The organism is Ruegeria sp. H7 (assembly GCF_056532945.1).
Window position 1 is genome coordinate 56,870 of record NZ_JBQFNZ010000010.1, and the last position, 55,046, is coordinate 111,915.

General features: G+C 56.4%; 61 protein-coding genes and 1 riboswitch (1 of these 62 cut by a window edge). Of the genes, 28 read left to right on the top strand and 33 right to left on the bottom strand.

Features of this window, described 5'->3' with window-relative positions; translation table 11 throughout:
* Both ACR0AC_RS18520 and mntR read right to left on the bottom strand, forming a co-directional pair.
* On the bottom strand, positions 1–261 hold the 5' portion of the coding sequence (locus ACR0AC_RS18520) for a L,D-transpeptidase family protein (RefSeq protein WP_152460735.1). The gene continues 237 nt to the left of window position 1, outside the view; the window shows 261 of its 498 coding nt (coding positions 1–261); it begins with the start codon at positions 259–261; its stop codon lies beyond the left edge, outside the window.
* Positions 262–733: 472 nt separating this feature from the next.
* A complete protein-coding gene (gene mntR, locus ACR0AC_RS18525; protein ID WP_152460736.1) occupies positions 734–1,186 on the bottom strand; it encodes a manganese-binding transcriptional regulator MntR in 453 nt (150 codons plus the stop codon).
* Positions 1,187–1,506: 320 nt separating this feature from the next.
* Here mntR and ACR0AC_RS18530 point away from each other — a divergent pair, with 320 nt between their 5' ends.
* Genes ACR0AC_RS18530 through phnE form a run of 4 tightly spaced genes read left to right on the top strand, consistent with a single transcriptional unit; the run spans position 1,507 to position 5,526 of the window.
* On the top strand, positions 1,507–3,156 hold the full coding sequence (locus tag ACR0AC_RS18530) for a cytochrome c peroxidase (RefSeq protein ID WP_480875337.1): 1,650 nt from the start codon (positions 1,507–1,509) through the stop codon (positions 3,154–3,156).
* Positions 3,156–4,016: a phosphate/phosphite/phosphonate ABC transporter substrate-binding protein gene (locus ACR0AC_RS18535; protein ID WP_152460738.1), complete on the top strand. Its 861-nt coding sequence runs from the start codon at positions 3,156–3,158 to the stop codon at positions 4,014–4,016. Before ACR0AC_RS18530 ends, ACR0AC_RS18535 begins: the two co-directional genes overlap by 1 nt.
* A complete protein-coding gene (locus ACR0AC_RS18540) occupies positions 4,013–4,783 on the top strand; it encodes a phosphonate ABC transporter ATP-binding protein (RefSeq protein WP_152460739.1) in 771 nt (256 codons plus the stop codon). Before ACR0AC_RS18535 ends, ACR0AC_RS18540 begins: the two co-directional genes overlap by 4 nt.
* A complete protein-coding gene (gene phnE, locus ACR0AC_RS18545; protein WP_152460740.1) occupies positions 4,783–5,526 on the top strand; it encodes a phosphonate ABC transporter, permease protein PhnE in 744 nt (247 codons plus the stop codon). The genes ACR0AC_RS18540 and phnE overlap by 1 nt, the downstream gene beginning before the upstream one ends.
* A gap of 198 nt (positions 5,527–5,724) precedes the next feature.
* Here phnE and ACR0AC_RS18550 read toward each other — a convergent pair whose 3' ends face one another.
* Positions 5,725–6,486, bottom strand: a complete 762-nt coding sequence (locus ACR0AC_RS18550) for a transglutaminase-like domain-containing protein (RefSeq protein WP_152460741.1) — start codon at positions 6,484–6,486, stop codon at positions 5,725–5,727.
* A 97-nt stretch (positions 6,487–6,583) separates the two neighbouring features.
* Positions 6,584–7,012, bottom strand: a complete 429-nt coding sequence (locus ACR0AC_RS18555) for a MerR family transcriptional regulator (protein ID WP_152460742.1) — start codon at positions 7,010–7,012, stop codon at positions 6,584–6,586.
* A gap of 213 nt (positions 7,013–7,225) precedes the next feature.
* On the opposite strand from ACR0AC_RS18555, the gene ACR0AC_RS18560 reads away from it, so the two are divergent.
* The 7 genes from ACR0AC_RS18560 to ACR0AC_RS18590 all read left to right on the top strand — a co-directional run bounded on the left by ACR0AC_RS18560 (position 7,226) and on the right by ACR0AC_RS18590 (position 11,624).
* Positions 7,226–7,789: an SCO family protein gene (locus ACR0AC_RS18560; RefSeq protein ID WP_152460846.1), complete on the top strand. Its 564-nt coding sequence runs from the start codon at positions 7,226–7,228 to the stop codon at positions 7,787–7,789.
* Positions 7,790–7,794: 5 nt separating this feature from the next.
* Positions 7,795–8,217: a disulfide bond formation protein B gene (locus ACR0AC_RS18565; protein WP_152460743.1), complete on the top strand. Its 423-nt coding sequence runs from the start codon at positions 7,795–7,797 to the stop codon at positions 8,215–8,217.
* A complete protein-coding gene (locus ACR0AC_RS18570; protein ID WP_050605686.1) occupies positions 8,214–8,873 on the top strand; it encodes a DsbA family protein in 660 nt (219 codons plus the stop codon). The genes ACR0AC_RS18565 and ACR0AC_RS18570 overlap by 4 nt, the downstream gene beginning before the upstream one ends.
* An 18-nt stretch (positions 8,874–8,891) precedes the next feature.
* On the top strand, positions 8,892–9,371 hold the full coding sequence (locus ACR0AC_RS18575) for a copper chaperone PCu(A)C (RefSeq protein WP_152460744.1): 480 nt from the start codon (positions 8,892–8,894) through the stop codon (positions 9,369–9,371).
* Positions 9,371–9,997, top strand: a complete 627-nt coding sequence (locus ACR0AC_RS18580) for an SCO family protein (RefSeq protein ID WP_050605688.1) — start codon at positions 9,371–9,373, stop codon at positions 9,995–9,997. Before ACR0AC_RS18575 ends, ACR0AC_RS18580 begins: the two co-directional genes overlap by 1 nt.
* Positions 9,994–11,361: a M23 family metallopeptidase gene (locus ACR0AC_RS18585; protein WP_152460745.1), complete on the top strand. Its 1,368-nt coding sequence runs from the start codon at positions 9,994–9,996 to the stop codon at positions 11,359–11,361. The genes ACR0AC_RS18580 and ACR0AC_RS18585 overlap by 4 nt, the downstream gene beginning before the upstream one ends.
* A 98-nt stretch (positions 11,362–11,459) precedes the next feature.
* The gene (locus ACR0AC_RS18590) at positions 11,460–11,624 is read left to right on the top strand and encodes a hypothetical protein (RefSeq protein ID WP_170602105.1); all 165 of its coding nucleotides are present in this window, start codon (positions 11,460–11,462) and stop codon (positions 11,622–11,624) included.
* A gap of 51 nt (positions 11,625–11,675) precedes the next feature.
* On the opposite strand, the gene ACR0AC_RS18595 is transcribed toward ACR0AC_RS18590, so the two are convergent.
* Positions 11,676–13,706, bottom strand: a complete 2,031-nt coding sequence (locus ACR0AC_RS18595) for a heavy metal translocating P-type ATPase (RefSeq protein ID WP_480875341.1) — start codon at positions 13,704–13,706, stop codon at positions 11,676–11,678.
* On the opposite strand from ACR0AC_RS18595, the gene ACR0AC_RS18600 reads away from it, so the two are divergent.
* Together ACR0AC_RS18600 and ACR0AC_RS18605 are read left to right on the top strand one after the other, a co-directional pair.
* Positions 13,653–14,006, top strand: a complete 354-nt coding sequence (locus ACR0AC_RS18600) for a hypothetical protein (protein ID WP_480875342.1) — start codon at positions 13,653–13,655, stop codon at positions 14,004–14,006. The genes ACR0AC_RS18595 and ACR0AC_RS18600 overlap by 54 nt on opposite strands.
* Before the next feature lie 191 nt (positions 14,007–14,197).
* Complete coding sequence (locus tag ACR0AC_RS18605; protein ID WP_050605691.1) at positions 14,198–14,470, top strand: hypothetical protein; 273 nt, start codon at positions 14,198–14,200, stop codon at positions 14,468–14,470.
* Between the two features lie 41 nt (positions 14,471–14,511).
* Here ACR0AC_RS18605 and ACR0AC_RS18610 read toward each other — a convergent pair whose 3' ends face one another.
* Positions 14,512–15,174 (bottom strand): L,D-transpeptidase, encoded by a 663-nt coding sequence (locus ACR0AC_RS18610; RefSeq protein WP_170602103.1) that lies wholly within the window; start codon positions 15,172–15,174, stop codon positions 14,512–14,514.
* A 215-nt stretch (positions 15,175–15,389) separates the two neighbouring features.
* Positions 15,390–15,602, top strand: a riboswitch (cobalamin riboswitch).
* 76 nt (positions 15,603–15,678) lie between these two features.
* Here ACR0AC_RS18610 and ACR0AC_RS18615 point away from each other — a divergent pair.
* The gene (locus ACR0AC_RS18615) at positions 15,679–16,362 is read left to right on the top strand and encodes an energy-coupling factor ABC transporter permease (protein WP_050605693.1); all 684 of its coding nucleotides are present in this window, start codon (positions 15,679–15,681) and stop codon (positions 16,360–16,362) included.
* A 104-nt stretch (positions 16,363–16,466) separates the two neighbouring features.
* On the opposite strand, the gene ACR0AC_RS18620 is transcribed toward ACR0AC_RS18615, so the two are convergent.
* The gene (locus ACR0AC_RS18620) at positions 16,467–17,255 is read right to left on the bottom strand and encodes a transglutaminase-like cysteine peptidase (RefSeq protein ID WP_254705416.1); all 789 of its coding nucleotides are present in this window, start codon (positions 17,253–17,255) and stop codon (positions 16,467–16,469) included.
* Between the two features lie 181 nt (positions 17,256–17,436).
* Positions 17,437–17,856: a MerR family transcriptional regulator gene (locus tag ACR0AC_RS18625; protein WP_152460747.1), complete on the bottom strand. Its 420-nt coding sequence runs from the start codon at positions 17,854–17,856 to the stop codon at positions 17,437–17,439.
* A gap of 145 nt (positions 17,857–18,001) precedes the next feature.
* Between ACR0AC_RS18625 and ACR0AC_RS18630 the strand changes: the two genes are divergently transcribed.
* The gene (locus tag ACR0AC_RS18630) at positions 18,002–18,325 is read left to right on the top strand and encodes a hypothetical protein (protein WP_152460748.1); all 324 of its coding nucleotides are present in this window, start codon (positions 18,002–18,004) and stop codon (positions 18,323–18,325) included.
* A 4-nt stretch (positions 18,326–18,329) separates the two neighbouring features.
* Positions 18,330–18,548: a GDCCVxC domain-containing (seleno)protein gene (locus tag ACR0AC_RS18635; protein WP_152460749.1), complete on the top strand. Its 219-nt coding sequence runs from the start codon at positions 18,330–18,332 to the stop codon at positions 18,546–18,548.
* 211 nt (positions 18,549–18,759) lie between these two features.
* On the opposite strand, the gene ACR0AC_RS18640 is transcribed toward ACR0AC_RS18635, so the two are convergent.
* The gene (locus ACR0AC_RS18640) at positions 18,760–19,236 is read right to left on the bottom strand and encodes a DUF411 domain-containing protein (RefSeq protein WP_152460750.1); all 477 of its coding nucleotides are present in this window, start codon (positions 19,234–19,236) and stop codon (positions 18,760–18,762) included.
* A 283-nt stretch (positions 19,237–19,519) separates the two neighbouring features.
* A complete protein-coding gene (locus ACR0AC_RS18645) occupies positions 19,520–19,933 on the bottom strand; it encodes a heavy metal-responsive transcriptional regulator (RefSeq protein ID WP_152460751.1) in 414 nt (137 codons plus the stop codon).
* An 89-nt stretch (positions 19,934–20,022) separates the two neighbouring features.
* Between ACR0AC_RS18645 and ACR0AC_RS18650 the strand changes: the two genes are divergently transcribed.
* The 3 genes from ACR0AC_RS18650 to ACR0AC_RS18660 all read left to right on the top strand — a co-directional run bounded on the left by ACR0AC_RS18650 (position 20,023) and on the right by ACR0AC_RS18660 (position 22,844).
* Entirely contained in the window at positions 20,023–21,051 is a 1,029-nt protein-coding gene (locus ACR0AC_RS18650) for a lysylphosphatidylglycerol synthase domain-containing protein (protein WP_152460752.1), read from the top strand.
* Positions 21,038–22,288, top strand: coding sequence for an MFS transporter (locus ACR0AC_RS18655; protein ID WP_152460753.1), 1,251 nt, complete (start codon positions 21,038–21,040; stop codon positions 22,286–22,288). The genes ACR0AC_RS18650 and ACR0AC_RS18655 overlap by 14 nt, the downstream gene beginning before the upstream one ends.
* A 121-nt stretch (positions 22,289–22,409) precedes the next feature.
* Entirely contained in the window at positions 22,410–22,844 is a 435-nt protein-coding gene (locus ACR0AC_RS18660; RefSeq protein WP_170602101.1) for a DUF4405 domain-containing protein, read from the top strand.
* Positions 22,845–22,909: 65 nt separating this feature from the next.
* On the opposite strand, the gene ACR0AC_RS18665 is transcribed toward ACR0AC_RS18660, so the two are convergent.
* Entirely contained in the window at positions 22,910–23,227 is a 318-nt protein-coding gene (locus tag ACR0AC_RS18665; protein WP_152460755.1) for a PepSY domain-containing protein, read from the bottom strand.
* A gap of 125 nt (positions 23,228–23,352) precedes the next feature.
* Between ACR0AC_RS18665 and ACR0AC_RS18670 the strand changes: the two genes are divergently transcribed.
* The 6 genes from ACR0AC_RS18670 (at position 23,353) to ACR0AC_RS18695 (ending at position 27,756) form a co-directional block, all read left to right on the top strand.
* Entirely contained in the window at positions 23,353–23,661 is a 309-nt protein-coding gene (locus tag ACR0AC_RS18670) for a PepSY domain-containing protein (protein WP_152460756.1), read from the top strand.
* Positions 23,661–24,332: a response regulator transcription factor gene (locus tag ACR0AC_RS18675; protein ID WP_152460757.1), complete on the top strand. Its 672-nt coding sequence runs from the start codon at positions 23,661–23,663 to the stop codon at positions 24,330–24,332. The genes ACR0AC_RS18670 and ACR0AC_RS18675 overlap by 1 nt, the downstream gene beginning before the upstream one ends.
* The gene (locus ACR0AC_RS18680; protein ID WP_152460758.1) at positions 24,329–25,672 is read left to right on the top strand and encodes a sensor histidine kinase; all 1,344 of its coding nucleotides are present in this window, start codon (positions 24,329–24,331) and stop codon (positions 25,670–25,672) included. Before ACR0AC_RS18675 ends, ACR0AC_RS18680 begins: the two co-directional genes overlap by 4 nt.
* Positions 25,673–25,753: 81 nt before the next feature.
* On the top strand, positions 25,754–26,893 hold the full coding sequence (locus ACR0AC_RS18685) for a cytochrome b/b6 domain-containing protein (protein WP_152460759.1): 1,140 nt from the start codon (positions 25,754–25,756) through the stop codon (positions 26,891–26,893).
* Positions 26,890–27,282 (top strand): DUF1924 domain-containing protein, encoded by a 393-nt coding sequence (locus tag ACR0AC_RS18690; RefSeq protein WP_152460760.1) that lies wholly within the window; start codon positions 26,890–26,892, stop codon positions 27,280–27,282. Before ACR0AC_RS18685 ends, ACR0AC_RS18690 begins: the two co-directional genes overlap by 4 nt.
* A gap of 15 nt (positions 27,283–27,297) precedes the next feature.
* Positions 27,298–27,756 (top strand): diheme cytochrome c, encoded by a 459-nt coding sequence (locus ACR0AC_RS18695; RefSeq protein ID WP_152460761.1) that lies wholly within the window; start codon positions 27,298–27,300, stop codon positions 27,754–27,756.
* Positions 27,757–27,804: 48 nt separating this feature from the next.
* Here ACR0AC_RS18695 and petA read toward each other — a convergent pair whose 3' ends face one another.
* From petA to ACR0AC_RS18740, 9 genes are all read right to left on the bottom strand, one after another.
* Complete coding sequence (petA, locus tag ACR0AC_RS18700) at positions 27,805–28,353, bottom strand: ubiquinol-cytochrome c reductase iron-sulfur subunit (RefSeq protein WP_050605700.1); 549 nt, start codon at positions 28,351–28,353, stop codon at positions 27,805–27,807.
* Between the two features lie 325 nt (positions 28,354–28,678).
* Positions 28,679–28,957, bottom strand: a complete 279-nt coding sequence (locus ACR0AC_RS18705; RefSeq protein ID WP_170417934.1) for a DUF2933 domain-containing protein — start codon at positions 28,955–28,957, stop codon at positions 28,679–28,681.
* Positions 28,954–30,270 (bottom strand): APC family permease, encoded by a 1,317-nt coding sequence (locus ACR0AC_RS18710; protein ID WP_170602131.1) that lies wholly within the window; start codon positions 30,268–30,270, stop codon positions 28,954–28,956. Before ACR0AC_RS18710 ends, ACR0AC_RS18705 begins: the two co-directional genes overlap by 4 nt.
* A gap of 14 nt (positions 30,271–30,284) precedes the next feature.
* Positions 30,285–32,570 carry a copper-transporting P-type ATPase gene (locus ACR0AC_RS18715; protein WP_170602128.1) on the bottom strand — a complete coding sequence of 762 codons (2,286 nt, stop codon included), beginning with the start codon at positions 32,568–32,570 and terminating at the stop codon, positions 30,285–30,287.
* A 132-nt stretch (positions 32,571–32,702) separates the two neighbouring features.
* Positions 32,703–33,752 carry a YncE family protein gene (locus ACR0AC_RS18720; RefSeq protein ID WP_170417931.1) on the bottom strand — a complete coding sequence of 350 codons (1,050 nt, stop codon included), beginning with the start codon at positions 33,750–33,752 and terminating at the stop codon, positions 32,703–32,705.
* 132 nt (positions 33,753–33,884) lie between these two features.
* The gene (locus tag ACR0AC_RS18725) at positions 33,885–34,244 is read right to left on the bottom strand and encodes a hypothetical protein (protein ID WP_152460765.1); all 360 of its coding nucleotides are present in this window, start codon (positions 34,242–34,244) and stop codon (positions 33,885–33,887) included.
* Between the two features lie 84 nt (positions 34,245–34,328).
* Positions 34,329–34,697 (bottom strand): hypothetical protein, encoded by a 369-nt coding sequence (locus ACR0AC_RS18730; RefSeq protein ID WP_157054266.1) that lies wholly within the window; start codon positions 34,695–34,697, stop codon positions 34,329–34,331.
* Positions 34,694–35,416, bottom strand: coding sequence for a TVP38/TMEM64 family protein (locus ACR0AC_RS18735; protein WP_331252139.1), 723 nt, complete (start codon positions 35,414–35,416; stop codon positions 34,694–34,696). The genes ACR0AC_RS18730 and ACR0AC_RS18735 overlap by 4 nt, the downstream gene beginning before the upstream one ends.
* Before the next feature lie 251 nt (positions 35,417–35,667).
* Complete coding sequence (locus ACR0AC_RS18740; RefSeq protein ID WP_170417928.1) at positions 35,668–36,183, bottom strand: EF-hand domain-containing protein; 516 nt, start codon at positions 36,181–36,183, stop codon at positions 35,668–35,670.
* 172 nt (positions 36,184–36,355) lie between these two features.
* Here ACR0AC_RS18740 and ACR0AC_RS18745 point away from each other — a divergent pair, with 172 nt between their 5' ends.
* Both ACR0AC_RS18745 and ACR0AC_RS18750 read left to right on the top strand, forming a co-directional pair.
* Complete coding sequence (locus ACR0AC_RS18745; protein ID WP_170417925.1) at positions 36,356–37,081, top strand: response regulator; 726 nt, start codon at positions 36,356–36,358, stop codon at positions 37,079–37,081.
* A complete protein-coding gene (locus ACR0AC_RS18750; RefSeq protein ID WP_050605707.1) occupies positions 37,078–38,475 on the top strand; it encodes an ATP-binding protein in 1,398 nt (465 codons plus the stop codon). Before ACR0AC_RS18745 ends, ACR0AC_RS18750 begins: the two co-directional genes overlap by 4 nt.
* Positions 38,476–38,548: 73 nt before the next feature.
* On the opposite strand, the gene ACR0AC_RS18755 is transcribed toward ACR0AC_RS18750, so the two are convergent.
* The 6 genes from ACR0AC_RS18755 to ACR0AC_RS18780 form a co-directional block, all read right to left on the bottom strand.
* Positions 38,549–39,169 carry a class I SAM-dependent methyltransferase gene (locus tag ACR0AC_RS18755; RefSeq protein ID WP_170417923.1) on the bottom strand — a complete coding sequence of 207 codons (621 nt, stop codon included), beginning with the start codon at positions 39,167–39,169 and terminating at the stop codon, positions 38,549–38,551.
* A 565-nt stretch (positions 39,170–39,734) separates the two neighbouring features.
* Positions 39,735–40,076 (bottom strand): copper-binding protein, encoded by a 342-nt coding sequence (locus tag ACR0AC_RS18760; protein ID WP_170417920.1) that lies wholly within the window; start codon positions 40,074–40,076, stop codon positions 39,735–39,737.
* A 29-nt stretch (positions 40,077–40,105) separates the two neighbouring features.
* Positions 40,106–43,285, bottom strand: a complete 3,180-nt coding sequence (locus ACR0AC_RS18765; RefSeq protein ID WP_170602099.1) for an efflux RND transporter permease subunit — start codon at positions 43,283–43,285, stop codon at positions 40,106–40,108.
* Positions 43,282–45,477 (bottom strand): efflux RND transporter periplasmic adaptor subunit, encoded by a 2,196-nt coding sequence (locus tag ACR0AC_RS18770; RefSeq protein ID WP_152460771.1) that lies wholly within the window; start codon positions 45,475–45,477, stop codon positions 43,282–43,284. Before ACR0AC_RS18770 ends, ACR0AC_RS18765 begins: the two co-directional genes overlap by 4 nt.
* 617 nt (positions 45,478–46,094) lie before the next feature.
* Positions 46,095–46,481 (bottom strand): Cu(I)-responsive transcriptional regulator, encoded by a 387-nt coding sequence (gene cueR, locus ACR0AC_RS18775; RefSeq protein WP_152460772.1) that lies wholly within the window; start codon positions 46,479–46,481, stop codon positions 46,095–46,097.
* 15 nt (positions 46,482–46,496) lie between these two features.
* The gene (locus tag ACR0AC_RS18780; protein ID WP_152460773.1) at positions 46,497–49,007 is read right to left on the bottom strand and encodes a heavy metal translocating P-type ATPase; all 2,511 of its coding nucleotides are present in this window, start codon (positions 49,005–49,007) and stop codon (positions 46,497–46,499) included.
* Positions 49,008–49,180: 173 nt separating this feature from the next.
* Here ACR0AC_RS18780 and ACR0AC_RS18785 point away from each other — a divergent pair, with 173 nt between their 5' ends.
* Positions 49,181–49,378 (top strand): heavy-metal-associated domain-containing protein, encoded by a 198-nt coding sequence (locus tag ACR0AC_RS18785; protein ID WP_152460774.1) that lies wholly within the window; start codon positions 49,181–49,183, stop codon positions 49,376–49,378.
* Positions 49,379–49,415: 37 nt separating this feature from the next.
* On the opposite strand, the gene ACR0AC_RS18790 is transcribed toward ACR0AC_RS18785, so the two are convergent.
* From ACR0AC_RS18790 to ACR0AC_RS18820, 7 genes are all read right to left on the bottom strand, one after another.
* Positions 49,416–50,144, bottom strand: a complete 729-nt coding sequence (locus ACR0AC_RS18790) for a DsbA family protein (RefSeq protein WP_437181726.1) — start codon at positions 50,142–50,144, stop codon at positions 49,416–49,418.
* A gap of 1 nt (position 50,145) precedes the next feature.
* A complete protein-coding gene (locus tag ACR0AC_RS18795; RefSeq protein WP_152460775.1) occupies positions 50,146–50,619 on the bottom strand; it encodes a c-type cytochrome in 474 nt (157 codons plus the stop codon).
* On the bottom strand, positions 50,619–51,989 hold the full coding sequence (locus ACR0AC_RS18800) for a multicopper oxidase family protein (RefSeq protein ID WP_480875348.1): 1,371 nt from the start codon (positions 51,987–51,989) through the stop codon (positions 50,619–50,621). Before ACR0AC_RS18800 ends, ACR0AC_RS18795 begins: the two co-directional genes overlap by 1 nt.
* Positions 51,990–52,028: 39 nt before the next feature.
* Positions 52,029–52,928, bottom strand: a complete 900-nt coding sequence (locus ACR0AC_RS18805) for a c-type cytochrome (protein ID WP_152460777.1) — start codon at positions 52,926–52,928, stop codon at positions 52,029–52,031.
* A 9-nt stretch (positions 52,929–52,937) separates the two neighbouring features.
* Positions 52,938–53,489 (bottom strand): c-type cytochrome, encoded by a 552-nt coding sequence (locus ACR0AC_RS18810; RefSeq protein WP_152460778.1) that lies wholly within the window; start codon positions 53,487–53,489, stop codon positions 52,938–52,940.
* 396 nt (positions 53,490–53,885) lie between these two features.
* A complete protein-coding gene (locus tag ACR0AC_RS18815) occupies positions 53,886–54,335 on the bottom strand; it encodes a c-type cytochrome (RefSeq protein WP_152460780.1) in 450 nt (149 codons plus the stop codon).
* A gap of 67 nt (positions 54,336–54,402) precedes the next feature.
* Positions 54,403–54,993, bottom strand: a complete 591-nt coding sequence (locus ACR0AC_RS18820; RefSeq protein WP_152460781.1) for a L,D-transpeptidase — start codon at positions 54,991–54,993, stop codon at positions 54,403–54,405.
* Between the last annotated feature and the right edge of the window lie 53 nt (positions 54,994–55,046).

The window sequence follows — 55,046 nt, forward strand, 5'->3', positions numbered from 1 at the left end:
CTCGGGATTGCGACGGTCAATTACATAGGAGCCTTCAGGTGTTCGCCCGTCTCCTTCGAATTGCTTGTGACCTTCGGGGGCAAATCCGAGTCCAATTGGAAAAGCCCGCAAGACACGCTCACTACCATCGAGGATAAGTAGGCGCTGCGCTTTGTATAGCCGAAGCCGAGTCACAACCGGCCCATTGTAAGTACGGAACTTGCTTGCACAGCCGGACAAAAAGGCGGCTATGAAGCCAGAGAGAAACAGACGTCTTTTCATTGGAACTGCTCGGCTCATTTTGATTTTTTCAAAAAAATATCACTAAAGGCCAGTTGAACAAAGGTATATTGGATCTCGCTAGGACAGGAACCGAAAACAAAGTGATCAGTTGTGGCCACCTCGTCAGAAGTGCAATGAGTAACTCTATGATTTCGACATATGTTATTCTTAAGCAATCTTTCAGTTTTCGCCTATTCAGTACGGAGATCGCTGCTGTAGTCAGGTTTTTTGCCGCTGGAAATCTTGACGCCGATTACTAAGTGAGCCAGATCATCTACCGAATTGGATTCTTGTTCTAAGGACTCGTTCACTACGTCTGCACCTGTATCGATTTTCAGGTACCCACGTAGTTTCGCGCCGGGCCACCCACCCTCAGATAGCGTCACTGTCTAGCTGCAACTTAGGACAATCTCTGTCTATGTGAAATTAGATCTACCAAATTTCGCAACCATATTTGAGGCTCTTTTTGTTTCTACTTTGCTTCATCGGCCCGCCCAACGAACCGTTCAAACACTGCAAGAGTTTCTTCGCTTACATGATGCTCAATACCTTCAGCGTCATGCTCTGCCACTTCTGGTGAAACGCCCAAGGCGATCAGGAACTCCACGACAATCCGGTGACGCCTTCTACAAGCTTCCGCCAATTGACGCCCGGCATCGGTCAGCTGAAGTGAGCGGTAGGGTATTTGCTCAATGAAACCCTCTCGTTTCAAACGAGCCAAATTCTTGGAAACCGTAGGTTGGGTCACGCCCAATCGCTCGGCTATTTCGACCGGGCGCGCCGTGCCATTCTGATGGATCAGCTCCGCGATAAGTTCAACGTAGTCTTCAACCATTTCGCTTTGGTGGGCCTGTCGCACAGCCTCAAACCCACTCGCCTGGGTATCAATGCTACGATCTGAATTTACCGGTTTTGTTTCGGTCATCGGCTCACGATTACGTCGCTGGTCTAGTCTCCAGTGTATGCACCTGAAAGCCGAGCTTGACAATGAGCATGCCTTCATCATTAAATTAGACAAGGCTAACTTTGATAGACAGTGCTATGAAACACCTGATAGCGTCCACACTACTTTGCGCATTGCCCGTGATCGCGGATGCCACGGCGATTGAAGAATCTCCTTGGGCTCCGCGCGCTGCCGCGTATCGACTGACCTTGTTCATGGGAAATCTAACCCCGGTTCCCTGGGATGAAATTGAGAGGAGTTGGACTTCGCCCGCACCTGGCAGTGACATTCAGGTCGCTCCCTTGTCACGCGTCTCCGGCAACGAAGCGATTGCGATCAACCAAGCTATGAAAGCCGAAGATCGGCAGGCGCTGTTTGAAGCAAGCACAACTGCCATTGCTGAGGGAATTCTGCGCCATTTGGATGTCGCAAAGACCGCGCTGGGTCAGCCTGAAGCGGCACGCGAGGTCGCGCAAGCGGCTGCTCTGTTCCGCGCATTCGAGGATGGTATCAAGGCTGCAGACACGTCGGCGTCTCGCGATCTGGGCCGGGCATGGTTGGTTCTGAACTCCACCCTTGGCAGCGCAGGAGTACTGGGCAATGGCGCACAAACAGTGGATGTCGACCAATTTGCAGAAGCTCAGGCCACTATTGTTGCCTATATTCGTGCCAACTATCTGCCATCCGAGTATGCCCAACGCGACAAGTTAACACCGCTGCCTGAAACAGTAGTTCTTTCAGGCGAACAAATCACAATGCCCGCCACGCTGCCGCCAGGGTCGAACATCGGAGATCAGGCGCAGCTGCCGCGGCTGGTTCTTCAGTTTGAAGAGGCGGGTGAGGATGAGGCCAATCTACCGCTGGTGGCCTATGGAGATATGCTGTTCGACAGCCCTGAAATCTTCGGCGGCCCGGCGCGCGAGTTGGGCATCGCCTGCTCGACCTGCCACAACCGCTCCGACGTGAACCGGGATTTCTTCATTCCGGGCCTTTCATCCCATCCAGGTGGGATGGATGTGGACGGTTCGTTCTTCAATCCAATGTTCAATGACCGGACCGATGATCACTTGGACACGCCTTCCATGCGTGGCATCCGCTTTACCGCACCTTATGGCCGCGACGGGCGCGAACCAAGCCTGCGCCGGTTCATCCGAAATGTGATTGTGACCGAGTTCGCGGGAAAGGAACCAACGCCGTTCCAGCTGGATGCGCTGGAAGCCTATGTCAAACAGTTCGACTTCCTTCCCAACCCAAAGATCGACCGGTACGGCAAGCTGACCGATCTGGCTTCGGACGACGCCAAGCGCGGAGAGGTGCTGTTCAACACCAAATTTGCCGGACTTGGTGACAAATCCTGCGCTTCGTGTCACACGCCTGACCGTCAGTTCCGCGATGGTCTGACCTACGACATGGGCAGCGCTGAACCACCATTCCCCGGGGGCACGGCTACGGCGTTCGAAACCCCGACACTGCTCAACGTCAATTTCACTGCACCTTACATGCATGACGGATCGCTGCCGACGCTGGCCAGCGTTGTTGACTGGTTCAATGACACCAAGAATTTGGGGTTGGACGAAGCACAGCGCGCAGACCTGACTGCCTATGTCGAAGCCGTTGGCGACGGTGAAGACCCCTATCAAGTATTCGAAGGCCGTGACAGCGTATTCCGCTTGTCCTGGGAAGAACTGACAACATTCGCCAGCACGCTCGATACCCTGCTGCCTATGCAGGATGCTGAAAACATAGCGGTTCTGATCGACACGGTAGCTCCTGATCTGGCGACGGATGCCAGTGTCATGGTCAATCAGAACGCCAAGCCCGAAATCTACGAATTCGCTGCCATCCTGCGAGCGGTTGGCGATGCCAGCGCCGAAGGAAACTGGACCGAAGCCACCCGCCAATGGGAGCTGTTCAAGGCCATGCAGGCCGAAATTGACGAGAGGATGTTCTGATGCTGTCGCGCCGCAATTTTCTGGTCGCTGCAGCCGCATCTGTAGCCCTGCCCGTAATGGCCGCAACTGATCAGGGGCTGAAGCTGGCCTTCATCCCGCAGGAGAACCCCGAAAAGCTGTTGGGTGATATCAACATCATCACAGGCTGGCTTTCCGAGCAGATGGGTGTTCCGGTCACGGGGTTTGTGACGTTTGACCACGCAGCCGCCGTCGAGGCGCTGCGCAACGGTGATGCCGATATCTCGTTCATGGGAGCGTTGCCCTTTGTGTTGGCCGAGGACCAGATCGGTGCCGTACCGCTCTTGTCCGAGGTTTATCGCGGGCAACCCAGCTATTCGGGCCGCGTCTTCGTGCGACGTGACAGCGGTATCGAAACGCTGGCCGATCTCCGGGGACGTGACATTGCCTTTTCCGATCCGGTCTCGGAATCCGGTTACATCTATCCGCTTGATCTGTTTGTGCGCGCCGGGCTGTTCTCGGGCACAGGCGATGCTGACAGTTTTTTCGGGCAGAAGTTCTTTGCCGGTGGTTATCAGCAAGCGATGCAGGCCATGGCCAACGGACTGGTCGATGCGGCAGGCGCAAGCCAGTATGCCGATCTCTATCTGACACCGGATCAGCAGGCCGAGGTCAAGGTGCTGGCGGAATCAGAACAAATTCCCAGCCACGCAATCATCGCCCGCCCTGACCTGGACGCTGGGCTGCAGGCGAAGTTCATTGAAACCATGCTGCGCCTCAACGAGAGTGAGAACCGTCACCTGCTCACCTACCTCTATGGCCCGGACGGCTATCTCCCTGCTGATCCATCGGTTTACGAAGGCGTACGCGAGACTGCGCGGCGGTATGGGTTTCTGAAATGAACCCTGTGATTTCACTCAACGCGGTATCGCAGCACTTTGCCAGTGCGGCAGCTCTTGCAGATGTTTCACTGTCGGTGCAGCCGGGTGAAAGTGTCGCGCTACTCGGTCCTTCGGGTGCGGGCAAATCAACGTTGCTGGCGTTGTTGGATGGTCGTTCGAGCGGTTGGCAGGGCGAGGCCCAGGTGCTGGGCAAGTCACTTTTGGCAACAGGAATTCCATCCCGCGAGGACCGTGCCAATATCGGCTTTGTCTTCCAGGAATTCGCATTGGTTGATCGGCAGAGTGTCTATCAGAATGTGATGAACGGTCGGATGGGCCGGATGAATATCTGGTCCTCACTCTGGGGGCGGTTCCGGGAAGAGGACCATATGTGCGTGACACGGGCGCTTCAGGATACGGGGCTGTCCGATCTGGCAAGCCGCCGTGCCGATCAGTTGTCGGGTGGACAACGGCAGCGCGTTGCGATTGCCAGATGTCTGGCACAAGAACCCGAGTTGATCCTTGCGGATGAGCCCGTCAGCAATTTGGACCCTGCTCACGCAGAACGCATTCTGAGCCTGATCACCAGCTCTGCACGTAGCCGCGAAATCGGCGTCATTTTCAGCTCGCATCAGCCCGACCTGTCACGCCGCTTTGCTGAGCGCATCATAGGCCTGCGAGATGGCGTGGTATTGTTCGACAAACCGTCGGCTCAGTTGACCAGCGGGGACATCGATGAACTGTATCACGGTGCCGGTGTCACATCGGGGCTGCGTGTAGTCAGTTGATGGGTCGATCCGTCATTTGGGTCATGCTGGTGCTGGCGATCCTGTGGTCGCTGACCAGCGGAGATATGGGATTGGGCAAGCTGCCAGGCGCGGGACCCCGTCTGGCAGAGTTTTTGGGGCGTATGATCCCACCTGACCTGTCCGTTTGGCGCGAGGTTCTGACCGGGCTGGCGGAGACTCTGAGGATCGCCATTCTGGGAACATTGTTCGCCGTGATCCTGTCGGTGGGACTGGCCGTTTTGGCCTCTGAAACTATGGTACCACCAGCGATCTGGCGTCCCGTCCGTGCCTTGCTTGCGGTTATCCGGTCGATCCCGCTGATCCTGGTCGCTATGCTAATGGTGGGCGCTGTTGGGTTGGGTCCGCTTCCCGGTATACTGGCAATCACATTTCACGCGACCGGCATGTTGGCAAAGTTCTATGCAGAAGCCATCGACAATGTTGCCACCGCTCCTGTGGCGGCGCTTGAAAGCGCAGGGGCCAACAGAATTCAACAGTTGCGTTGGGCAATCTGGCCGCAGATGGCGCCTGTGATCATGCGCGATACCGTATTTCGGTTTGAGCTAAATCTGCGCGAAAGCCTGATACTGGGCATTGTCGGTGCAGGTGGCATTGGGTTGTATGTGCAAACCTATGTACGGTCGTTTCAGTATGAAAAGGCTGCGACCGTGACGTTGGCAATCATTGTTCTGGTTTTATTGTCAGAGGCGCTGAATATGGCCTTGCAAAAACGGTTCAACTAAGCCGGAATTTCCCAATTCTCTAAAGAAAAGGCTCGTGTCTTTCCTTTTCTTCCATCGCGGTTGAAGGTTGGATGCTTCGCTTGAAACCGGGCCGGTGTAGCCTGCTACACACGCCCTCGCGCTGGTTTGTTAAGGCCTCAAGCTTGCTAGATTGAAAATCGCCTGCGTTGAGGAAAATTCTTGGTGCCAATCTAGCGTTCAAACGGATTCACCGGAGTTGCCATGGGAATGTGTTGCCGAAACATTTGCCACCAGCCTGCCAGTGCGTAGTGCTCTTACACGTGCGTTCATCCAATGCCTCACGACGACTCGGTACATCAGTTCACGAAAAAAGCCAAAGTTCTGCCTGTGACGGACATAAAAGGAGTCAGGTGAGTCAAAGTCCCCAAAATCCTGCACGATGCCGTTTCTTTGAATGTATGTGTCACGGCCTTCCCATTCGACCTGGGGATCGCTCAGGCAATCCGTCCCCACACCATACCCACACAGGCTTTCTGTTTTGGGAAATGTCTGCTGCAACACGCGTAAGAAAAGCTCATCCAGAATAAAGCCTTCCAGCTTTAGCCACGTACCCTCTGCTTCGACTTCAACCCATGAATGCACAATCTCCGTCGGCGCCATCGGATAGAAAAGCTCGGGAACCACACCCCTCTGCAACTCTTTGTGGATCGTAAAGCCATGCAAACGGCATCGGATACCGCTGCCGCGAAACAGTGCCATCAGAAGAGTGCCCTTGGTATTGCATTGCCCATAGCCATTGGCGAGTACCTCTGATGCCGGGATATCGTCTGCACGGTTGTAACCAAAGGCAATCTCGTTACGCACGAAATCATAAATAGCGCCAATTCGATCCAAGACAGGCAGATCGGGCCAGCGCCGTTCCGTTATGAGTCCCAAAATTGCGGGTGTTTCAAAATCAAGCAGAGGTGTGGCGGTTAGCAACGGGTCTCGGTTCAGCATTTGGTCTCTCGTCGAATCAACTCAGAAAGACTTGTAATTGCTACAGTGACTATAGCTTCAAGGGGCTAATTCCAGTTCGCAACGACGCTGCCCAGGGTTACGCGCCGATTTCTTCGTGATCAGTAAGACATTCGGAATGATCGCGCAGAACTTCGAGTACACGACAATCCGAGGTGTTGCCGCCACTGCATTCATGCACCATGCGCTCCAGCTCGGTCCGCAACGCTTCCAGCCGCGCCATTCTTTGCTCAATCTGTTTGAGTTGCCGGCGCGCGATACTGTCGGCTTCATGACAGGGGCGATCCGGATCGTCGGACAAATCAAGCAGTTCGCGTATCGCCTCAAGCGAAAACCCCAGTTGGCGGGCGTGACGGATAAAAGCCAGGCGATCCAATTCGGTATGGCCATAACGCCGCTGGCCACCTTCGGTGCGCCCCGGTTCCGGCATAAGTCCGATCTGCTCGTAGTAGCGGATCGTCTGAACCTTGGTTCCGGTCTTTTTTCCAAGCGTTCCGATCGTCAGCATCTGGGTCTCCTTGCAAAGTTACAGCTTATGTAGGTTCAGGTCAGCACCGCACAATAGCACCTTCCAGCCGGTGGACCTGTGACACCCAGCCGCAGGCTCGAAATCACCTTTGAACCTCTAGCAGGTAGAGGGTGTACACGCCGTTCTGAACCAAGAATCGCAGGCGGACGGCTAACTTTGAAACTGACTGTATTTCAGAAAATCTTATGGGTGCTGGCTGGTGTCGCAACGGCGGCATTTGCCTATCTGATGTTGTGGTCAGATAACAGATCCGTGCGGACCGAAGAAGGTTCTGTCCCGTTCGAGGCCAGGTTCGAACTGACAGATCACTCTGGTGTTGTCCGTACTCAGAACGACTTTGCGGGCAAGTGGATGTTGGTGTTTTTTGGGTTCACCAACTGCCCGGACGTTTGCCCTACAACACTGTCCGAGGTGGCAGCAGTGCAGGAAGGCCTGGGAACCCAATCAAACCAAGTGCAACCCATCTTCATTTCAATTGACCCCGAACGCGACACTCCGGCCGTCTTGGCCGAGTATGTACCACTTTTCGATGCGGGGATCATTGGACTTACAGGCACGTCAGAACAGATAGCGCAAACGTCCAAGACTTTTCCGATATTCTACGAACGGATCGAACAAGCCGCTGCACCGGACGGATACACGATGGGGCATACCTCTCATCTGTTTCTGTTCAATGAGGACGCTGGATTCGTTCAGTCCTGGTCATATGGCACGCCTCCCGAAGAAATTCTTGCGGATCTGAAACAGAGACTCTGAGCACCATGTCCTGGTTTTCCAAAGATACACTTCTCGGCCTGGCCTGGGCGATTGCCCTGGTTGCTTCTCTTTCTGTTCTGTTCATTGGAGAGATCCTGGGGCAGACGCCCTGTGTGCTGTGCTGGTTCCAGCGCGCGTTCATGTTCCCATTGGCGATCGTACTGGGGCTTGGCCTGTGGTGGCAGGACCAGAACGTGGGCCGTTACGGGATAGCACTGGCATTGGGGGGCGCTGCTGTCGCCTTGTGGCACATGGGCCTGTATGCCGGTCTGATCCCCGAAAAAATCCAACCATGCTCAGCTAGCGGTCCGTCCTGCACGGACGCAAATCAAACTGTTTTGGGCGTCCCGATTCCGCTGATGGCGCTCGTTTCATTCGCGCTAATCGGCGTTCTGTGCGCCCTTTCACTCAAGGAGAAACAAGTATGAACAGACGAGGCCTGATTTTGTCCGTTCTCGCATTTGGTGGCGCTGGTTTTGGAGCCGCCTCCTGGTACGTGAACCGCCCGGCTGCTTCAGGCAACACCGAGCCTGTCGCACCCGAAATCGCTGAAACACTTATCCGTTCTTACTCGCCTGTTCTCGGCCCTAAAGACGCACCGGTTACAATTGTCGAATTTTTCGATCCGGCTTGTGAAGCCTGCCGTGCCTTTCATCCGGTCGTGAAGGACATCATGGCACAGCATGGAGACGCCGTGCGCGTTGTGATCCGGTACACCCCTTTCCATGGCGAAGGCTCAGAGGAGGCGATCCGCGTGCTTGAAGCGGCACGCATGCAGGGGGTCTTTGAACCGGTCCTGGAAGCCGTGCTGCGAGAGCAGCCCAAATGGGCCGCGCATGGTGCGCCTGAGCCTGGTCTTATTATTCGAATTGCAGCAGCGGCGGGACTGGATGCCGATGCAGCGCAGGCACAAATGCTCGCGCCCCAGACAGTCGGTGTTCTTAATCAGGATCGCGCTGATGTCGAAGCAGTCGGTATACGGCAAACTCCGACATTCTTCGTCAATGGCAAATCTCTGGATCCGTTTGGTGAGGCTGAATTGAGACGTCTGGTCGCTGCAGAAGTTGCAGCACTGCAAAGCTGAGCAGTAGCGAGAGGTACTATGAGACTCACTACAAAAAATACACTTCTGGCAGGTGTGCTTGCCGCATTCGGCACCACTGCCATTCTATCGGCACCGGTACTGGCAGGGGGCGACGATGTTGTCGTTGAAGATGCCTGGTCGCGGGCCTCTATCGGCACCAACCGGCCGGGTGCCGCGTACATGACGATCCGCAACACCAGTGATGAGGTCGTCACACTGACCTCTATCCGCACCGATCTTGCGATGATGCCCGAGATCCACCAGACATCGACCAATGCAGAGGGCGTTAGTTCCATGGCACCAGCTGGCGAGCTGGAAATTGCGCCCGGTGGTTCCGTCGCGCTTGAGCCCGGCGGGCTGCATGCAATGCTTATGCGGCTGCAACGCCCGATGACTGAAGGCGAGAGTTTTGCGCTGACCCTGATCTTTGCCGATGGAGCAGAAAAGACCGTCAACATACCGATATTCGGTATTGCTGCACGAGGCCCAGAGAACTGATGCAGCGGCGACGTGTTCTCACATTTGGGGCTGCTGGAATTGGCGCAATCGGCCTGACACTCTTTGTCGGATGGTGGCAAGTGGATGGGCCGGGAGCGGCTCAATCAGATCGCCTTCGTCCCCTTGCGTTGTCGGGCATGAACTTTCGCATGGTTGATCACGAAGGGACCCCCGTCACCCCGCAATCGCTGGTCGGACGTGCAACAATGGTGTTCTTCGGCTTTACCTACTGCCCGGATGTTTGCCCGACGACTCTTTCGGATATTTCCCTCTGGCTGGATGATCTGGGCAATGACGCGGACGAATTGAACGTCGTGTTCATAACCGTAGACCCTGAAAGGGACACGGTCGATGCCATGACCGATTATGTCAGCTACTTTCATCCAGCTATTCGCGGTTGGGTCGGCGTTTCGGACCAAATCGCGCAAGCCGCAGACGACTTTCGCGCCACTTATGAAAAAGTTCCTATGGAAGATGGCGACTACACAATGAACCACACCGCAAGTGTTTTTCTGTTTAACCCCACAGGCGAATTTGTCAGCACCATCGACTATCATGAGCAGAGAGAGTTTGCTGTACCCAAGATCCGCCGCGCTTTGAAAAGTGGAGCGGATACAACATCATGAGCGCACGGTTTCTAGCAACCTCGGCGATCGCGATCAGCAGCGTCTCGATTGCTGCGATCATGTTCATTGCCTCGAACAGGTCTGAAATGACGGTGCCTGCGCCCACGGTCTTTCAGGTGCCCAAACTTCCTGCGGAACCGCAGATCACATCGGCTCCGTTGCTGAACGTACCATCAACAGAACTCGCTCCAAGCCCCGTTTCGTTTCGACCTGTTCAGCCGGAACCCATTCAGGCAGAGGAACCTTTGCCTCCTGTTGAACCACCTTCACGAACATGGACGCGCGAGCTTGCGGTGGGTGACACACTCGACAGTATGCTGTCTGACGCGGGGATTGACGCAACCGATCGCGCTGAAATCGCACTTGCACTTGGCGCTGAATACGACTTGCGGCGCTTGCGGCCGGGTCACTCGATAACAGTCGTTGCAACGGCAGCGGATCAACTGCGGAGTGTGGAGCTCGCCGTGGAAGATGGCGTGAGAATTGAAGTGACACTTAGCGAGACATTGTCCACGCGCGTGGTCTCGCCAGAACCCGACACTGTCATTCTGGCCCGCAAAACAGAGATCGAAACTTCGATCTCAAATGCTCTGAGCAGCGCAAAGATCCCGGTTCGTTTTGCGGTGGATCTCGCTCAGATGCTGAGCGGCACAGTGGATTTTCGACGCGATCTGACCGGTGGCGAAACGCTTCGGCTTCTCTGGCGCGAAAAGAGCATCGATGGCGAGAGGGTGGGCCAGTCCGAGCTCATTTTTGCGGCGCTGGAAGTTGATGATCGGCTTTACGAAATAGCATGGCCAGACGACGACAACGGTCGCGCCACGATCTATGTTGATGGTGAACTTCTTCGCGTCTTTGCCCAACCCGTCGAAGGCGCGCGCCTGAGTTCAGTCTTTGGTCGGCGGAAACATCCGGTCTACGGCAATGTGCGGATGCACACCGGTGTCGATTTTGCTGCCGCACGTGGTACTCCGGTACATGCGACGGCCCCGGGTCGCGTGTCTTATGTAGGTTGGCGCGGGGGGTATGGGCGTGTGGTGGAAATCGCTCATGGATCGGACACGGTCACGCGATATACGCATCTTAGCGCAACCGCCGATGGTCTGGCCAAAGGTCAGCGCGTGGAGGCTGGCGAGATGGTTGGCCGTGTCGGGTCGAGCGGCACCGCGACCGGCCCCAATCTTCATTATGAAGTATTGGTTGACGGGCGCCCAACGGACCCGCTTTCTGACAACCGACTTGCTGCCGCTGCGAACAACGAGGTTGAAAGCGAAGCAGCGCGAAAACGCTTAAGAAATGCTCGAGCACAGCTTGAGAAACAGCTGGGCAATCCCGTCGCCAAAAAAAGCGAATCTAGTTCGTGAGAGTTTCCTAAACGGCTTCAAGTGCGCGGCTATCAGTTTGCGGGTATGCGCGCCTGAAGCGGACTGCACTGCAGAAGAACCAAATCAGAGGATGTAAGATGATTGCAATCGCGGGGGCCTTGGTTGGCGCGGTTTGGGGTGGGGTCCTGGCAAAGCGCCGGAATGGCAACAGCCTTGATATTCTTCAATACGCTACAGGATATGGCATCGCTTTTGGCCTGGTGGCGTTATTTCTTTCAATCGCAGTTGTGCGCCTGATGTAACGCGCCAGTAAGCAAGGCGAAAGCCGGACACCTGGAGTCCGGCTTTCGCTCTTATGTGGTCGCAGCGCCTATTCCCTGCGAGCCAAGGGTATTTGCCTTAGTCTGGGCGGTATGATCTTCCGGAGCTTTCAGAAGCCGTAAGGCATTGGCCACGACCAGCAAGGACACTCCGACATCAGCAGCGATTGCACCCCACATGGATGCCAAACCAAAACCCGTGAGAGTGACAAACAATGCTTTGGTCGCAAGTGAGAAGCCGATGTTCTGACGGATGATCGACATGGTTCGACGTGAATGGTCGATCAGCCAGGGTACTTTACCGATGTCGTCGGTCATCAGAGCAATGTCTGCGGTCTCAATCGCAGCATCGGACCCAACTGCACCCATCGCAACTGCATAATGTGCCCGAGCCATCGCAGGCGCGTCGTTGACGCCATCGCCGATCATCGCAACCATCTCGTGCTGTTCTGCCAGTTCCTCAATCGCAGCGACTTTGTCCTCCGGCAGAAGTTGGGCCCGGACTTCGTCGATACCGACTTCGGCTGCTACCGCTCTCGCGGTTTGTTCGTTGTCACCAGTCAGCATGATGATTGACTTCACGCCCTGCGCGTGAAGCCGGGCAACGATGCTTCGGGCTTCGGGGCGAATGCGGTCCCGCAGCTCAAGCAAACCGGTGACTCCGTTCTCATCCCCGACAACCACAAGTGTGCTTCCCGCGCTCTCGATTTGGTTGCGCAATTCGGCAGGGATGGACGCGCCAAAGCCTTTCTCTACAGCGAAGCGGTCAGAGCCAAGCCAGATATCTCCGCGCTCGGTGCGGCCTTCAAGACCCCGACCGGGAACGGTTCGGATGTCTTCAGCCGCAGATATCGAAATGTCGGTCTGTTCTGCCTTGGTCAAAATGGCGCGGGCCAGCGGGTGTGAAGACCGAACCTCGAGGCTGGCACCGCTCGCCAACAGCTCCTGCTCGGATGCGTCGCCCAGCGGATACACATTGGCAACTTCAGGCTCTCCCATGGTGATCGTGCCGGTCTTGTCCATGGCCAGTGCGGTGGTACGCCCGGGGGCCTCGATATATGCGCCGCCCTTAATCAGAACCCCAGCCCGGGCCGAAGCGGTCAAAGCCGCAACGATGGAAACCGGTGTGGAAATGACGAGCGCACAGGGGCAGGCGATAACCAGAAGAACAAGTGCATTGTAAAACCAGAAGCCCCACGATGCGCCAAATGCAAGCGGTGGGATCAGGGCGATGGCCACTGCAACGACCATAACGATGGGCGTATAGATCCGCGCAAATTTTGTAACCCACTGCTCAACCGGCGCACGGCGAGCATGAGCATCACCGACCATCCGGATGATCTTGGCAAGCACGGTATCGGACGCTGTTTTCGTCGCACGAATTTTGAGGGTGCCTTCACCATTGATTGTGCCGGCATAGACCTCATCACCCAGCTCTTTGGGAACCAGCGCGCTTTCACCTGTGATTGGAGCCTGGTCAACGGCACCGGCCCCTTCGATGACTTCGCCGTCAAGTGGAATGCGATCCCCACCCCGAACGATGAAGCTGTCACCGACAAAGACATCCGCCGCCGGGACCGTTGCCTCGGAACCGTCAGCACGAACCAGCCGAACCGTCGGGGGGGCCAGATCAAGCAGCGCGGATACTGCGTTGCGAGCCCGTCCGACACTCCAGCTTTCCAGATAAAGAGAAAGCGAAAAGAAAAATGCTACAGTTGCCGCTTCAAAAAACTCGCCCAGAGCGATGGCACCAGCGACGGCAACAACCATCAGAAGGTTCATATCCGGCGAAAGTCGACGCGCCGAATACCAGGCCTTAGGGGCCACCAGCCAGACGCCAAACAAGATCGCGACTGCGAACAAAGCTGCCTCGGCTAATGGCATCGGAACCTCACCATGTCCCGAGAACAGCCCAAGCGCACCGCCCATGCCGGTTTCGAAAATGTGCCAGCCAAAACCCGCTGCCCAAAACCCTCCGCTGAGCGCGGTGAACCGCCGCTGACGTGCAATATGCGCCGCCTGATCCTGCGCGGCATTTCCGTCATCCCAAGAATTGGCGGTCATACCGGTGCTGGCAACCAGCAGCATGACATCTTCGTCAGAAAGCTTGGCAGCACTTTCAAGAAGCGTCATTCGACCGTTGATGACATCAAAAGCGAGATGCTCTTCACCACCAACTTTCGGGCCGATAACCCGGTTCAGGATCGCAACCTCTTCGGCGCAATCGAGGCCAGAGACCTGAAAGCTTCTGCCACCTTCGGGAATCGGACCGGCGGGCGCGATGTCACCACACCCGCTACTGCCGCACGCGTTGTGACCTTGTCTATTTTCGTGGTCATGGTCGTGGTTGTGGGTATCGGATGACATAGTTAGACCTCAAGAATCTCTGCGGTCCTTTGCAAATAGTTCCTACAGCAACTAGAGCTTCAATACCTTTTTCAATTTTTTTCAATCCGGTTCGTTGCCCGCGATATTGATGCTTCATTCCTTCTTGCGGGCCGGTCGCGTGGATGCAATTTAGTCGCAGAAGACGTAATAAATTTTGGAACAAGTCAATGCAGAAACGGATCGCAATTACCATCACGTTAGTCTCGATTACTGCCGGTTGCTCAGCCCAGTTCACAGGGGGCAAAAGCAAAGCATTCGAACCAGGTAACCTGCCGGATTCAGTTGTTGCGCTGGCAGAACCGGGGCAAGATCTGGCCACAGCGCGCCTTATGCCAGAAGATAACTGCTTTTGGTATGAGCACAGCGGACCTGTCGAGACGACGCTGGTTCCACTGCGCGCAACGAATGGCGCCCCGATCTGCGCTGCGCGTGACGCCTGATAAAAAAGAGGGCAGCGACATCCACCTGCGCTGCCCAAAATTTATGAGCGGGCTGTGACGCTATCTTCGGCCGAGTATAAGTATGCGGTCGAGCCGATTTTTACATGTGGGTAGAGATCATTGATATGGGCCATGATCATTCTAACACATCCAGAACTTGCGCGACCACCGATGCTTCTGGGCTGAGGTGTACCGTGGATTCTGAGATAAGTATCTCGATCCCCAACGTATAGATAAAGGGCTCGAGAGCCGAGAGCATTACTTGGCCCGGGTTCCATGCCATCCCGGAATTCCGCGTATTCGGGGTTGAGCTCGATCATTGAAGCCGTTGGCGTCCAATGTGGCCATTCGACCTTGCGCCGGATAGCATAGGTACCGGGCTCGTAAAGGTTCCCACGCGCGATCGCTACGCCATAGCGCATTGCTGTGCCGCCTTCCTCGATATGGTAAAGATAGCGCGCGACGGCATCGACATGGATGTCACCGGGAACCAAACCATCATTTGCTACGACACGTCGTGGTAAAAAACGGTCATGAACGCCCCATGGATTTGAGGTCGCTGGATCGTAGTCAAATGGCGTGACCTGGCTGTCCCAATAGGTCTTTTGCGACGAGGTTGGCCATGTTTTGGCGATCAATGGACTGGCCGCAGACGCCGAGAATAGCGCTGTGGTTGATTGAATGAAATGGCGCCGTGTCAGCATAAGTCTCGTCCTGGTTCACAAGTGTAATGTGGTTGCATCGCATTTTTGCGATCAAATTCGAGTCTTAAAGCCTCTAGCAGCTAGAGCTTCAAGAGGTTTCAGGTAACGCTTGGTTTACCTAATGGACCATGTCGCCGGTTGCGTGAATCCTGCATCGGTCGAGTCTACTTCGGACTAGGTCGCAAAGACATTTGACAGAAACGAAGCCGCCATTGTAGCGGTGAATTGTTTTCGGTTCCTGATGGCGGAAGCCAAAAGGATTAAAAGGGAATACGGTTCGGTGTTTTCAATGGCGCCAATTCCGTAACTGCCCCCGCAACTGTGAGCGGAGAGCGATGCCAAGACACCACTGGTTCGTAATGGAACCGGGAAGGTTGGCGGAGCGAGCACCCGCGAGTCAGGAGACCTGCCGTAAAGCGCCGGGCTATGCCCAGACTGAACCTGTCGGCCTTACGGTCGATTCAACCTGACAAGCCGCCGGGTGAGGCGGTAGGGAGAAAGAACATGCATATCGAACCGGGCATCGTGAATGGTGCCAAAATCGCGCTTTCCTATGTTACCGCCGCAGGTGCGGCTACTTACGCAGCGAAAGAAACGTTTTCCACATTGCGTGCGAATGGACCTGCATCTTTTGCTATGCGCTCGGTGCTCGCCACCGTTGGGGTTTTCCTTTTCTTCGAAGTCCTGCCGCATTTCCCGGTTGGTGTCTCTGAAGTCCACTTCATCCTGGGGTCGACGCTGTTTCTGCTTCTCGGTGCTGCACCCGCGGCTTTTGGATTGGCAGCTGGTCTCCTGATTCAGGGTGTTTTTTTTGCCCCGTTCGATCTTCCGCAGTACTTCATCAACCTGACCACTCTGCTGGTGCCGCTATTTGCGCTACAAGCACTGGCCAGCCGCATCATCGCTCCCGGCACAGCATATGTTGACCTCAAATATGGCCAAGCTCTTGCGCTGAGTGCGACGTATCAGGGAGGAGTAGTCGCATGGGTTGGGTTCTGGGCCTTCTACGGCCAGGGTTTCGGCGCAGAAACCATGGCTTCGGTTCTATCCTTTGGCGGTGCTTATATGCTGGTAATCGTCATTGAGCCGATTGCTGATCTGGCAGTGCTTGCGGCAGCCAAGGCGATGCGCGGTTTGAACAGTACAGGTCTGGTGACTCCGCGTTTGTACAACGCTGCGAAAGCTTGACCAAAGTTTGAAGCGGTGTCCTAAAATTGGGTTGCCGCGAAAAAACCGGTAGTCGCAGCTCCAAAGATTATTGTGGCGCGTCTCGAGGGCGCGCCACATTGTTTTTAGCCACTAAAAACCTGTACCCAACGATCAGGGTGAATCGGGTCCTGTATTCGTAGGAAAAGATACCTCGTTTCCTTCCACGTTTTGATCCTGTTGGTAACATTGTCCAGAACCAAATCGCCTTCACTCGAGCGATAGACTAGAACAGCATGGCCATTGCGATTGGTGTCCAAGACAGTCGCAATTAGTAGCTTCGTAGGATCCAAACCATTCTGCACAAGTTCAAACTTCTTTTGCAAAGCGAAGTCTTCGCAATCTCCTGACCCTTGCGTCGGCAGTGTCCAGTATTCTTTTGTCCCATATTGGCTTTGATCCGAAACTGCTCGGATTCTCCGATTGACGCGCGTGTTGATCGTTTTAACGATCTGATTTTCTTTTGCCACGGACAGACCAGAGCTACGAGCGCTCGCGCACGCCCACGAGTAGTCTTTGCACAGTGATTTGGCACCGGATGGCGCTCCAATCTTTTTGTCAAGACCGATCGAGGGAAGCTCAGAGGCTTGCAATGTAGCGGCAGACACAAAAAAGCTGCATATAAAACAGACCATTGGGAGATAACCCAGCAGGTTTTTCGATAACACTCCCTGAACTAAAGTGGGATTTGTCATATCTGCCTTCTCCATGCTCGTTCCTCTAAAGTATCCAAACTTCCCCGGCCAATGTGTTTTATTCCAAGCCTTCATGTGCTTGGGGAATTGCAACAGCTTCTTAGCCTCTAGGGGTAAAGCGGCAAAAATTTGCAGATTCTTTGGTATTTCTTCCTTAGTTGACAGCATCAGAGCATCCACGCCATCACCAGCCCGGCATAGCTAACAGAGCGAATTAGAGGGTAAGCTGATCGCAATTCTCTCATTCAACAATAATACAACAGAGATCGGCCGTCATCGCTGAGGGTTACGGAATACCGGGACAATGAAGCCGCTCCTCCGCAAGCTGAGATAGCCAGTTTCGGTTTTCCAGGCGCTGCAATTAGTGGCCGCTAATGACATCTTTGACGAAAGGCTCGTTGAGCAACGCCGTTAGCAGGGGGCATGAGGCCGCACCCTCGGTGCAGGTCTGCACAAGTTCTGCCAGTGCTTGCTCCAACCGTTGGAGGGCGGCGATTTTTGACCTGACGTTGTCGAGATGTCTTGTTGCAACGTATTCGACGTCACGACAAGCTTGCTCGGGCGCTTTGGACAATTCGCGAAGTGCGCATGCATCCTGAATGGTAAAGCCAAGATCGCGGCAGCGTTTGATGAATCTGAGCTCGGAGATTTCCCGTTCCGTGTATGCGCGGCGTCCCGAGGCGGTTCGACCGGCTTTCTCGACTATGCCTTCCCGTTCGTAATAGCGGATCGTCTCGACCGACAGACCGATCAATCTCGCCGCTTCGCCAATCGCAATCATGTGATGACCTTTCCCTTGAACCTGTAGCTACTACAGGATGCATGTTGTCGGTCATGATGTCGAATTTCACAAACCGCGCGAAGCAAGAATCGAGGAAGTCGAACCGGCTTCCGTTCGAGTTCGTCAAAGCCGGAGAAAGCTGACCATGAGCAAGTTTGTTGGCGCGAGTTTTATTGGATCGTTTACCGCACTTGGCGTTGCGACCTGCTGCATCTTGCCGATGGCCTTGATTTTACTTGGCTTGGGAGGGAGCTGGCTGGCCGTATTCGGCAAGATCGCCGCCGCGAGTTATTACGTGCTCGGCGGTTCGACGGCCCTGCTGTTTCTCTCTGGCATCGTCGCGTATCGCCGTGGTTCGCTCGACCGCCTCAAATGGTGGCTGACAGGCAGTTTTGCGTTGACGGCCATCGCTTGGGTTATCGTGCTCAACGAAATCCGAATAAATGATTTCCTGATAACCTTGATGTGACGCCATGAGTGAAAAGCGCCCGAACCTTGTCAGCACGATCATCTGCCCGGAATGTGGACATTCAAGGCCTGAAACGATGCCAACAGACGCGTGCCAGTGGTTCTACGAATGCACATCTTGCGGAAAAGTCCTGAAGCCACTTCCCGGCGATTGCTGCGTCTACTGTTCCTACGGATCGGCTCCATGCCCGCCAATTCAGGCGGGCTACAAATGCTGCGGTTGATACGGCGGCCGGGATGTCGGTTTTGTCCGCAAAGCCGGTCATCAGGCTTTGCGGACGCGGGTATTTTTTCACCGTAAGCTGGAACTTGCCCGGTAGGACAAGGCAGGCGTGAAGTCACGGATCAACTGGTTTGCCGTGAAGAATGTCACGTAAACCGGGCAGAAGAAGCGAGCGCCGCGTTTTTCAGGATCTTGCCAGCGCCATCGGAACTTCATGCGGCCGGGTATCTGGCGAACACCTCTGTGGTTCCATCCTTGCGGATCAGGAAGACGTCAAAAGCTTCGCGTTCGCTTTCCGGCCCCATGCCTGGCGAGCCGAAAGGCATTCCCGGAACCGACAGTCCGACGGCATCCGGGTGTTCGCCCAGCAGGCGCCGAATGTCAGCGGGCGGGACGTGTCCTTCGATCATGTAGCCCTCCACGCGGCCCGTGTGGCATGACATCATGCCCTCCGGAATCCCATTGGCAGTTTTGTAAGCGTTCAAGGCCTCCCAAGCACTGTTTTCCACGCCTACTTCAAAACCTTCCGCCCGCATGATTTTGATCCACGATCCGCAGCACCCGCAATTCGGATCCTTCAGGACATGGATTGAGGGACCGATTTTCGCTAAGGCGGGAAGCGCCGCGCTGCACGCAATTGCCGCGGCTCCTTGCATCAAGCGGCGGCGGCTCAGGTTATTCATTGTCATGTTCCCTCTTGGGTAAACTTGTTTTAAACCGATATAAAATCGCACCGGTAGGATTAAAGCTGGACCGCATTACAGGGCCGACTTGTCCGTCACCCTCCGATACTCATCAGATATGGCTTTCTGGGCGACGCAGGGATTTCTCACAATGATCTGACGCAAACTCTGCTCGGAAACGGAACCCTCGCTCTCCTTTTTTCGCTGCACCTGCCGCTCTGGGTCCTGCTTGGCAATAACCCGGTTCGCAAGCAACTCCGCTACCCTCCGTTCAAGGCCGGAATTGCGCCTATTTCTCACTGCTGCGTTCTATGGCACCCACGATCGAACAGTTCTGAATTCCACCACGCCCCGGACACGCCGCGATCAGCTCGTCCAGATTGTTCCTCAACCGTGCAAGCCCGTCGATCCGTTCCTGAATTTCGTCCCGCTTTTTGCGCGCTCTGGCCTGCATCGCGACGCACTCGGTATTTGGTGCCGTGCGCAACTCCAGAATTTCCGCGATTTCTGCCAGCGAAAATCCGAGCTTCTTAGCGCCGGATATGAATTTCAGCCGCCAAAGCGTGTCACCACCATAGTCCCGCGCGCCGCCGTCAATTGGGCGCGGCGGCTGAGTGACAAGGCCCTTCCTTTCATAAAATCGGATCGTCTCGACGCCTATCCCGGTCTCGCGCGCGGCCTGGCCGATCTTGAGTGGTTGCATCGCGGTCTCCCTCCGTCACCGTCATCTTGACACCGTATCATGATACGGAGGTTAAAACATTGGGGTCTTGGTGGTTGCGAGGATGTCAAATGCGGACCTTCCTGAAACGGTGGCTGCTGCCGATATTCGGCTCCGCCCTGGCGCTCTATCTGGTGTTTGCGCTCTACGGCAGCCTCGATTTTGCGCTGTTTCTGCAGGGCCTGCGCGGAGCCAACATGTTCTGGATCGCGATTCTTGCCGCCACCATCCTGCTGGAGCAGCTGATGAGCGGCTGGAAGTGGAGGCAGATCCTGTTCGACGTGAAACCGGTCGGCACCCTGCGGCTGACGGGGGCGCTACTGGCAGGTTATGGCGCAAATGTCCTTGTCCCGCTCGGCATCAGCCCGCTGGTCCGGGCCTGGCTGGTTGCCCGGCTCGACCGCCTGAAGATGGCGACCGTGCTTGCAACCGCGATCATCGCCCGGTTCCTCGACGGCGTCGTTTTCGCCCTTTTTGCCGGAGCGGTGGCCGCCGCCGGCCAGATTCCACAGATCGAGGGTGACCTGCGGCTGGGATTGAGCGTTGCGGGCCTGTTGAACCTGATGCTTTTCGGCAGCCTGCTTTGGGTTCTGTTCCGGTTCCGCGCGTCACTTCTCAGCGAGGACCCTCTGGTCTGCCGACTCTTCGACTGGGCTGCCGCCCGCATCGGGGCCGATGGCGCGTATCTGCGCACCGCGCTCGGTGAAGGGATCGTCTGGCCACAGGCACGGGCCCGCCGCATCGCCGCCATTGCCGCAGCCATTGCGGGTAAGCTGGTGGCGACAACCCATTTCCTGTGGGCCGGGCTGGCGGTTGGCGTGGTGCTGAGCGCGTGGGATTACCTGTTCTTGATGGTGTTTGCCGGGTTCGCCATGGTTCTGGGTCGTTTCGTGCGCATCCCGGCGAGCTTTGTCTTTGGGGCGGGGTTCGCGCTCAAGGTGCTTGGCGTTCCGGACGAAACCGCCCTTCTGATGATCCTGTTCAACTATGTGCTGACGATCCTTCTGGTGGTCGGGATCGGCCTGACGGTGTTGTGGCAGAGCGGCATCGACATCCGCCGCGCCCGGGCGGAGGCAGAGGCGGCGAATGGCAAGGCGTAATCCCGAAGACACGAGATTTTGGCGCATCGCCGGTGCTGGTGCGGTGTTTCAGGGCGGGTCGGCGGCGGTGGACAGCGCGACGGTGGTGGCCAGTCTGGTGCATATGCTGACCGGTAGCGCGCTGGCCGTGGGCTATGCCAGCACGGTCCTGCGTCTTGGCTGGCTGCTGCCCCAGTTCGCGGTGGGCTACCTCGCCGAGCGCACCGATCGGCGCATGCCGTTCTACGCCCTTGGTGCCTATGGGCGGGCGATCACGGTCGCGATGATCGGTATGCTTCTGTGGTGGGGGGCCGACTGGCCGCAGGTCGATTGGCCTCCGGTTCCGCTGGCGCTCGGGATGCTGGGGCTGTGGACAATCTACGCCTTTGTCAGCGGCGTGGTCGCGGTGCCCTACAACGACATCGTCGGCCGGGCGATCCCGTCCGAGCGCCGCAGCCGTATGTTGGCCTGGCGCTTTTTCGGCGGCGGTGTTCTGGCGGTTCTGGTGGCGGGCGTTCTGCGACTTGCGCTCGACGTGATGCTGCCGCTCAGGGCCTATGCGCTGATCTTCTGGCTCGGCGCGGTGCTGATGATCGTCTCTGCGACGCTTTTTGTCGCCGCGGGTGAGCCCGCTACCGCTGCAAGGGCGCCACGGGACCGCCCGGCCAATCTGTCTGGATTTCTGCGCGAAGGGGTCTCGACACTACAACAGGATCGCCGGTTCCGGCTGTTCCTGATCTTCCAATGGCTTGGCGCAGCGACGCTGATGGCGTTGCCGTTCTATGTCGTTGCCGCCAGCCGCAGCGGCCTCGGGGCGGCGGATGTCGGAACGCTGTTGGCGGCGCAGACCGTCGGCGCGCTGGCCTCGAATCCGGTCTGGGGCCGTATCGGCGACCGGATGGGCAAATTGCGCCTGCTGGGGATAGTGGCACTGGTGCGTCTCGGACCTCCGGTGCTGGTGTTGCTGCTTGTGGTCTCGAGTTCGGGGCTGACCGGTTTCGCGGCGCTGTTCTTCCTGATCGGCGTGATGATGAACGGGGTGACCATCGGCTATCTCGGCTACCTGCTGGAGATCTCGCCCGACGACCGCCGTCCGGCCTATTCCGCGTGGTTTAACAGCTTTGCGGCCCCGGCGGCGCTGGCGCCACTTGTGGGCGGCGTGGTGGTCAGCATAATCGCCATCGAAGCCGTGTTCATCGCTGCGATCCTGGCCGCGCTGGGTCAGGTCGTGATCGCGGCGCGGCTGTCCCAAGTTTGATATAGCACTTTGTTTCACCACGGTCGCACAATTCGCTGTTCCTCTGTGGGGAACTTAAGATGGGTCAAGGCGAACTTTCTGTTTCTGGCCTAATATTTTGGCATCGTGAATGGAGGCAATAATGGCCAATGCAGAATCAACAGCGCGCGTGAAAACCAAGATTTCTGGTAGGGCCATGGCTGTGTTCGGTGTGACCTTTTCCTTTTTGGCCATGCTGGTCAGCGGAGGCATTTTGTTTTTCGCTCCAATAGGTAAAATCTCCAATGCCACCGACTGGCAGGTGTTGGGCCTTGACCGGCAAGGGTGGGATGACGTCCACATCGCCTTGGCGTTGCTGTTTGTCGGATTCTCCCTGTGGCACGCGGCGCTGCATTTTCGAACCTTCAAAACGCTGATCCTCGACAACAGGATGTGTCCACAGGGGCATCGGATCGAAGCGATGATCGGAGCCGCTTTCGTGATCGCTTTGGTCACATTGACGGTGTTTGGGCTTCCGCCCGCGAATTGGCTGCTCGATCTCAATGAGTTCTTCAAGCACGAGTTCTGGGCAGGCTGACCCAGAATGAACGCCCCCACAGCGAGGCTTCGCCGTGGGGGTCAAATCATCACAAGAAGTTTCGATTAGTCGTCGCCTTTCTCGCTGTAGTCGTCATTCGTATCGGACATGTGGGGAACCGGTTCGCCAGTCGCTGCGTCCAGGTAGGCTTCGACTTCGTATCCATATACGTCGCGCATTTCGACTTCGTAGTAGCGGTCGTCATCGCGCTCAATTTCCAGAATTTGGTAGCCCTGCGCTTCAAGCTTGGCGGCAACCTCGCCAACGGGCATCCAAGTGACGGTCTCAGGTGACGCCGACGTGACCGTATCGGTGGCGGCGTTGACAGCAAAGGCCGCAGCGGCGGCGGTAAGCAGGGTGGCGGCAAAGAGGATTACTTTCATGTAGGTCTCCAAGATGAATTGGGCGGGATTGCCCTGTCGGTATTCCTTTTTCTCAAATGTCGCCTGATGCCGGTCTGACAGCCCGTGTCAGTGAACTGTCAGTGGAAAGACGGTAGTTTGCCTACATGAAACACGCTTTGATCGTTCTGATATGCACACTTGCCAGCACTGTCCTCGCATCCGAGGACCACGATGCGGCACGTGATGCAGTGCGCCAACATAAGGTCATTCCGCTCTCGAAGATTGTTCCGGACGTTTTAGAGAGATTCGATGCGTCGCTGCTCGAAGCAGAGTTCGAACGCGAGCATGGCGCGTATGTCTATGAACTGGAGTTGATCACGGGCTCGGGCCGAATGATCGAAGTCATGGTGGATGCCACCACGGGTGCGATACTCGAAGTTGAGCAGGAAGGCTGGCAGGAAAGGGACGAATAATGCGGCTTCTCGCGGTCGAAGACGACCCGATCATTCGCAAGGACGTGCAATCTGCTTTGGAAGCCTCTGGATTCCGCGTGGAAATCGCCGAGGACGGCGAGGACGCATGGTTTCTGGGGGATACCGAAGATTATGACCTCGTCGTTCTTGATCTCGGATTGCCGCACATGGACGGATTGAGCGTGTTGAAACGCTGGCGCGCCAACGGCCGGCAGATGCCCGTTCTGGTCCTGACAGCGCGCGGGGCTTGGCACGAACGGGTCGAAGGGATCGAAGCTGGGGCCGACGACTATCTGCCCAAACCGTTCCGGATGGAAGAACTTGTGGCCAGGGCTCGGGCGCTGGTGCGCCGGTCTGCCGGGCATAGTGCTCCTGTGCAGACGTTGGGCGATTTGACCATCGACACGAACAGGATGTCCGTAGCTGTTCGAGGAGTGCCGATAACGGTGACCTCCCTGGAATACCGGCTTTTGTCCTACCTCATGCTGCACCGAGACCGCGTGGTGCCGCCAACCGAGCTCTTGGAGCATCTATATGGTGATGACGACGCCCGTGAGGCCAATGCGGTGGAGGCCATTCTCACCCGACTTCGCAAGAAGCTTGGGGCCGGCATTATCGGCACCAGACGCGGGTTTGGATACTTTCTGGAGGCAGTGGAGGGCGATGGGTGAAAACGGGCTCTCTCCGCTTTCGGTTGTTCGTAGCCACTGCGCTGTCGGTTTCCATCGCGCTGATGCTGGCGTTCTGGGGGCTGGGGCTGCTCTTTGCCTCGCATGTGGAACGGCGTGCAATTGATGACCTCTCCGTCCAGCTCGACCAGATACTCGCAGGAGTGGAGCGGGATGAAAAAGGGAAAATTCGGATTGGATCGGCTCCGGCAGATGCCCGTTTCTCAAAGCCTTTTGGGGGCCTCTACTGGCAGATCGAAGTTGAGGGGCTTCAGTTACGCTCAAGATCGCTATGGGATTTCGCTCTCGATCTTCCTCCGGATCATCTGAAGAGCGGGACCGTCCATGTGCACTATCTCTCCGGGCCCGGGGAAAACCAGCTGCTTGTCATGGAGCGGAGCATTGTGCTTTCCACACGCCTTGGAGGCGTTCCGATGCGCGCTGCCGTGGCCATGGATGCCTCTCAGCTTGAGAAAAGCACCGAAGAATTCCGGGAAGATCTTGTGCCTTTTACGCTTCTTCTGGCGCTTTTTATTGTCTTCGCTGGGGCGGTTCAAGTCATTGTCGGTCTTCGACCGCTAAATTCCGTCGAGCGGCGGATATCAAGGATCCGAACGGGAGACGTGAACCGGGTGGGCGAGGATTTCCCTACGGAAATTCGTCCCCTTGCAGCCGAAGTGGATGCCCTGCTCCTACAAAGGGAAAAGGACATCGAGCAGGCAAGGCACAGAGCGGGCGATCTCGCTCATGGCCTGAAAACCCCACTTCAAGCATTACTTGGAGATGCGCGCCGTGTTCGCGAGGCCGGATTGACTGATACCGCAGCGTCAATCGAAAGCACCGTCAAAAGCATGCATCGCCATGTCGAGCGTGAATTGAACAGGGTTCGTATTGCGACGCGAGCCGCCACGTCGAAGGCCGATCTCACCGAGGCTGCAAGTCGCGTTATTGCAGTAGTTCAGAAAGCCAGTTTGAACGACGCATTGAAATGGGATTTGGACGCGCCAGCGAATCTCGTGGTTGCGGCAGATATGGAAGATTTATCCGCAATTCTGGGTGCGATTACGGAAAACGCATCTCGCCATGCGAGGCGGCAAGTCAGGATATCAGCACGCAAACAGGCGACGCATGCAGTTCTGAGCGTTCTTGACGACGGTCCGGGCATTCCACCAGACAAGATCGATACTCTCATGCGCCGGGGCGTGCGCGAGGACGAAACAGGAACCGGGCTTGGCCTGGCGATCGCGCGGGAATTGACCGAGGCACTGGGCGGATCGCTGGAATTGATCTCCCGCGATCCGGGACTGATGGTTCGGATCACTTTGCCTCTGGCTGCTACCTGACAATCACCTGACAGTCCCCATCAGGCTGACATCAGTGCGCTTCTGACAAACTTCTGGTGAGATTGATGAGAGGCAGAAGCGATGAGAGAAGTTCCCGCGCCATTTGATGGGCTGGCCTATGACGGACATCTCGTCTGGGATCGATTCACTCGTGTATTTCATTGGGGGCTGGTAGCGTGCGTTTCCACCGCGTTGGTGTCTGGGTTCCTGCTGGACGCATCTTGGATTCGCCTACACCTGGTTTCCGGTTCCCTTGCCATTGCATTGGTTACTGCCAGAACTGTCTGGGGATTTACCGGCCCTACCTACGCGCGGTTTTCGCAGTTCTTACCAAGCTACCGGCAGGTTATCAGCCATCTGAGGGCCGGAGCGGCTCATGCGCGCCACATCGGGCACAATCCACTTGCTGCCTTGATGGTCTTTGTATTGCTTACCCTGATCGTCGGGCTTGGTTTGACAGGTGTCGCCAGCTTGGGCAGCGGTCTAAAATCAGGGCCGATGGCTGCCTCTTTGCCAGCATCACAGGGCCACATCTGGAGCAAAATTCACGAGTTGGCCGCTTTCGCGCTGTTGAGCTTCATTGCCCTGCATATCGGCGGTGTCGTTCTGGAAAGCCGCCGCAGCCGAGAGAACCTGGCCAGGTCGATGATAACCGGGCGCAAGGAGATGCGCGCCGGGGATTTGACTGCGCCGCCACGGCCTGCGCAGCGGGCGCTTGCCGCCCTTTTCATCTCGGGTCTTGTCATCATCGCCACCGGCGCGATCAACAGGATGTCACAAAGCCCACTGCCGCTCCCGCCGGTTGGGAGTATGGCACTGGTCTACAGCGATGAATGCGCCGCCTGCCACATGGCTTATCACCCGTCCCTGCGTCCTGCCGCATCCTGGCAATTGATGATGGACAAGCTGGACAGTCATTTCGGTGAGGACGCCACTCTGCCAAAGGAGACCGGTGACGAGATTACCGTTTGGCTGGTCAAGCACTCCGCGGAAACTGTGGACAGCAAGCCCGCGACCCTCTGGACGGGTTTGCAAGAAACCCTGCCGGTTGCCCTACCGAACACAGACATCTGGCAACGTCTTCACGGGTCGCTCGCCGATGGCACATTCACCCGCCGCACCATCCATAGCCGCTCGAACTGTTTCGCTTGTCACAGGGATGCCGAGAGCGGCTGGTTCAGCCCTTTTCAGATTTCCGTTCCGAAGGAGCCTAAGCAATGAAACCAGTTCTTGTTCTTTCCGCCATCCTGTTGTCCCAGCCTGTCTTGGCGCAAGACACTTCCCCGCAGGCCTTGGTCGATCAATACAGTGCCGAGGCGGGTGCTGCCCCATCACCGAAAAACGGACGGGCGCTGTTCACGGCCAACCATGCAAGCGGAAAACCCCATACGCCCTCCTGCGTCACCTGTCATTCGGCAGACCCTACAAAAGGCGGTCAGGCCCGCACCGGAAAGCCGATCGACCCCCTGGTTCCGCGCGTGAATTCAGAACGGTTCACCGACATGAAATTTGTCGAAAAATGGTTTGGGCGAAACTGCAACTCTGTTCTCGGCCGCGACTGCAGCGCGCAGGAAAAAGCCGACATCATTTCTTGGTTCATGAGCCTCTGAGGAAAGGACACCACCATGAAACGAATTCTTGCTGTAGCTGCAATAGCTCTGATTTCGGCGCCGGTTCTTGCCAGCGAAGGTGAGTTTATGCGGCCCGTAACTCACGCCGCAACCAAGGCCGAATGCAGCGAATGCCACATGGCCTATCCGGCAGGATTCCTGCCCAGCCGGTCGTGGACAAAGATCATGACCACGCTTGATGACCATTTTGGCGAAAACGCCATGCTGGACGACGCAACTCGCACAGAGATCGAGGCTTACCTGACCCAGAATGCCGCCGACGTCGGAGGGCGTTCGTCCAGCCTCCTCTACCGGATTGCGCCAGAGGATACGCCTCTGCGGATTTCCGAAATGCCCTGGTTCCGCTCGGAACATGACGGCGAGGTCTCGTCCCGAAAACTCCAGAAAGCAGGTTCCATGTCGAACTGCGCCGCATGTCATCGCGGCGCTGATCGAGGGATATTCGAGGACTGACAAACGAGCTTGGCGGGCATTTGCCTTTGGACAGAGTTAACCGCGCCGTCACCCAATTTTGACCCGCGTGTCGGTGACGAACTCGTAGGGGGGCAGATCGAGGTTGCGGGGCGCCGGGCCTTTCCGAATTCTGCCCGACGTGTCGTAATGTGAACCGTGACACGGACAGAACCAACCGTCCCAGTCTCCGGTGGGTTCGCTGCCGCCCTGCCCGAGTGGTATGCATCCCAGATGGGTGCAAACGCCAATAACTACCAGCCATTCCGGTCGCTGTACGCGCTCGGCGTCAGGTTGCGGGTCGATCATTGGTGCATCGTCTTCTGCTATCGCCAGCGCGATCCGCTCTTTAGTCCGGTGGTCGATAAAGATCGGCTTGCCTTTCCATTTAACAGTGATCCTCGTTCCTGGTCCGACACCTTCAAGATCTATGTCGACAACGGCTTGGGCGGAGATGTCTGCACTGGGGTTCATGCTGTTAACAAGTGGCCAGACCGCCGCGCCCGTGGCCACGATGGCGGCACCGCCGGTGACGAAGTATAAGAAATCGCGCCGAGTTTCAGGCTCTGAAGGTGCCTGTCTTTCAGAAAATTCAGACATATTGTTCCTCCTGTGCGTCAGGACGGGTTCATCGAATTATAGGACTCGGACGAGGTGGATCAGTCGCCTTGGTCCTCTTCTTCACCGCGATGCCCCATTCCCTATTCATCAGAGTGATCTTCGTCGGTGTCACCGTGCAATGCCTTTACAGTTAGTGCACCGGCCGTCAGGTGCAGTTCAGTTGCTGCTCTCCGAATTGGATTTGCTAACATGGCAATTTCCCTTCCTTATTGGGTTACAAATTTGTTCTGATCAGTTGGCCGTTGCTGCTCCTTGTTGCGCAGTGTTCTTGCCGCAAAGCCGCCAGCCATACAGGGCGCCGTTCTCAGTGTTTGCCGTGGCCGCGATGCATTAAGAAATGCATGCCCACGCAGACCAGCAAGAACAGCAACGGAGAACTGAGCAAAGGATAGAGTGTCTCGCGGTATTCCCAGCCCAGAACAGCGGCGCCCAACGCGATCGCAATGACAACCGGGAGCCAATTACGCTTGGCACCGTTGGCCGTCTGATCTTCGGTTTTGGGCGCTTCGGCCGTTACGTCAGAGCTGACCCTTTCGGTCGTCTCCTGTGTGGCGCGGGTTTCGTCGAAATTTGATTGGGTCATAGCTGATTTGTCTCCTTTTCGATGATCCATTGTTTGAGAAAGATGCGCTCGTAGGCGAAGACCAAGCCGATGCCAGCAACGGCATATACCACGATCATCGGGTCGGAGCGCAGCTTGAGTATTGTGAACGCGGTCAGGACTACGCAGTCCAGCGCCAGGGCAGTTAACAAGACCCAACCCCGAGCGTTGATCTGACTGCGCAGCCGGTGCCAAACGCCCCAATGCACGGCCATATCCATCACCAGATAAAAGAAAGCACCAAGCGAGGCGATGCGCGACAGGTCGAACAACACCGCGAGCAGACCCGCAATCACGACCGTGTAGATCAGCGTGTGAGACTGGATGCTGCCCGTCATGCCGAAATGGCTGTGCGGGATCATTTTCATGTCGGTCAGCATTGCCAGCATCCGTGATACGGCGAACACACTGGCAATCAGTCCTGAGGCGGTGGCAACCATCGCCAGCGCAACGGTCAGGTAGAAACCACCCTGCCCCAAGACTGGTCGGGCGGCTTCTGCCAAGGCATAGTCCTGTGCGGCACGGATCTGGTCGGGTGGCAGGCTGGCACCCACGGCGAAGGCGACCAACAGATAGATCACTGCGCAGATCGCGATCGAGATCATGATGGTGCGCCCGACATTGCGGTGTGGGTCGACGATCTCGGCACCGCTATTAGTGATTGTGGTAAATCCCTTGAACGCAAGGATCGAAAGAGCCACGGACGCGATGAAACCCAGCGGCCCGGCGGGGGCGGTGCCTTGCGCCTGCCAGTCGCCGCCCGCAGCCCACAGCGCGGCAACGCCAAACACTGCGATCCCACCGATCTTGAGCACAGACATGACAATGGACCACAACCCCACCGAGCGGTTCCCCGACCGGTTGACCGCGTAGGCGAAGACGATCAGCGAAACCGCGACCATCGGCACCAACGGCCCATCTTCGATGTTGAATGGGCGGAGCGCGTAGGTTGCGAATGTGCGTGCCACGAGGCTTTCGTTGATCACCATCGACAGCGCCATCAACAATGAAGCCGCGGCCGCTACAGCACCCGGTCCATATGCTTTTGTCAGGATCATCGCGATCCCGCCCGAAGACGGCCAGGCGTTGGACATGGCAATATAGGTGTAGGCGCTGAAAACCGTCACGACGGCTCCGACTACGAAAGACAGCGGAAACCATGGCCCAGCGAGCCCAGCGATCTGGCCTGTCAGAGCAAATATCCCCGCACCGATCATGACACCGGTGCCCATAGCGACCGCACCCGTCAGCGATATCGAACCTGATTTCAAGTTGCCTACGCCCTCGTGCGTCATATGCTTGTGCGCGCTCAAACCTTCGCCCCCCTCAGGCGTAGCGCATTCAACACCACTGAAATCGACGAAGCGCTCATGGCGAAGGCGGCGAACATAGGGCTGATCAGGATGCCGAAAAGCGGGAACAGAAGACCCGCCGCCACCGGAACGCCCGAGGCGTTGTAGATCAGGGCAAAGAATAGGTTTTGCCGGATATTGCGCATGGTAGCGCGGGCCAGCCTACGGGCGCGCACGATGCCATCAAGGCTTCCGTTGACCAGCGTGAAGCCTGCACTTTCGATCGCCACGTCGGCACCGGTCCCCATGGCGATGCCCACATCGGACTGCGCTAACGCGGGTGCGTCGTTCACTCCGTCACCCGCCATGGCGACCTTTGCGCCTTTCTCCTGCAGTTCGCGAATTATGCGGGCCTTGTCCTCGGGCAGTACGTCGGCTCGAATCTCATCGATACCCAGACGTTCGGCCACCGCCTTTGCAGTGCGTTCGTTGTCGCCAGTCGCCATGATGATCCGGAAACCCAGTTCGTGCAGCGCCTTGAGTGCGGCTGGTGTTGTTTCCTTGACCGGGTCGGCGACGCAGACCAACCCCGCCACTGAACCATCAAGCATCACGAACATCACCGTTTCGCCGTCATCCCGACGCGCATTGGCCTTGGCCGTCAGTTCGGCCGCCTCGAGTCCGAGATCGGTGACCAGTTTCAGATTGCCGAGCGCGACGGGGCGGCCATCCACCGTGCCTTTCACGCCTTTACCAGTCACCGCCTCGAAGTCACTGGCGTCGGACAGGGCTACGCCACGTTCCTCGGCTCCTGTGACGATTGCCTCAGCTAACGGGTGCTCCGAGCCCTTCTCCAGCGTTGCGGCCAGCCGCAGCACCTCGACCTCGTCATGGCCAGGTTCGGGTAATACAGCCACAAGCTTTGGCTTGCCCATGGTCAGCGTGCCAGTTTTGTCGACGATCAAAGTATCGATCTTCTCGAACCGCTCCAGCGCTTCGGCATTTTTGATCAGCACTCCGGCCTGCGCCCCGCGCCCCGTGGCCGTCATGATCGACATCGGAGTGGCCAGGCCAAGCGCGCACGGGCAAGCTATGATCAGTACCGACACCGCTGCGATCAAGGCGTAGGAGAGCGCCGGAGCCGGTCCCCAAATTGCCCATGCAATAAAGGCCAGCGCAGCTATACTTATGACCGCCGGTACAAACCAGCCCGCCACTTTGTCAGCGTATTTCTGAATTGGTGCGCGCGAGCGTTGCGCGTTGGCCACCATTTCGACAATCTGGGACAGCATTGTGTCAGAGCCCACTCGGGTTGCTTCGATCACAAGGCTACCGGTGCCGTTGATTGTGGCCCCTGTGACCGGCTCGCCTTGTACCTTTTCGACCGGAACCGGTTCGCCAGAGATCATGCTTTCGTCAACAGATGAGCGCCCTTCGAGTACAATGCCGTCTACTGGCACCTTGTCGCCGGGGCGTACGCGAAGGCGGTCACCTACCTGTACTTCTTCAAGCGGAATTTCCTCTTCACTGCTGTCAGGGCGGATAATGCGGGCGGTCTTTGCGGCCATGTCCAGCAAAGCGCGGATTGCCTTTCCTGTGCCTTCGCGTGCCCGCAGTTCCATCACCTGCCCGAGCAGAACAAGTGTAACGATAACTGCGGCCGCTTCGAAATAGACCCCAACATGGCCTTCTGAATCTCGAAAACCGTCCGGAAATATGTGGGGCATCAATACGGCGACAACGCTGAACAGCCACGCGGCCGAAACCCCCATGGCAATCAACGAGAACATGTTCAGGTTCATGGTGCGAAACGAATTCCACCCTCGTTCCAGAAATGGCCAACCGCACCAAAGAACAACCGGAGTGCCAAGTATCAGTTCAATCCATAGGGTTGTTCGCTCACCAAAAATCTCTCGCACACCAGACAGCCCAACGTAGGGGCCCATCGTGAAAACCAAAAGTGGAAGCGTCAGAATCGCACCTACCCATAGGCGCCGAGTGAAATCCACCAGTTCCGGGTTCGGCCCCTCGTCCACCATCGCCGCGCTTTCCAGCTCCAACCCCATGCCGCAGAGTGGACAGGACCCGGGATGGGTTTGCCGCACCTGCGGATGCATCGGGCAGGTATATACGGGTCCGTCATAGCCTGTCGGAACGATGTCATATTCACCGTTCTCGTCCGTCGCGCCATGATGCGCGGAATGGTGGTGATGCGCATGCGCATCCACCTCGCCCTCGGGCACAAGGTGCATCCCGCATTTGGGACAGTCGCCGGGCCCAGATTGACGCACGTCAGAATGCATGGGGCAGACGTAAGCGACCTCGGTCGGGCCGTTCGCGTGGATTCTGATGTCGTGGTCTTCTGTCATGTTCTGCTCCCTGGTTTAAGCTTTGGTCGTAGAGCCGTTTAATTACGCAATGCCGGGCACAGTCCTTCAGGGCAGAACAACCATCTGGTGGCCCTCACCCAGTATCGGCATTTCGGTAATAGCCGTCAGGCTGACTTGATCGACGATCCAGACCTTCGGTTCGGTTCGGCTTGATACCATCACTTTGCCTGAGTTCGGTATGGTCGTCAGGTGATAAGGTGCCGGTGACAGGTTGGTCGAGCGCTGTTTGCCCGTAGCAAGATCAATCGACAACAACCGGTCGGTGCCTTTGGCGGCCACGAACAGTACGCCCTCGCGGTCGGACAGGCCGATCCCGTGCAACTCGCCTCCAATGTCATAGGTTTCGGTGACAGAACCGCTGGCAAGATCTACGCGGAAGGCCTTGCCACCATCACTGTCGGCTACGAAGGCGGCGCTGCCGGTGGCGTTAAGTACAAGATGCTCAGGGCCTTCGCCGACGGGCATGTTGCGTACGACGAAGCCTTTGACGACATCCACTTCGCTAAGTGTACCATTGCCGGTATTGGTGACATAGACCCTGTCGCCGTCAGGCGCGAATACCGCATAGTTGGGCATTGGCCCGGTTGCTACGAAACCAAGGAAGCTGAGCTTATCGAGATCGACGATCGAAATACCGTCACCGCCCGGATGGGTCGCCACCGCGAACCGCCCGTCGGGCGACACCGCAGTGTGATGCACCGCACCTGGAACCTCGATCTGGCGGACGACCTCGCGTGTTTCCGCATCAAGGATCGTCAGCAGGCTCCGCCCCTTGTCTTTGGGCAACGCAGTGACATCGCGCTTGGCGTGGTGCGCAGCGTGTTCATCCTTGGACATACCTTCGGGTTTTGGTGGCGTTGTGGCCTCGGTTTCTGCGTAGCTGCCCGCGACCAGGTACTTAAAGCCGGGCGCGCCGGCCAGCCCATGGACCGCCACGAGCCTCGGCAGCCGCTCGACGGTCTTGCCGGTTTCGGAGTCGATCACCAGAACCGAGTCCGCGCTGCCTTCGGGAATGAACACGGTTGCCGCCAGCGTGAGCGAAGGCGCAGTCAAAGCTGCGACGGACAGGCCTGCGGCCAGATTGAACAGGGTCATTTAGGTTTCCTTTCGTCAACTGAAACGCGCGCATTGGCGGGCACGTGCAGAAAAATCCGGTAGATGACGGCCATCAGGAAGGGCGTCAAAAGCAGGGTCAGAGCGATGGCCTTCATGGCTTTGTCCTTTCAATCAGTTGAGTTTTGTGCGAGCCGCAAAGACATTGAACAGTCCGCCGAACAGCAACGCGGCGTACCAGCCGTAGAGAAACGCCCATAACAGTCCCAACAGGAATGAGGGCAGGCTGAGCCAAGTCATTCCGGGCATCAGGCCGATCCAAGCCCGGTACATGGCAAAACTTGGAAAGATCAGGTCAAAGGCCACGCACAGCAGGTAGGTTGCGGCCAGAAACAGGCTGAGCGCCCAGCCAAGGGTTGTCACCGGAACACCGGGATGATGTTCTTGTGTCCCCATCACACAGGGGCCACAGGTCAGGCGCAACAGTGCGAATAGCACCACGCCCGTGACGAAAAAGTACAGAATGGTAAGCATGGTAAGTGTCCTGAACTGAGTTGGGCCGCAATCAACGGCTTGGGCAAGACCCCGGAGCGATTCCGGAGCCATTGCCGGTCACGTTCAGGACAGGTTTGGCGGATGTGGTAGTGGTGCGACCGGCAGGCTTGCGCGTGGCCGGAACCGTTCTGGCGCCACGGGCGTAGCAATACGCATCGAGAGCAATTCAGGTGCCGCCATAACTGCCATCGCATAGCAGCCCGGGTGCACTGAGCAGTCTAATTCTTCTGATGGATGAGACGCGGGATACCCACCGCTGTCATCGATCACAAGCTCGGCCTGGGTGGCGGCCTTCGCGATGTCATGCCCGGCATGGGACGGCACAACAGAGATCAGCATCGAAACCACCAACGCACAGATCAACAGGACCTGCAGCCGGCCCATGGCTCGGGCCGTCCGTGTCGCAGTTGATATCCATTGTGCGCGGATCACTTAGGGTTTCCTCCATTCTCCAACAGTTTAGGGCCGCTTGGACCGGTCGCATTGATCTGGCTCAATTCGTGGTCTGAAGAGCCAACAGGCATCTTGCGTTTCCAAGCCAACCAGATAAGTGGCGCCCCCGTCAACAGCCCAAGCCCGATAACCGCAAGGCTGGTGCCGCCTGTCGCGGTTTCGGTAATCTGGCTGCCCAGATGGGCCAGAACGAAACTGGCCGGCAGGAGTCCAGCCAAGGTGGCCAGTGCGAACCGCCAAAATTGAAGTCGGGTCAGACCGGCGGCATAGCTGACCATGTCGAAAGAAACGAAAGGCATCAGGCGGCTGGTGAACACGGTCAACATCAGGGCATTCTGCGATCCAAGCAACCCCAAGTCCAGCTTGTCGCCGAACCACTGGCGCAGCGCGTCGCGCCCCAACCAACGGGCTATCAGGAACGCCAGCAGCGCCCCCAACTCCGCTCCGATAGCAACCAATGCGGTTCCCAGCCCATGCCCATATGCCACCCCGGCAGCGACAGCGATCGGAGCGCTGGGGATTGGGCTGGCAACCACTGCGGCTGTCATGAAGCCGATGATGACAACGGGTCCGAACGGGCCGGCCCAATCCACCCACGCAGTAATGACTTCGCGCGATAGTCCTGCGTCCAACGCGCCAGACAGCCACAACCAGATGGTGGCGATCAGCAACGCGATCAAAACCGCGATGAAAACCAAACGGCTATTGCTGTGCAGGCCCTCCAGCTTTCGTTCCTCCTATGACATAGCCCTCCACCCCTAAACGGGAGTGACGGATTCCGAGGTCACTTAGCGATGTATTTGATCAGCGCTACGATCGCCAGAACGATCAACACTGCGATCAGCAACATCCAGATCATTCCAAACCCCATTCCAGCGCCATAGCCCATCATCGCTTTGTTCCTCAGTGGTTTGTGCCGAGTGCGATGACCCGGCTACACGGTTGCGTTTCAGTTGTTGGTTTCAGAAGCCTTTGTCACAGGTTTCGAGGCCTTCATGCCGTGTTTCGGCGACATCGTCTTTGCGCCTTTCTCGATTTCCCCTGTGGTCACAACGCCATCGCCATTGGCATCAAGATGCTGAAATCGGTCCACCATGGTTTCGCGGATCATCCCGGAATGCAGCGCTTCGAACTCATCAATCGACAGGTTGCCATCTCCATTGACGTCATGCGCCTGCATCCGGGCCTTCAGACCTTCGGCGATCTCAGATTCGCTCGGGCGACCGTCCTCGTCCATGTCCAGAACCGCCAGCCAGTTGCCGCCCATCATCTGGCCATGCATTTTCACCATCATTTGCATCATGCCTGCGTGATCGCCCATCATGCCGCCGGGCGCACCCTGCATCATGCCGCCCTCATGGCCCTGCATCTGCGCGCTGCTGCCATGCTGACCGGCGGCAAGCGCGGGCAGCGCCATCAAAGTCGCGGCAATGGCTCCAGCGGCCAGCGTGAAGGTACGTTTCATGACTTTCACCTCTCGGGTTTTTGTTTCTACACAAAGCATATGGCCGCCCTCGGTCGCGCCACCACCCCCCTGCTCAACCCGGTTTGTATCGTTGTGTCGCAGCCCGCCCAACTGATACAAAGGGATACAAAAAAGCCGGGATTTGTACCGCGCCGGGGCTTATGATTGCGCCATGACTGAAGCACCACATATCTTGATTGTCGACGACCACCGCGAAATCCGTGATGCTGTCAGCCGCTATCTGGAAAAGAATGGGTTGCGCGCCAGTACCGCGCGCGACGCAACCGAGATGGACGCACGACTGGCGGCCGGTCGGATTGATCTTATCGTACTCGACATCATGATGCCGGGCGAAAACGGATTGTCGGTCTGTCGCCGCCTGTCCGCGGCCGGTGGCCCGCCGATCCTGATGCTGACAGCCCTCAGCGATGACACCGACCGTATCGTGGGTTTAGAGATCGGCGCCGATGACTACCTGCCCAAACCATTCAACCCACGTGAATTGCTGGCCCGGATCAAGGCGATCCTGCGGCGTTCCGAAACCACCGTCCCCCCGGCTGGCGATCTGAGCGGCAAACGGATCGCCTTTGGAAGCTGGGTTCTGGATGCCGACAGTCGCACCTTGATATCCGCCGAAGGGGCCGAAGAAAGTCTGACCACCGCCGATGTCCGGCTGCTGGCCGTATTCCTGCAGCGGCCCCGCAAACTCCTGTCGCGAGACGAACTGCTGGATTTGACCGCCGGCCGCAGCCCGCACTTGTTCGACCGTACGATCGACAACCAGGTCAGCCGCTTGCGTCGCAAGATCGAAGCTGACCCAACGCGGCCGAAGCTCATCACCACGATAAGAGGTGGCGGTTATTGCCTGTCGACCGACGTGAGCGAGCTTACGGGATGAAAGCCTTTGCCCAAAGTCTGCGCGGTCAGCTTATCCTTTTGATCATCGCCGCGCTGGCTGCCGCGCAACTGGTCAGCCTGTGGCTGTTCGTCGACGAACGCTCAATGGCAGTGCACATGGCCCTTGGCCTGGAAACCGCCGGACGCGCCGCAAACATCGCGCGGCTGATTGAAGAAGCTCCACCCGAGATGCACGACGCGATCCTGCGGGCGGCAAGTTCTCCACTGGTGCGTTTCAGCCTTACAGATACGCCCGCAGTCGATCACACCGGACATAGCGCTGGTGGGACGGTCGAAAACACAATCCGCAGAATTCTGCCAGGCTATGAAAACCGTCCCATCCGGGTAGAGTTGCATGAGTTCTCTCCCGATATGCTGCCGGTTGAAGGTGTTCCGTCTACAATGGCTGAAATGCACATGGCAATGATGCGTGATCACGTTTCCGCAATTGAAATGCAGCTGTCGATCGCTCTGACGACCGATCAATGGCTCAACGTGGATACCCGGTTCCATAACCCTCCTCTGCAATGGCCTTTGCAGTCCTTCGTCAGCTTCGGTTTCACTGCAACTTTAATTCTTGGAGCAGCCATTTGGTTTCTACTGACACGGCTGACCGGCCCGTTGCGCCGCCTGTCACTGGCTGCAGACCAGTTTGGTCGCGGTGAAGACGTCCAGGAACTGACGGTTTCTGGTCCGACCGAGGTGCGAGATTTGACGCAGGCGTTCAACCATATGCGTGATAGGCTGACTCGCTATGTTGCCGATCGGACCAGACTATTGGGGGCGCTGGGTCACGATTTGCGGTCGCCACTGACGGGATTGCGGGTTCGCGCCGAACTGGTGGAGGAAGAGGAGACCCGTGACCATCTGATCGAGACCATCGAGGAAATGCAGGAGATGGTGGACTCCACCCTGTCATTTGCCAAGGGCGTGGCCACGCGCGAACCTTCCAGTACCGTCCCAATTGGTGAATTCGTAACCAAAACGACCGAAGACATTGTGCAAGCCGGTGACACGGTTGAAGTATCGGTCGCAGACAATCCGGCCGTCACGCTTCGGCCGATGCTGATGAAGCGAGCTCTGCGCAATATCATTGAAAACGCCTGCCGGTATGGTGCCCGGGCCAACGTCTCAGTCATGCAAGAGGGGAATGAGGCAAAAATATTGATCCAGGATCAGGGGCCCGGCATCCCCGAGCATATGCTCGATGCGGTATTCGACCCATTCGTGCGGCTTGAAACATCCCGCTCGCGAGAGACTGGCGGAACCGGCTTGGGGCTGTCGATCGCACGTACGATCATCCAGTCGCACGGTGGCACGATAGAATTGCTAAACGGGGAAACTGGCGGTTTGTGCGCTAAGGTGGTTCTGCCAGTTTTTGAGGGCCAAACGTAACTTGTGAACACAATCGGCATGCCCCGAAAGCTTATTGGAAGCGTACCGCTTTGGGCCAGTTTCAGGTGTGGGCTCAAACGCAGCGGCGGAGAACACTGAACTGGAAAGACTGACTTTCCCCCCAAGAGGTTTGGTGCAGGTGATGGCGATGCGCGACGAGTTCAAAGTGTTCCTCAAAAAGCACGGCGATATCGCTCGGACTATAGCGGGCGACAGGGAGACCACTGCAAGTCTCCGGCCCATCAAGTGCAAACGTAGCAATGATCACATGGCCGCCAATTTTTACCCCTTTCTTCACGCTTTCCAGATAGGCCGCGCGTTGCGATGTATCCACGAGAAAGTGAAAAACCGCCCTATCATGCCAGACGTCATATCTGCGATCGGGGACCCAAGAAGTTATATCTGCAGAAATCCAAGTGACTGTTTCAGCGGCGCGCCCCAACCTTTCCCGGGCCGTGTCCAACGCGACCTGCGATAGATCGAGAACTGTCACGTCATGGAGCCCCTTCGCAAGCAACGCTCCAGCAAGACGAGATGTACCTCCACCAATGTCGATGACGGATGAAGGCTTAGACACTCTGATCAACTCGATGAGTTCAAGCGATATCTCTGGATCATCCTCGTGCCAACTCAATTGGGTGTCAAACTTCTCGCCATAGACATCGTCCCAGTGCTCTCTTGTGTTAGCTGTCATGTCGTATCGTTTTCCCAAGTCGTCGCCCTGGAGATATCCTCATTTTGACCGCTCCGCGCTGCGTTTTCGACTGAAGCAAAAACCAACAAGGCAACGCCCCAGACAATTCGACGCTGGTCCGTTGAATGGCCGCGTGAAGTCATCTCGGCGACAATGTAGTACACACATTCCAATTGTGAAATGTTTTAGGTGGGATTTGCTTGTCGGTCAGATTTCCACTGGGCTGCGCAAGTAGCTCCAGAATTTTGCGCAGTTTAACTGCAGTGGCGCGGGCCGGAGATACCGAAGCGTTGGCAGTTTGTGTACTGCTTGCCTGGATTGCTCTGTTCAATCAGTATAGCCGGAAGATTTTCTGAGCTTTGGAGCTTCAATCAGTCAACGAATTGCTTAAAGCGCCTTTAACCGACAATGGACTGATAACTTATGAGCAGAGCCACAGATCGTTGAAATACGATTTGGTTCTTGAGTGGCTCCTACTCCATTTCTCTTAGTTCATAGAATTTCCTACAGTCGTTGAAACGGCGAACAATCACATCATTGGTGAATAGCTGCCGCATCAACAGACTCAGTTTTTCATGATCGCGCCGATCGCATACATACCATCATCGCTTTTGACCAACATCAGTGTGACTTCGTCACCTGCGCTGATCTCACCCATCATCTGGGCATTCTCAAGAAGCTGCAAATCCATCGTCATCGCGGGCCACCCGATCTCGGGGATCGGATCATGGCTGACGTTAGCGGTTTCGTCGCCAATTGAGTTCACCAAAGCCTTTGCGTGGACCGCACCTTCCATCTGTTCGGAAGACATGGGCATGTTGGAATGGTCCATGCCGTGGTTCGTTTGCGCGATGCCGGATGTTGTAGACACGGCCAATAGGGCCAAAATTGCAGTCAAAGTTTTCATCAGATGCTCCTGTTTCAAGGTTGTGGGTATTATTCTGCCGGAAGCGCAGGGGGCACTTCCTGGATCGTGTGGGAGATCTCTCGGTTCACGCGATTGAGCGCGAGCCGTTTCCAAATCACGAATATTGCGGGAATGACAAAAAGCGTAAGAAGGGTCGCTGTCACCATGCCCCCAATCATCGGCGCAGCGATCCGCTGCATGATTTCAGAGCCTGTACCGGTGCCGTACATGATGGGTATCAGTGCTGCAAAGATCGTGGCTACAGTCATTACCTTCGGCCGAACCCGAAGAACGGCTCCTTCGAACACCGCGTCTTCGATATCGTCACGTGTCAGCTTTCGCTGTTCCGATTGCGCCAGCCCTCGACGTTTCTCCCAAGCAAGATTGAGGTACAACAACATGACAATCGCTGTTTCCACGGCAACTCCCGCCAGCGCGATGAAGCCCACGAGCACAGCAATTGAGATATCGAAGTTAAGATACCATAAGAACCAAACCCCACCTGCCAATGCGACCGGGAGCGCCGCAAGAATTATCCCGACCTCAATCACCCGATTGAACGCCAAGAAAAGCATGAGCGTGATAATTAGCAGGGTTGCAGGAGCAACGATCGTCAACCTGTCCTGCATTCTCTCTATGTACTCATACTGCCCTGACCAAGTCAGCGAGTAACCTGGAGGCAGGTCGACCTTTTCTGTAACCACCTCTTGTGCTTCGGCCACATAGCCGCCCAGGTCGCGCCCCGCGATGTCGATGAACACGAACCCAGTTCGTCGAGCGTTCTCTGATCGTATCATTCCCGGCCCGTCAACTATTCGAATATCGGCGAGAGCGGACAGTGGCACATGAGCACCCGACGGCGTGACGACAGGAAGATTTTCGAGCCGTTCCGGGCTGTCTCGCCATGCCTGAGGGTACCGAAGGTTTATAGGAAACCTCTCCAGCCCCTCCACAGATTCCGACACTTGCATACCGCCAATTGCGGTCTGCACTACGTCCTGAACTTCTCGAACACTCATCATGTATCGGGAGGCGGCATCTCGTTTGACGTCGATTTCGATGAAACGCCCGCCAACAGGTCGCTCTGCGTAGGCGGAAGCCGTTCCATCAATATCAGCGACCGCACGCTCTACTTCGATCCCTATATCTGTAATGACCTCCAAGTCGGTGCCGGATATTTTGACACCGACAGGAGTACGGATACCTGTCGCAAGCATATCGATGCGGTTCTTGATAGGTTGGATCCAAACATTTGTAACGCCCGGAACCTGAACGATACGATCGAGCTCATTCCGGATTTTCTCCATTGTCATGCCGGGGCGCCATTCTTCTTCCGGCTTGAGTTGGATTGTGGTCTCCACCATCGTTAGAGGTGCTGGATCGGTTGCAGTCTCCGCACGCCCAACTTTACCGTGAACAGTTTCGACTTCTGGCACGGTCGCGATCAGGCGGTTGGTCTGCTGCAGTACCTCACGGGCTTTTCCCGTCGAGATCCCGGGGTAGAAGCTCGGCATGTAGAGAAAATCACCTTCGTTCAACTCGGGCATGAATTCAGAGCCAATTCTCTGGTACGGGTACCACATGGACGTCACCAAAACGCCAGCCAAAAGTGTTGTTGCCCATGGCCAGGCAATTGCCGCGTCCAGAAATGGGCGGTACACGAACACGACCAAACGATTTAGCGGATTTTTTCGCTCAGGTAGAATACGCCCCCTTACAAAGTAACCCATTAAAACCGGGACCAGCGTTATCGAAAGGATGGCGGCTGCAGCCATGGCGTAGGTCTTGGTATAAGCGAGTGGCGAGAAGAGCCTACCTTCCTGATTTTCCAAAACGAAGACAGGCAGAAAACTAACCGTGATGATCGCCAGAGAATAAAACAGGGCTGGTCCCACCTCAGAAGCGCACTCTTGCACAATCCGCCATCTGTTCTCTGCTGTGAGCTTTTCCTTTTCCAACCGCCTGTGCATCGCCTCGATCATCACAATCGATGCGTCGACCATCGCACCAATAGCGATGGCTATGCCGCCGAGCGACATGATGTTTGCGTTTACTCCTTGCGCCTTCATCAGAATAAATGCGGCAAAGATTCCCAGCGGGAGCGACAGAAGAATCACGAGGGATGACCGCAGATGAAGTAGAAAAGCCGCGCACACAAGAACAACGACGATGAATTCCTGCGTCAGTTTCTTCTGGAGGTTATCGATAGCGCGCTCGATCACACCAGATCGGTCGTAGGTCGTTATGATTTCGACCCCTTCCGGCAGGTTTGAGCGCAACTCTTCTATGCGCGCTTCCACCGCTTTGATCGTCGCCAACGCGTTCCCACCCCATCGCAGGATGACCACTCCGCCAACCGCGTCTCCTTGCCCGTCGAGCTCTCCGACACCACGGCGCATTTCAGGCCCCAGGCGGATTTCAGCGACGTCTCCAAGCGTCAGAGCGGCGCCGCGCTCGTTGACCATCAATGGCGCGCTTGCAAGGTCTGACAATTCATCGATGTAGCCCGATGACCTGACCATGAATTCGGCTTCACCCATCTCAATGACGCTGCCGCCCGTCTCGCGGTTGGCCGCCTGAATAGCCGTCCTCAATTGTGCAAGTGTTATGTCATAGGCACGTAGTTTGTTTGGGTCGACGACGACCTGGTACTGTTTGACCATTCCGCCGATGGTGGCGACTTCTGAGACGCCTTCCACGGCTTGTAATTCGTATTTCAGAAACCAATCCTGCAGAGTCCTGAGCTGAGCCAGATCATGATTTCCGGTTCTGTCAACCAGCGCATACTGATAAATCCACCCGACCCCAGTCGCATCTGGGCCAAGTTGTGGTGACACGCCTTCAGGCAAGCTGCCGGTAATCTGGCCCAAATATTCGAGCACACGCGACCGAGCCCAGTAGAGGTCCGTCCCGTCCTCAAAGACGACATATACAAAGCTGTCTCCAAAGAACGAGAACCCGCGAACGTCTTTTGCACCGGGTACGGCCAATAGGGCTGTCGCAAGTGGATATGTGATTTGGTTTTCGACAACTTGAGGCGCTTGCCCGGGATATGGCGTGCGAACAATTACCTGGACATCCGAAAGATCTGGGATTGCATCAACCGGCGTCTCACGAATGGCCCAAATACCCGCAACTCCTATCATGAATGCGAGGGCCAAGATGACGAACCTGTTGGCGAGCGAAGAACGAATGATGGCCGTGATCACTGCGTAACACTCCCATCAAGCGCGACCTCTAACAGCGTCATCGAAAAGTCGGGATTGCGGCGAAGGATCAAAGAAACATCAATCCCTACAGGCAAGTTAGAAACCTCAATCCCCTCCGCAACCGGGAAATCCATGGTCATGCCCGGCATGCCGATCTCAGTCATCGGACCGTGTGTTACGTTCGCAGTACGCGCGTTCGGGTCGATACTGTTAATCCGGCCAGAAACCTGAAGCGGCGGCGCAATAGGCGTTGCCGCGGCCAAGATCATTGTCATGCCATCTGCACGCGCGAAAGTCAGAGTCATTTCAGAACCGACTTCGAGCATGTTTGGGTCCAATGTTGGCTCTATTGGGAAATCCATTGTCATGCCCGGCATCCCAATCTCAGTCATCAGCCCGTGAGTGATGGTTGCAGTTCCTGCCTCAGCATTAACGAGGTTGATCGTGCCGGTGACTACAATCGGTGGAGCAGAAGGCGTGATGGTTTCTTCGGGTTCAACTGAATCCGTCGGCGGCGAGCCCTGTTCGCGAACTGCCACAATCGAGAACATCCCCCCTTCTCCCTCTGCCAGATCAAACTCAATTGGCATGTCGATTGGCACGGTAGTGAGATCTACTCCCACAACAGGCAAATCCATTGTCATGGCGGGCCAACCGAGCTCGGGGATCGGTCCGTGCTCAAGCGTCAATTTGCCGTCTGAAGTGACGGCGCGCGCGATTCCGGCTCCAGTTCCGGCAATACCATCGTCTGGTGCAAGCTCCATCAGGCTCAGAAGCCCATCCGCACCCCGCGCGATCACGAAAGCAACCGCGTCGCCAGCATTCAAACGGTCGAGCGAAACACCAGACCTCACCGGAAACTGCGAAGTCATTGCGGGCCAATCAAGGCTTTCGAGAACGTCGTGACGAACAGTAGCCATACGATTTTGGGCATCGAGTGAAACCAGGGTACCTGCCCCGCGTGCTGGTTCGGTGTCCGTTGGTGTCATACGCGTGAAGCCGGCGCTCAAAGCACTTTCACTGTCGATTAGAAACTGTGCGGATGCGACAACTTCCTCGCCGGGTTCAAGCCCTTGTAGAACTTCTGTTCGTCCCCCCTCGCCGAAACTGTCTCGAAGACCTGTAGTCACCAGTCTCGGGCGAAAGGTACCATCGCCTGTTTTCAAGATGACGCGTTCCGCCGAACCAGTACGAATTAGCGCCTCTGATGGAACAGTGAGAACATTCCGGCTTTCATCCGGTATAAGGCTAACACTGCCAAACATGCCCGGCCGCAGCACGCCGTCGGTGTTATCGAAACTCAGTCTGACGGGAAGAGTTCGGGTTTGCGGATCAAGCTCAGGGTAAACATAGTCGATTTCGCCTTCGAAGGTGCGACCGGGTAGGTGCTCGAACCTTGCTATTGCGCGCATGTCTTCCGACAAACGTGCAATATCTCGTTCGAAAACATCGACGATCAGCCATACTTCGGAAAGATCGGTGACCGAAAACGCAAGCGTGCCTGGCTGCAGGTACATTCCATCGGCGGCGTTCAGCGCTATGACAACACCGTTTTGAGGCGCCTCAATTTCCACATTTCGAACCAACTCACCGCCCGCCTCGATCTCTGCAACCTGACGTGCGGACATACCGTGGCTGATCAACTTGTTGCGCGCCGCGTCCAAAATACGCGGGTCACCAGCTTCGACTGCGCGTACAAGATCGCCGGTTGCAGCTGCGATCAGCGGTGAAAAGAGTTCGAATAGAACTTGCCCCTTCTCAACGCGATCACCGACCGCGCGAACTTTCAGTTGCTCAATCCAACCTTCAACGCGTGTATGAACGTGATTGGTCAGGTGCTCGTCAAAGCCGACGAAACCCACCGTCTCGATACGAGGCTCGATATCCGTCATGCGTGCAACCGCGGTTCGCACGCCAATTGCGTTGATTTCTGCAGCGCTCAGGGTGACTTCTTCAGGGTCGCCGGTAGGTTCCTGCCCAGAATAAACCGGGATCAAGTCCATACCCATCGGCGATTTTCCAGGTCCAGGCTGCCGAAAATTCGGATCCATCGGAGCTACCCAATAAAGGACCTCTGGTTCGTTCGACTGGCCCTGATCAATTGGATTCAGGTACAGTCTTTCAAGAATGACACCTCCACCCAGGCCAAACGCCAAGGCAAGTACTGATAGTGCCGCATATCTTCCACGCATAATAATCTCCTGACGGTCGCAGTGCACGCTCGAACCGAAACAACATGAAAACCCGCGCTTGCGGGCCTGTGGATGTTAGGAGATTTGTGGAGGGCGATCGGGCGTCAGGGGCTCCTGAGACAGGCGGGTGTCCGAATCCATGTTTCGGTTTTGCTGCCCAAAAGCTGTAGCCAACACAGCAACACTCACTTGGGTTGGATACTCACCAACGCAGCAGATGCCGGAATGACATTCTCCGCTGTGATTTACGTGGCTATCCGTGTGGATTTGGCCAGTCGTCGGATGCAAACCGCTATGGTCGTGTTTGAAGTCTGATGACTTTGCAGCCATTGAAACGCCGTGAGGCTCAGAGGTGCTACTGTTTTTGACGTCAGTGCTCGCGACCACAACAGTGCCGACGAATGTCATCGCCAAGCAGACGCATGTCAGAAACGTCATTCGCAACACTGAGAAAAACTTCCACTCCATCCCGTGCAGTTAGGACGAACGTAACGTGTGTTCAAGCCAGTCGGAGAAAAAAACAGGTGAGTTGGTGCGCTGCATCGAAATGAAGCTGATTCCCGCGAATACACGTAACAAACTGCCAAAATTGGAGGCAGTTCATACGATGAGCGCATCTAAGTTTGGCCGAGGTTCTTCAGGATCGGGCAGTCAGGGCGGTGGTCGCCAGCACATTCGTCGATCAGATGAGACAGTGTAGCATGCATGGCCTTCAGGTCCGCGATCTTGGCATCTATCTCTTTTAGGTTCTGTTTGGCGATATCCTTCACGTCCGCGCTTGCGCGTTCTTTGTCCTCGTACAACGCCAGTAGTGAACGGCAATCCTCAATGGTAAAGCCCAAGGAACGGGCCCGCCCGATGAAGGCCAGTTTGTGCAATTCCTTTTCATCGAAATGACGATACCCATTCAGGCTGCGCCTGGGTTTGATGAATCCGATATCCTCGTAATAGCGGATGGTTTTGGCAGGCAAACCCGAACGTTCTGCTACATCTCCGATATTCACAGCGGTTCTCCTATTCTATTCAGCAGGCGCTGAACGCAGCGTCTGCTCGGTGTTCTGCGAGATCTGTTCTCGCCCAACTTTGATCGGCTTAACCCAGCGCAACCGCAGCGCGTTGGTCAGTACAAATACACTGGACAGAGCCATGGCACCTGCAGCCAGAACCGGCGACAGCAACGGGCCGCCAAACGGATAGAGCACCCCCGCTGCAACCGGTATGAGCAGCGTGTTATAGCTGAATGCCCAGAACAGGTTTTGGCGGATGTTGCGCATGGTGCGCTGACTAATATCGAAGGCGTTGACCACGCCTGTCAGGTCGCCTGACATCAGAACGACGTCAGCCGCCTCGATGGCGATGTCAGTGCCTGTCCCGATCGCTATTCCTACGTCAGCCGCCGCCAGAGCGGGGGCATCATTGATGCCATCACCCACAAAGGCCAGTTTTCCGCCATTTGAGCGCAGATCTTGCAACGCGGATACTTTACCCTCGGGCAGAACCTCGGCCACGACATGATCGATGCCAAGCTGCGCCGCGATGGATTTGGCTGTAGCGGTATTGTCGCCGGTAATCATCGCTACTTTCAGCCCCAGTCCGTGCAAAGCTTCAATTGCGTCTGGCGTGGTGGTCTTGATTGGGTCCGCCACAGCGATTACGGCCGCGATAACCCCGTCTACGGCAGCATAAAGTGGAGTCTTTCCGTTGATTGCCAGTTCAGCGCCCCGATCAGACAGCGCGCCCATTTCAACCCCTTCGCGACTCATCAGGCGGTCGGCCCCGATCAAGATTGTATGGCCTTCGACTGAAGCGCTTACCCCGTAACCGGTGAGCGACGTGAAGTCTTCTGGCTTCGAAAGCTCCAGACCACGGGTTTCAGCCGCGCGCACGATGGCCGTGGCGATCGGATGTTCGGATGTGACCTCAACGGCAGCCACAAGGCGCAGAACCTCATCCTCGGCCAATCCTTCGGCCACAATAAGGTCGGTCAGCTCCGGGCGCCCTTCGGTCAAGGTCCCTGTCTTGTCTACCGCAACAACAGTGGTTTCCTGCAGCATTTGCAAGGCGTCGCCCTTTCGGAAAAGGACACCCATCTCGGCCGCGCGGCCGGTGCCGACCATGATTGAGGTGGGTGTGGCCAACCCCATGGCGCAGGGGCAAGCAATGATCAGTACCGCAACCCCGGCTACCAACGCCAGGCTGAGCGCGGGATCGGGTCCGAACAACATCCAAACCAGCACAGTCACAACGGCCACAGCGATCACTACCGGCACGAACCACAGCGTGATGCGATCGACCAGGCCTTGAATCGGAAGCTTGGCCCCTTGGGCTTGTTCGACCATTTGAATGATCTGGGCCAACATAGTGTCTGCGCCGATCTTTTCAGCCCGGTACGTCAATGCGCCCGCGCCATTGACTGTTCCGCCGACCACAGTTGCGCCCTCGGTCTTTTCGGCAGGAACCGGCTCGCCGGTGATCATGCTTTCATCGACATATGACGCGCCGGTCACTACGGCACCATCCACCGCGATTTTTTCGCCCGGTCGAACGTGCACAATATCCCCTACATCGATCTGCTCGATCGGTAGCTCGACAACCGATCCGTCGCGCTCAACTCGCGCTGTTTTTGCCTGCAGACCGACCAATTTTCGGATCGCTTCACCAGTTCGCCCCTTGGCGCGCGCCTCGAGGAACCGCCCCAGCAATATGAGAACCACGATCACCGCTGCGGCCTCGTAGTAGACGTTTGCGGTGCCGGCGGGAAGAACACCCGGCGCAAAGGTGGAAACAAGCGAGAACCCATAGGCCGCCGAAGTGCCCAGGGCCACCAGAGAGTTCATGTCCGGCGCGCCTTTGAACAAGGAAGGGAATCCCTTGGTGTAGAACTGCAAACCAGGGCCAAAAAGAACGATCGTGGTCAGAAGGAATTGCAGGTAATAGCTGTTCTGGATGCCGATCGTGCTCGCTATCAGGTGGTGCATGCCCGGAATTACATGCGAGCCCATTTCAAGGATAAAGACCGGCAAAGCGAGCAAGGCGGCAAAGCTTGTTCGCCGGGCCAATTGGCGAATCTCTTTGGCTTTGCGGTCTTGTGGTTCGGTCTGCGTCGCGGATCGCAGACTCGCCGGATAGCCAGCAGTTGCCGCAAGCGCCGCGATGGCTTCGGGTGTTGTGACTCCCTCAGCATAACGTACAGTTGCACTTTCGGTTGCCAGATTGACCGACGCGGACAAGACGCCATCATCTGCTTGCAATGCCCGTTCAACGCGCCCCACGCACGATGCGCAGGACATGTTCTGAATATCCAGCGTTACCTCTTCCGTCCGTGCCGGATATCCGGCGCTGTTTAACGCATCAGCAATGGCCGCTTTATCGGCTGGATCATGGAAATCGACCTGAACGCTTTCGCTGGCGAGATTAACCGAAGCGGCATCTACCCCTGGCACATCTTTCAACGCGCGCTCGACGCGCCCTACGCAAGAAGCACAGCTCATACCCTGAACTTGAAACCGTGCATGTGAAATTTCAGTCATATTGTCACCACAAATGTTCTGCTGACGGGCAACATAAGGGTTCCAGCAAGTGGAAGGTCAAGGGATGGGGTTGACTTTCTTTTCCACTAATTTTGGCGATCCAATTTTCACGACTTGACCTTCCTGTGCTGGAATACTTTAGCCGGGACAACGGAAAACAGGAGCAAACATCTATGACGACCCTAAATATCCCGGACATGAGCTGCGGGCACTGCAAGTCAGCTATCGAAAAAGCCGTTGCCACGGTGGATTCCTCCGCACAGTTGGACTTTGACATGGAAAACCGCAGGGTACGTGTCTTAAGCGCCAATCCACTTGATCATATCCTTGCTGCTCTGAAGTCCGAGGGATACGAAGCCACGGTCGCATGAGAAACTTAGGGGCGCACATTCTGTCGCCGCCTTGGTTTTATCTTGCGTCTCTGACTGCCTCGATTAGCCGGGTCATTTCATCTTCGGCGATCAGCCCCGGGGCAAGCGCATCTCCAATCACAAACGAGGGGGTGCCACTAAAGCCAAGCTGTCGGGCCAATTCCATGGACACCTGAATATGCGCGTCGACTTCCGGCGCCTCCATGTCTGCGCGCAATTGATCCTCGTCCAGGCCAAGTTCCCGAACAACTTTCAGGACACTGGCCTCAGTGGCACGACCGTTCAGAGCCATAAGTGCCCAATGAAATTCTTCATATTTTCCCTGATTACGTGAGGCAAGCGCGGCGCGTGCCGCGAAGTCGGAACCTTCTCCGAGTATGGGCCATTCTCGATAAACAACTCGTACATCGGAATCGCCTGCGATTACGTTTTTCACGACCGGGGCAGCGCGTTTGCAATATGGGCAGTTATAGTCAAAAAACTCGACCACGGTTACATCGCCTTCCGGGTTTCCGATGACAGGCGCATTCGGATCCTGTTCCAGCAATTCACGCTGATTTTCCAGGACGTTTCCAATGGCTTCGGCTTTTGCCTGATTCTCGCGCTGTTGAAGCAGTTGAATCGCCTGCATGATAATCTCAGGGTTTTCCAAAATGGCTTCCAGAGCCAGCCGTTTCACATCGGAGTCAGACAGCTCTTCGGCGCGTGCCATAGGAACGCCAATCGACATGGCGATGGCGATTAAGCCGGCAAGTATTCGTTTCACATCAGTTTCCTTCCGTTTGTTCTGCCTCGGTGCGCTGCATTTGCAGCTTGCGTTCCCGATCCGGCCAACTTCCCTTGATGAAGGCGAGGATGTCCCAGATTTCCTGATCCGACAGAGTGTCACCGAAACCCGGCATGCCGCTTTTGACGTCAGCGACACCCATCTGTTTTAGCGTTTGGTCCCCGCCAAGCTTTGTATAATCGAACAACAACTTGTCGCTGTGATGCCAAGTGTGCCCTGTTCGGTCATGCGGGGGTGCCAGTAGTACGCCATCTGCACCGGGTGTTTGCCAATCCGGCTGACCCTCCAAATCTGCCCCGTGGCATGACGCGCAGTTTTCGGCGTACAAAACTGCACCACGTGCCGAATCCGCCGATGAACTGTTCTGCGCACGCCCACCCAGGCCCCAGCCAGCGACCGCGACAATGATCACCACAGCAGCCAGTGACACCCATTTCGCCGCGCTCTTATTCATCACGCCACGCTCAGCCAGGTCTTCATACCAGCGGCCTGATGCGACAGCATGTGGCAATGAAACAGCCAGTCCCCCGGATTATCCGCAACGAACGCAATCTCCCGCGTTTCTATCCGGTCAACCAGGATTGTGTCCCGCAGCGGCCCCAGGCTGCCGTTCGGCAGAACTTCCTGGAAGTGCGTCCCGTGCAAGTGCATAGCGTGCGGAAAGACGGTGTCGTTCTGCATCTGAATCCGGACTATGTCGCCACGCGTAACGGCAGCAAGCGGGTTTTCAGGTAACCCGGCGACACCGTTGAATGTCCAGATCTGCCCTTCCTGAACCAATTCATTGGCGCTCATGACTTGGCCGTTAAAAGTGCCTTGACGCAGTCCGCCCATCGCCCCGCCTTCCATCACCAATGGAACTGTCAAAGCGTCAGAAACATCTTCGAGAAAAGAAGCAGGGTTGGGTGGCAGGGCTGCGATCACACCGCGGTTAGCAGATGTGCCGCTTCCCGAAACCGGGATCTCAGCGATGACAAACGATTCATCGCGTTCGTGAAGAGTTATTTGAACGGCTTCGTTCGATTCCGCTGTTACATCAACAATTAAGTCTGCTCGCTGTGCAGGCCCGAAAACAAGGGTTTCAAAATCCTCTGGCTGCGCTACCGGCATGCCATCATAAGCGACCAGTTTCCCGTTTGCGCCACCTACTGAGACATACATGATCCGATCAGTTGCCACGTTGACCATTCGAAGTCGCAAACGCTGGTTTGTCAGAACTTCTGTCATGGGCGATATGTTTGCGTGAACGTAGTTTCCCATTCGGCCTGCATGCGTCCAGTCATGCATCGCGCCGAAATCATCGACGATTTGGGCGTCCTGACCCAACCTCCAGTCATCCAGCAGGATCGTAAGGTCATGATCCGTGTCCGGCGGGTCCGTTTCGTCGACGATGAACGCGCCGTAAAGGCCCCTGGCCACTTGTTCCGTTGACTGGTTATGAGAGTGGTACCAGAAGGTTCCTGCATCCTTCAGAGGCAAGTCATACTGAAATTCGCCGCTTGTTGGTACAGCCTCCTGTGTAAGACCCGGCACCCCGTCCATATTGTTTGGAACCCGCAGTCCATGCCAATGGATTGCCGTAGGCTGAGGCAGTGAGTTCAGGAGCGTCCGGCGAACCGTTTCGCCCTGCCGGGCACGAATTTCGGGGCCCGGAACACCGCCATCATATCCCCATATCTCAGTTTCAGGATAGCTGTCGGGGGCAACACGTGCCAATCCTGAACGCGCCTCGATTATTCGGGGGGCGGTCGCCGCCCTCCTGATAGTCGGCATTGCGATTAGTGCCGACGTGCCTGCAACGAATTGCCTGCGATTAAGCTTCATGAAGACTTCCTTCCAAAGAATACTTGATCTCTCACTGGATTATCCCCCCTCGTGCACATCCAGCAGATAGGTCGCCATTGCCTTCCGGTCATCGTCTGTCAGAAAACTGGTGCCATAGTTTACAACCTCTCCCATGGCCCCGCCGAAGACATCGCCATCAGGCATGACGCCGGTGCGCAAGGCGTAAGCCAGATCATCAACCGTCCAACCACGCATTTGCAGGGTCTCAAAGTCGATAGCCGGTGCCTTGTCACCGCCCGGCAGAGAGTCACTTCCTTTGAAGTGTTCCGTGTCCGAATTTCTTGCGCCAGCCAGGTTCCTCCCGGTGTGGCAGGCCGCACAATGCGTGGCACCTTCGACCAGTAGCCGACCCCGGTTCCACACTTCGTCATTGCCCGGCACGGGATCAGTGCGGGGTGGTTCCAGAAAAGCCGCGCGCCACAGCTTCAGGCCCCATCTCTGATTGAAGGGGAACGCCATTTCCTGCTCTTTTGACGGTTCCGCTACCGGTGCAACCGTTTGCCAGGCGGCCCAGAGATCGGCGATATCCTGATCCGTGAAATTGGCATAGAACGGATAAGGAAAGGCCGGGTAGTAGGGTTGTCCGCCGGGTGACACGCCTTGACGCACAGCGCGAGCAAACTCCTCGATTGTCCAGTCACCGATCCCGTGGTCAGGATCTGTGGTCAGGTTCGGCGAAAAGAGCGTGCCGAACGGGGTATCCAACTCCACCCCACCGGCCAAGGGCGCGCCCCCTTTGGCAAAATCTGTGTGGCAAGCGATACAGCCACTTGCCCTTGCCAGATAAGCCCCGCGGTTAACGTCACCCTGAATGTCGAGAGCTTGTAAGGGCTGGCCAATTGGCCAAGCCATCACGGCAACAAGTCCCGCTGACGCCGTTACGGCGGCAGCAAGGCCCAATCGGAATATCGGTCTCATGACGCATTCCTATTCCGACCGAAATTGCGTGTGACATGCCGAGCATGTCTGGCTCAGCATCATGAACACACCATCTGCCGGCATTTCAGAAAGTTGTGCCTGGTTTGAACTGCCGCCCATCATTCCGGCACCCATCATGGATGCGCCGCCCATCATGCCCGAACCATGGCCCGACCCGGACATCATCAACCCGTTGTCCGCCGCAAGCGCAAGGCCTTCAGAGTAGGTTTCCAACTGTCTGGCTAACTCTGCAAATGAACCCCAATCCTGCCAGATCTCCGATTTGGCCTCCGAGGGTTTGCCATCAGATCCCTCTGGAAACAGCTTTGTCATGCTCTCGCCAGCGTGACGCCCGATTTTCTTGGCCTCGCTTCGTACCGTTTGCGCATTGTAGGGCGTTTTCCCCTGCATCATCGGCGTAAGGATCTTCATGCTGTCCTTCATCGCGGACATACCATCCATGCGTTCTTTGACGATGCCGGTTGCGCCACCATGCGCCAGGGCGGCGGCTGCGAACAGAGAAACCAGGGCAACGCCTGTGGTCATTTTTAGAATGTTCATTGTTTTGTCCTTGTCGTCTGCTTCGACGCGCCCAGGTTGAGCGCAATTCGACTGGTCAGATCAGGACACGCGGCGGCGGTGGGTCAAACGCCGCGATACCGAGAACCCGGTATTGGGCTCGAGGGATCGAGTATCTTTGTTCAGTATCTTGGGGGCCAGGCGGTGGTGGACCCATCGAAAATAGACCAACAGCGTTGCAAATCGTTCCGCCATGACAATGTCCGGGATGACCCTGCTTGACATGCTCAACGTCCGCAGAGTCCGATTGGTCAATCACGTGCTGTGAACCACTGCCATGTGCATGAGCAGAATCGGCCGTCACAAGCAGCCCGCCAATGGCCAGCACCATTGACAGTATGATGTAACGAATTGCACTGCCCATTCGGCTCGTCACCTTCAGAAAATCCCGTTTTCCTGCTGCAACTCTCTTATGTACGCCACGATGCCTTTCACATCCGCACGGGTCAAGCCATCGACCGGCGGCATATTGCCGAACTTCCAATGGTGTGCCCGAACTCCATTCTGGACTGCCACATAAAATGACTCGTCCGAATGGTGGCTTGGTTCATAGATTTTATGCACCAAAGGTGGTGCAAGGCCTTCCAGACCCGTTGCATTCGCGCCATGGCACGCCGAGCATTTGGCGTCGAATGCCACTTTGCCGACGGCCGCAAATTCGCTTAGCTGGTCCGGCAGATTGACGTTTTCAATTGGGTCTCCTGGCTCCAGTGCTGACGTATCGGGCGGCGTCATCGAGTGACCTGTTGGTTGCTGATTTAAGTTGTAGACGAACGCGGCGGCGCCTGCGACCACTACTCCGCCTATCAAGAGTGTAAGTTTATCCATCTCTGTTCTTCACATGATTGTCAGTTCTTAGGTTCAACGCGCGCAAAAAAAGTCGGCCTGACCAAGGTCAGATCAGTTTTACCTGAGTGCCCACAGTGGCCAGTTCGAACAATTCCGCAATCTGCTCGTTGTATAAACCAATGCAGCCGTTGGAGGATCTTCTCCCGATCTTGCGCGTGTCGTTGGTGCCGTGGATGCGGTAGTATTGCCAGCTCAAATAGAGCGCATGTGTCCCCAGAGGGTTCTCAGGACCCGGGCCTACATAGTCAGGCCATGCTGGATTGCGCTGTTTCATTGCCGGCGTTGGTCGCCAAGATGGCCCTTCGACCTTGCGAATAACTGTGGTGTAGCCCAGCCTTGTAAGGTCTTCCGTGAGCGGTACGCTGGTTGGATACATCCGATAGACGCTTTCGTCTTCTGACCAATATTGCAGGACCTTGGACTGTGTATCGGACAGGATTACCCCGTTTTTCAAGGTATCAAAGTGGTCCTGCCATTTAGCAACGCGGAATGAGGAAACATTGCGGCGCGTCCCCTCAGTTGCCGTTGATTGGGCCCAAACGGCCGGTGCTGGAAAAAGCGTCGTCGCAGCAAACGCGGCAATCACTCCACGTCGCGTAACAACCTTTCCTTCTTTGCTCCGTTTCATGCCTGCCATCCCAAAGTTTATTCTTTTTTTCCGACTCAAATAACTCGTATGCCCGGTTCCTG

Excerpts from the sequence above, each read along its gene's own strand:
- ACR0AC_RS18685 (WP_152460759.1), top strand. The coding sequence starts at position 25,754 with ATGAGAGAAGTTCCCGCGCCATTTGATGGGCTGGCCTATGACGGACAT.
- ACR0AC_RS18595 (WP_480875341.1), bottom strand. The coding sequence starts at position 13,706 with ATGACCGCCAATTCTTGGGATGACGGAAATGCCGCGCAGGATCAGGCG.
- ACR0AC_RS18715 (WP_170602128.1), bottom strand. The coding sequence starts at position 32,570 with ATGCATTCTGACGTGCGTCAATCTGGGCCCGGCGACTGTCCCAAATGC.
- ACR0AC_RS18820 (WP_152460781.1), bottom strand. The coding sequence starts at position 54,993 with ATGGCAGGCATGAAACGGAGCAAAGAAGGAAAGGTTGTTACGCGACGT.
- ACR0AC_RS18795 (WP_152460775.1), bottom strand. The coding sequence starts at position 50,619 with ATGAATAAGAGCGCGGCGAAATGGGTGTCACTGGCTGCTGTGGTGATC.
- ACR0AC_RS18780 (WP_152460773.1), bottom strand. The coding sequence starts at position 49,007 with ATGACTGAAATTTCACATGCACGGTTTCAAGTTCAGGGTATGAGCTGT.
- ACR0AC_RS18750 (WP_050605707.1), top strand. The coding sequence starts at position 37,078 with ATGAAAGCCTTTGCCCAAAGTCTGCGCGGTCAGCTTATCCTTTTGATC.
- ACR0AC_RS18550 (WP_152460741.1), bottom strand. The coding sequence starts at position 6,486 with ATGCTGAACCGAGACCCGTTGCTAACCGCCACACCTCTGCTTGATTTT.
- ACR0AC_RS18650 (WP_152460752.1), top strand. The coding sequence starts at position 20,023 with ATGCGGACCTTCCTGAAACGGTGGCTGCTGCCGATATTCGGCTCCGCC.
- ACR0AC_RS18610 (WP_170602103.1), bottom strand. The coding sequence starts at position 15,174 with ATGCTGACACGGCGCCATTTCATTCAATCAACCACAGCGCTATTCTCG.
- ACR0AC_RS18625 (WP_152460747.1), bottom strand. The coding sequence starts at position 17,856 with ATGATTGCGATTGGCGAAGCGGCGAGATTGATCGGTCTGTCGGTCGAG.
- ACR0AC_RS18645 (WP_152460751.1), bottom strand. The coding sequence starts at position 19,933 with ATGCAACCACTCAAGATCGGCCAGGCCGCGCGCGAGACCGGGATAGGC.
- ACR0AC_RS18575 (WP_152460744.1), top strand. The coding sequence starts at position 8,892 with ATGAGACTCACTACAAAAAATACACTTCTGGCAGGTGTGCTTGCCGCA.
- ACR0AC_RS18760 (WP_170417920.1), bottom strand. The coding sequence starts at position 40,076 with ATGAAAACTTTGACTGCAATTTTGGCCCTATTGGCCGTGTCTACAACA.
- ACR0AC_RS18555 (WP_152460742.1), bottom strand. The coding sequence starts at position 7,012 with ATGCTGACGATCGGAACGCTTGGAAAAAAGACCGGAACCAAGGTTCAG.
- ACR0AC_RS18590 (WP_170602105.1), top strand. The coding sequence starts at position 11,460 with ATGATTGCAATCGCGGGGGCCTTGGTTGGCGCGGTTTGGGGTGGGGTC.
- ACR0AC_RS18695 (WP_152460761.1), top strand. The coding sequence starts at position 27,298 with ATGAAACGAATTCTTGCTGTAGCTGCAATAGCTCTGATTTCGGCGCCG.
- phnE (WP_152460740.1), top strand. The coding sequence starts at position 4,783 with ATGGGTCGATCCGTCATTTGGGTCATGCTGGTGCTGGCGATCCTGTGG.
- ACR0AC_RS18745 (WP_170417925.1), top strand. The coding sequence starts at position 36,356 with ATGACTGAAGCACCACATATCTTGATTGTCGACGACCACCGCGAAATC.
- petA (WP_050605700.1), bottom strand. The coding sequence starts at position 28,353 with ATGTCTGAATTTTCTGAAAGACAGGCACCTTCAGAGCCTGAAACTCGG.
- ACR0AC_RS18535 (WP_152460738.1), top strand. The coding sequence starts at position 3,156 with ATGCTGTCGCGCCGCAATTTTCTGGTCGCTGCAGCCGCATCTGTAGCC.
- ACR0AC_RS18720 (WP_170417931.1), bottom strand. The coding sequence starts at position 33,752 with ATGACCCTGTTCAATCTGGCCGCAGGCCTGTCCGTCGCAGCTTTGACT.
- ACR0AC_RS18705 (WP_170417934.1), bottom strand. The coding sequence starts at position 28,957 with ATGACCCAATCAAATTTCGACGAAACCCGCGCCACACAGGAGACGACC.
- ACR0AC_RS18605 (WP_050605691.1), top strand. The coding sequence starts at position 14,198 with ATGCAGAAACGGATCGCAATTACCATCACGTTAGTCTCGATTACTGCC.
- ACR0AC_RS18540 (WP_152460739.1), top strand. The coding sequence starts at position 4,013 with ATGAACCCTGTGATTTCACTCAACGCGGTATCGCAGCACTTTGCCAGT.
- ACR0AC_RS18630 (WP_152460748.1), top strand. The coding sequence starts at position 18,002 with ATGAGCAAGTTTGTTGGCGCGAGTTTTATTGGATCGTTTACCGCACTT.
- ACR0AC_RS18675 (WP_152460757.1), top strand. The coding sequence starts at position 23,661 with ATGCGGCTTCTCGCGGTCGAAGACGACCCGATCATTCGCAAGGACGTG.
- ACR0AC_RS18805 (WP_152460777.1), bottom strand. The coding sequence starts at position 52,928 with ATGAGACCGATATTCCGATTGGGCCTTGCTGCCGCCGTAACGGCGTCA.
- ACR0AC_RS18665 (WP_152460755.1), bottom strand. The coding sequence starts at position 23,227 with ATGAAAGTAATCCTCTTTGCCGCCACCCTGCTTACCGCCGCCGCTGCG.
- ACR0AC_RS18785 (WP_152460774.1), top strand. The coding sequence starts at position 49,181 with ATGACGACCCTAAATATCCCGGACATGAGCTGCGGGCACTGCAAGTCA.
- ACR0AC_RS18725 (WP_152460765.1), bottom strand. The coding sequence starts at position 34,244 with ATGCTTACCATTCTGTACTTTTTCGTCACGGGCGTGGTGCTATTCGCA.
- ACR0AC_RS18770 (WP_152460771.1), bottom strand. The coding sequence starts at position 45,477 with ATGCGTGGAAGATATGCGGCACTATCAGTACTTGCCTTGGCGTTTGGC.
- ACR0AC_RS18580 (WP_050605688.1), top strand. The coding sequence starts at position 9,371 with ATGCAGCGGCGACGTGTTCTCACATTTGGGGCTGCTGGAATTGGCGCA.
- ACR0AC_RS18640 (WP_152460750.1), bottom strand. The coding sequence starts at position 19,236 with ATGACAATGAATAACCTGAGCCGCCGCCGCTTGATGCAAGGAGCCGCG.
- ACR0AC_RS18600 (WP_480875342.1), top strand. The coding sequence starts at position 13,653 with ATGCGCCGCCTGATCCTGCGCGGCATTTCCGTCATCCCAAGAATTGGC.
- ACR0AC_RS18585 (WP_152460745.1), top strand. The coding sequence starts at position 9,994 with ATGAGCGCACGGTTTCTAGCAACCTCGGCGATCGCGATCAGCAGCGTC.
- ACR0AC_RS18670 (WP_152460756.1), top strand. The coding sequence starts at position 23,353 with ATGAAACACGCTTTGATCGTTCTGATATGCACACTTGCCAGCACTGTC.
- mntR (WP_152460736.1), bottom strand. The coding sequence starts at position 1,186 with ATGACCGAAACAAAACCGGTAAATTCAGATCGTAGCATTGATACCCAG.
- ACR0AC_RS18740 (WP_170417928.1), bottom strand. The coding sequence starts at position 36,183 with ATGAAACGTACCTTCACGCTGGCCGCTGGAGCCATTGCCGCGACTTTG.
- ACR0AC_RS18690 (WP_152460760.1), top strand. The coding sequence starts at position 26,890 with ATGAAACCAGTTCTTGTTCTTTCCGCCATCCTGTTGTCCCAGCCTGTC.
- ACR0AC_RS18815 (WP_152460780.1), bottom strand. The coding sequence starts at position 54,335 with ATGGATAAACTTACACTCTTGATAGGCGGAGTAGTGGTCGCAGGCGCC.
- ACR0AC_RS18810 (WP_152460778.1), bottom strand. The coding sequence starts at position 53,489 with ATGAACATTCTAAAAATGACCACAGGCGTTGCCCTGGTTTCTCTGTTC.
- ACR0AC_RS18635 (WP_152460749.1), top strand. The coding sequence starts at position 18,330 with ATGAGTGAAAAGCGCCCGAACCTTGTCAGCACGATCATCTGCCCGGAA.
- ACR0AC_RS18800 (WP_480875348.1), bottom strand. The coding sequence starts at position 51,989 with ATGAAGCTTAATCGCAGGCAATTCGTTGCAGGCACGTCGGCACTAATC.
- ACR0AC_RS18710 (WP_170602131.1), bottom strand. The coding sequence starts at position 30,270 with ATGACGCACGAGGGCGTAGGCAACTTGAAATCAGGTTCGATATCGCTG.
- ACR0AC_RS18565 (WP_152460743.1), top strand. The coding sequence starts at position 7,795 with ATGTCCTGGTTTTCCAAAGATACACTTCTCGGCCTGGCCTGGGCGATT.
- ACR0AC_RS18660 (WP_170602101.1), top strand. The coding sequence starts at position 22,410 with ATGGCCAATGCAGAATCAACAGCGCGCGTGAAAACCAAGATTTCTGGT.
- ACR0AC_RS18755 (WP_170417923.1), bottom strand. The coding sequence starts at position 39,169 with ATGACAGCTAACACAAGAGAGCACTGGGACGATGTCTATGGCGAGAAG.
- ACR0AC_RS18570 (WP_050605686.1), top strand. The coding sequence starts at position 8,214 with ATGAACAGACGAGGCCTGATTTTGTCCGTTCTCGCATTTGGTGGCGCT.
- ACR0AC_RS18615 (WP_050605693.1), top strand. The coding sequence starts at position 15,679 with ATGCATATCGAACCGGGCATCGTGAATGGTGCCAAAATCGCGCTTTCC.
- ACR0AC_RS18655 (WP_152460753.1), top strand. The coding sequence starts at position 21,038 with ATGGCAAGGCGTAATCCCGAAGACACGAGATTTTGGCGCATCGCCGGT.